Origin of the sequence: Pseudoalteromonas issachenkonii (assembly GCF_002310795.1) — a bacterium.
Lineage (GTDB): Bacteria > Pseudomonadota > Gammaproteobacteria > Enterobacterales > Alteromonadaceae > Pseudoalteromonas > Pseudoalteromonas tetraodonis.
Map to the genome: position 1 here is coordinate 230,687 of NZ_CP011030.1, position 57,671 is coordinate 288,357.

44 protein-coding genes and 1 tRNA gene (2 of these 45 running past the window's edge) are annotated in these 57,671 nt (G+C 41.8%); 31 read left to right on the forward strand and 14 right to left on the reverse strand.

What is annotated here, in order from left to right; all coding sequences use genetic code 11:
- The 3 genes from PISS_RS01115 to PISS_RS01125 form a co-directional block, all read left to right on the forward strand.
- Positions 1 to 202, forward strand: the 3' end of a protein-coding gene (locus tag PISS_RS01115) for an alpha/beta fold hydrolase (protein ID WP_008468816.1). 596 nt of this gene lie to the left of the window's left edge; only the last 202 of its 798 coding nucleotides appear in the window; its start codon lies off the left edge, out of view; the stop codon is at positions 200 to 202.
- 291 nt (positions 203 to 493) lie between these two features.
- Positions 494 to 856 carry a hypothetical protein gene (locus PISS_RS01120; protein ID WP_033103601.1) on the forward strand — a complete coding sequence of 121 codons (363 nt, stop codon included), beginning with the start codon at positions 494 to 496 and terminating at the stop codon, positions 854 to 856.
- Between the two features lie 118 nt (positions 857 to 974).
- The gene (locus PISS_RS01125; RefSeq protein ID WP_033103600.1) at positions 975 to 1,256 is read left to right on the forward strand and encodes a hypothetical protein; all 282 of its coding nucleotides are present in this window, start codon (positions 975 to 977) and stop codon (positions 1,254 to 1,256) included.
- Between the two features lie 271 nt (positions 1,257 to 1,527).
- Here PISS_RS01125 and cysQ read toward each other — a convergent pair whose 3' ends face one another.
- The 6 genes from cysQ to cysG are packed head-to-tail and all read right to left on the reverse strand — an operon-like array spanning position 1,528 to position 8,482.
- A complete protein-coding gene (gene cysQ / locus PISS_RS01130; RefSeq protein WP_058154037.1) occupies positions 1,528 to 2,298 on the reverse strand; it encodes a 3'(2'),5'-bisphosphate nucleotidase CysQ in 771 nt (256 codons plus the stop codon).
- Positions 2,299 to 2,307: 9 nt separating this feature from the next.
- Positions 2,308 to 2,901: an adenylyl-sulfate kinase gene (gene cysC / locus PISS_RS01135; protein ID WP_013463834.1), complete on the reverse strand. Its 594-nt coding sequence runs from the start codon at positions 2,899 to 2,901 to the stop codon at positions 2,308 to 2,310.
- 33 nt (positions 2,902 to 2,934) lie between these two features.
- Positions 2,935 to 4,659, reverse strand: coding sequence for an SLC13 family permease (locus tag PISS_RS01140; protein ID WP_058154038.1), 1,725 nt, complete (start codon positions 4,657 to 4,659; stop codon positions 2,935 to 2,937).
- Positions 4,660 to 4,693: 34 nt separating this feature from the next.
- Positions 4,694 to 6,118 carry a sulfate adenylyltransferase subunit CysN gene (gene cysN / locus PISS_RS01145; RefSeq protein WP_013463836.1) on the reverse strand — a complete coding sequence of 475 codons (1,425 nt, stop codon included), beginning with the start codon at positions 6,116 to 6,118 and terminating at the stop codon, positions 4,694 to 4,696.
- A complete protein-coding gene (gene cysD, locus PISS_RS01150; protein WP_013463837.1) occupies positions 6,118 to 7,017 on the reverse strand; it encodes a sulfate adenylyltransferase subunit CysD in 900 nt (299 codons plus the stop codon). Before cysD ends, cysN begins: the two co-directional genes overlap by 1 nt.
- Before the next feature lie 43 nt (positions 7,018 to 7,060).
- On the reverse strand, positions 7,061 to 8,482 hold the full coding sequence (cysG, locus tag PISS_RS01155) for a siroheme synthase CysG (protein ID WP_058154040.1): 1,422 nt from the start codon (positions 8,480 to 8,482) through the stop codon (positions 7,061 to 7,063).
- 264 nt (positions 8,483 to 8,746) lie between these two features.
- On the opposite strand from cysG, the gene deoC reads away from it, so the two are divergent.
- Both deoC and PISS_RS01165 read left to right on the forward strand, forming a co-directional pair.
- Positions 8,747 to 9,499, forward strand: coding sequence for a deoxyribose-phosphate aldolase (gene deoC, locus PISS_RS01160; protein WP_058154042.1), 753 nt, complete (start codon positions 8,747 to 8,749; stop codon positions 9,497 to 9,499).
- Positions 9,483 to 9,983, forward strand: coding sequence for a hypothetical protein (locus PISS_RS01165; RefSeq protein ID WP_013463840.1), 501 nt, complete (start codon positions 9,483 to 9,485; stop codon positions 9,981 to 9,983). Before deoC ends, PISS_RS01165 begins: the two co-directional genes overlap by 17 nt.
- 56 nt (positions 9,984 to 10,039) lie before the next feature.
- Here PISS_RS01165 and PISS_RS01170 read toward each other — a convergent pair whose 3' ends face one another.
- Positions 10,040 to 11,170: a CsgG/HfaB family protein gene (locus PISS_RS01170; protein WP_013463841.1), complete on the reverse strand. Its 1,131-nt coding sequence runs from the start codon at positions 11,168 to 11,170 to the stop codon at positions 10,040 to 10,042.
- A 133-nt stretch (positions 11,171 to 11,303) separates the two neighbouring features.
- Positions 11,304 to 15,293, reverse strand: a complete 3,990-nt coding sequence (locus tag PISS_RS01175) for a hybrid sensor histidine kinase/response regulator transcription factor (RefSeq protein ID WP_058154043.1) — start codon at positions 15,291 to 15,293, stop codon at positions 11,304 to 11,306.
- Between the two features lie 165 nt (positions 15,294 to 15,458).
- Here PISS_RS01175 and PISS_RS01180 point away from each other — a divergent pair.
- From PISS_RS01180 to modF, 17 genes are all read left to right on the forward strand, one after another.
- Positions 15,459 to 15,535 (forward strand) — tRNA-Trp (locus PISS_RS01180).
- 130 nt (positions 15,536 to 15,665) lie between these two features.
- The gene (gene secE / locus PISS_RS01185) at positions 15,666 to 16,043 is read left to right on the forward strand and encodes a preprotein translocase subunit SecE (protein ID WP_013463843.1); all 378 of its coding nucleotides are present in this window, start codon (positions 15,666 to 15,668) and stop codon (positions 16,041 to 16,043) included.
- Positions 16,044 to 16,047: 4 nt separating this feature from the next.
- Entirely contained in the window at positions 16,048 to 16,605 is a 558-nt protein-coding gene (gene nusG, locus PISS_RS01190; protein ID WP_013463844.1) for a transcription termination/antitermination protein NusG, read from the forward strand.
- A 217-nt stretch (positions 16,606 to 16,822) separates the two neighbouring features.
- Positions 16,823 to 17,251, forward strand: coding sequence for a 50S ribosomal protein L11 (gene rplK, locus PISS_RS01195; RefSeq protein WP_008108462.1), 429 nt, complete (start codon positions 16,823 to 16,825; stop codon positions 17,249 to 17,251).
- Positions 17,252 to 17,255: 4 nt separating this feature from the next.
- Positions 17,256 to 17,960 carry a 50S ribosomal protein L1 gene (rplA, locus tag PISS_RS01200; protein WP_013463845.1) on the forward strand — a complete coding sequence of 235 codons (705 nt, stop codon included), beginning with the start codon at positions 17,256 to 17,258 and terminating at the stop codon, positions 17,958 to 17,960.
- 320 nt (positions 17,961 to 18,280) lie between these two features.
- Positions 18,281 to 18,775 carry a 50S ribosomal protein L10 gene (gene rplJ / locus PISS_RS01205; RefSeq protein WP_013463846.1) on the forward strand — a complete coding sequence of 165 codons (495 nt, stop codon included), beginning with the start codon at positions 18,281 to 18,283 and terminating at the stop codon, positions 18,773 to 18,775.
- Between the two features lie 74 nt (positions 18,776 to 18,849).
- Positions 18,850 to 19,212 (forward strand): 50S ribosomal protein L7/L12, encoded by a 363-nt coding sequence (gene rplL / locus PISS_RS01210; protein WP_013463847.1) that lies wholly within the window; start codon positions 18,850 to 18,852, stop codon positions 19,210 to 19,212.
- 269 nt (positions 19,213 to 19,481) lie between these two features.
- Positions 19,482 to 23,507 carry a DNA-directed RNA polymerase subunit beta gene (rpoB, locus tag PISS_RS01215; protein WP_024602214.1) on the forward strand — a complete coding sequence of 1,342 codons (4,026 nt, stop codon included), beginning with the start codon at positions 19,482 to 19,484 and terminating at the stop codon, positions 23,505 to 23,507.
- A gap of 104 nt (positions 23,508 to 23,611) precedes the next feature.
- Entirely contained in the window at positions 23,612 to 27,784 is a 4,173-nt protein-coding gene (rpoC, locus tag PISS_RS01220) for a DNA-directed RNA polymerase subunit beta' (RefSeq protein ID WP_013463849.1), read from the forward strand.
- Positions 27,785 to 27,978: 194 nt separating this feature from the next.
- Positions 27,979 to 28,353: a 30S ribosomal protein S12 gene (gene rpsL / locus PISS_RS01225; protein WP_002958885.1), complete on the forward strand. Its 375-nt coding sequence runs from the start codon at positions 27,979 to 27,981 to the stop codon at positions 28,351 to 28,353.
- 97 nt (positions 28,354 to 28,450) lie between these two features.
- On the forward strand, positions 28,451 to 28,921 hold the full coding sequence (rpsG, locus tag PISS_RS01230; RefSeq protein WP_010392135.1) for a 30S ribosomal protein S7: 471 nt from the start codon (positions 28,451 to 28,453) through the stop codon (positions 28,919 to 28,921).
- Positions 28,922 to 28,948: 27 nt separating this feature from the next.
- Positions 28,949 to 31,063 carry an elongation factor G gene (gene fusA, locus PISS_RS01235; protein WP_013463850.1) on the forward strand — a complete coding sequence of 705 codons (2,115 nt, stop codon included), beginning with the start codon at positions 28,949 to 28,951 and terminating at the stop codon, positions 31,061 to 31,063.
- A 62-nt stretch (positions 31,064 to 31,125) separates the two neighbouring features.
- Complete coding sequence (gene tuf / locus PISS_RS01240; protein ID WP_013463851.1) at positions 31,126 to 32,310, forward strand: elongation factor Tu; 1,185 nt, start codon at positions 31,126 to 31,128, stop codon at positions 32,308 to 32,310.
- Between the two features lie 722 nt (positions 32,311 to 33,032).
- The gene (locus PISS_RS01245) at positions 33,033 to 33,395 is read left to right on the forward strand and encodes a hypothetical protein (RefSeq protein ID WP_013463853.1); all 363 of its coding nucleotides are present in this window, start codon (positions 33,033 to 33,035) and stop codon (positions 33,393 to 33,395) included.
- Positions 33,395 to 35,725 carry a fatty acid cis/trans isomerase gene (locus PISS_RS01250; protein ID WP_058154044.1) on the forward strand — a complete coding sequence of 777 codons (2,331 nt, stop codon included), beginning with the start codon at positions 33,395 to 33,397 and terminating at the stop codon, positions 35,723 to 35,725. Before PISS_RS01245 ends, PISS_RS01250 begins: the two co-directional genes overlap by 1 nt.
- A 119-nt stretch (positions 35,726 to 35,844) precedes the next feature.
- A complete protein-coding gene (locus PISS_RS01255) occupies positions 35,845 to 37,569 on the forward strand; it encodes a response regulator (RefSeq protein WP_096040822.1) in 1,725 nt (574 codons plus the stop codon).
- Between the two features lie 66 nt (positions 37,570 to 37,635).
- The gene (modF, locus tag PISS_RS01260) at positions 37,636 to 39,087 is read left to right on the forward strand and encodes a molybdate ABC transporter ATP-binding protein ModF (protein WP_058155439.1); all 1,452 of its coding nucleotides are present in this window, start codon (positions 37,636 to 37,638) and stop codon (positions 39,085 to 39,087) included.
- A 6-nt stretch (positions 39,088 to 39,093) separates the two neighbouring features.
- Here the strand turns inward: modF and PISS_RS01265 are convergent, their stop codons facing one another.
- The 4 genes from PISS_RS01265 to PISS_RS01280 all read right to left on the reverse strand — a co-directional run bounded on the left by PISS_RS01265 (position 39,094) and on the right by PISS_RS01280 (position 44,039).
- A complete protein-coding gene (locus PISS_RS01265; protein ID WP_024602117.1) occupies positions 39,094 to 39,972 on the reverse strand; it encodes a TraB/GumN family protein in 879 nt (292 codons plus the stop codon).
- A gap of 100 nt (positions 39,973 to 40,072) precedes the next feature.
- The gene (locus tag PISS_RS01270) at positions 40,073 to 42,007 is read right to left on the reverse strand and encodes an LTA synthase family protein (protein WP_058154045.1); all 1,935 of its coding nucleotides are present in this window, start codon (positions 42,005 to 42,007) and stop codon (positions 40,073 to 40,075) included.
- Entirely contained in the window at positions 41,998 to 42,369 is a 372-nt protein-coding gene (locus PISS_RS01275; RefSeq protein ID WP_008112748.1) for a diacylglycerol kinase, read from the reverse strand. The genes PISS_RS01270 and PISS_RS01275 overlap by 10 nt, the downstream gene beginning before the upstream one ends.
- On the reverse strand, positions 42,366 to 44,039 hold the full coding sequence (locus PISS_RS01280; protein WP_058154046.1) for a phosphoethanolamine transferase: 1,674 nt from the start codon (positions 44,037 to 44,039) through the stop codon (positions 42,366 to 42,368). The genes PISS_RS01275 and PISS_RS01280 overlap by 4 nt, the downstream gene beginning before the upstream one ends.
- A gap of 529 nt (positions 44,040 to 44,568) precedes the next feature.
- Here PISS_RS01280 and ilvG point away from each other — a divergent pair.
- The 8 genes from ilvG to PISS_RS01320 all read left to right on the forward strand — a co-directional run bounded on the left by ilvG (position 44,569) and on the right by PISS_RS01320 (position 53,715).
- On the forward strand, positions 44,569 to 46,218 hold the full coding sequence (gene ilvG / locus PISS_RS01285; RefSeq protein WP_033104316.1) for an acetolactate synthase 2 catalytic subunit: 1,650 nt from the start codon (positions 44,569 to 44,571) through the stop codon (positions 46,216 to 46,218).
- Positions 46,215 to 46,457 carry an acetolactate synthase 2 small subunit gene (gene ilvM, locus PISS_RS01290; protein ID WP_028834467.1) on the forward strand — a complete coding sequence of 81 codons (243 nt, stop codon included), beginning with the start codon at positions 46,215 to 46,217 and terminating at the stop codon, positions 46,455 to 46,457. The genes ilvG and ilvM overlap by 4 nt, the downstream gene beginning before the upstream one ends.
- Before the next feature lie 102 nt (positions 46,458 to 46,559).
- Complete coding sequence (gene ilvD / locus PISS_RS01295; protein WP_058155441.1) at positions 46,560 to 48,416, forward strand: dihydroxy-acid dehydratase; 1,857 nt, start codon at positions 46,560 to 46,562, stop codon at positions 48,414 to 48,416.
- 2 nt (positions 48,417 to 48,418) lie between these two features.
- Positions 48,419 to 49,972, forward strand: coding sequence for a threonine ammonia-lyase, biosynthetic (ilvA, locus tag PISS_RS01300; RefSeq protein ID WP_058154047.1), 1,554 nt, complete (start codon positions 48,419 to 48,421; stop codon positions 49,970 to 49,972).
- A 144-nt stretch (positions 49,973 to 50,116) separates the two neighbouring features.
- A complete protein-coding gene (locus PISS_RS01305; protein WP_058154048.1) occupies positions 50,117 to 51,100 on the forward strand; it encodes an ABC transporter substrate-binding protein in 984 nt (327 codons plus the stop codon).
- A 108-nt stretch (positions 51,101 to 51,208) separates the two neighbouring features.
- The gene (locus PISS_RS01310; RefSeq protein ID WP_058154049.1) at positions 51,209 to 52,393 is read left to right on the forward strand and encodes a methyltransferase; all 1,185 of its coding nucleotides are present in this window, start codon (positions 51,209 to 51,211) and stop codon (positions 52,391 to 52,393) included.
- A 10-nt stretch (positions 52,394 to 52,403) separates the two neighbouring features.
- Positions 52,404 to 53,069, forward strand: a complete 666-nt coding sequence (gene can / locus PISS_RS01315; protein WP_024602124.1) for a carbonate dehydratase — start codon at positions 52,404 to 52,406, stop codon at positions 53,067 to 53,069.
- A gap of 1 nt (position 53,070) precedes the next feature.
- The gene (locus tag PISS_RS01320; RefSeq protein ID WP_024602125.1) at positions 53,071 to 53,715 is read left to right on the forward strand and encodes an NAD(P)H-binding protein; all 645 of its coding nucleotides are present in this window, start codon (positions 53,071 to 53,073) and stop codon (positions 53,713 to 53,715) included.
- A 48-nt stretch (positions 53,716 to 53,763) separates the two neighbouring features.
- On the opposite strand, the gene ubiK is transcribed toward PISS_RS01320, so the two are convergent.
- Positions 53,764 to 54,027, reverse strand: coding sequence for a ubiquinone biosynthesis accessory factor UbiK (gene ubiK, locus PISS_RS01325; protein WP_008112735.1), 264 nt, complete (start codon positions 54,025 to 54,027; stop codon positions 53,764 to 53,766).
- Between the two features lie 113 nt (positions 54,028 to 54,140).
- On the opposite strand from ubiK, the gene rep reads away from it, so the two are divergent.
- A complete protein-coding gene (rep, locus tag PISS_RS01330; RefSeq protein ID WP_016899315.1) occupies positions 54,141 to 56,159 on the forward strand; it encodes a DNA helicase Rep in 2,019 nt (672 codons plus the stop codon).
- Between the two features lie 13 nt (positions 56,160 to 56,172).
- On the opposite strand, the gene PISS_RS01335 is transcribed toward rep, so the two are convergent.
- Positions 56,173 to 57,671: the 3' portion of a bifunctional diguanylate cyclase/phosphodiesterase gene (locus PISS_RS01335; RefSeq protein ID WP_013463870.1), read on the reverse strand. Its footprint extends 1,066 nt past the window's final position; 1,499 of the gene's 2,565 nt are visible here — the last part of the coding sequence; its start codon lies off the right edge, out of view; the stop codon is at positions 56,173 to 56,175.

Sequence of the window (57,671 nt, forward strand, 5' to 3'; positions counted from 1 at the left end):
AGAAAAAGACATTGATATACCCATTCTTTACATTATGGGTAAAGAAGATCATATGTTCCTTGGCCCGGTTAAAGAAATGGTTAAGCGCCATAAAAATAGCGTATTGCAAACCATTCACCATTGCGGCCATGTTTGTAACGTAGAACGCCCTGACTTATTTAATCAACACTCGCTTGCTTTTATAGCCCAACAAAATCGATAAAGGTTGTCGCTTTTAAATAGCGTTTAATCAATGGCAAGTCTTAAAAACGTATAATAGCCATCACTTGTTGATTGGAAACGGTCATTCTTTTGCCTTTATCCTTAAGCTAAAAACACTGTATTGCTTCATGCCACACTCTTTTACACATAGTAAAATACCTCGATTAATATAATTTTATAATTGGCAATCACTTACACAGTTTGTTACTAATAGATGTTTACAAAATAAGAACGCGCTCATGTGAACTATAAGGGTGTAATTTGAGCAAGTTACTAGAATGCGGGGAAGTGTGTGAGAACATTCTTAGTTTTAATATCATTACTTCTTAGTGGGTGCTCTCCAATTTGGGAGGAGCAACCTTATAAAGTGTATTACATTGACGGTACCAAAAGGTTAGGTTTCAGCCTTGGTCAGGGCGCATATATTGGGCGACTCGATGAACCAATAAATATTAAATCTAACGAACAATATACTTCGGCTTATGCTTGTCCGCATAAAACTTGTGCTTTTTACTATATTGATAAAGCCAAAGATAACAAGTTTGCTGAACACAACGAGTTTGTTTATGGACCATACACTAAAGCTCAATTTGCAGCGATAACTAAAAAATTAGGGTTACCGACTATAAATTCCATCGCTAACAACGCAATTTAATAAAGGTTAAAAACTTTATTTATATTTTCACTGGCTACAACACGTCCAAATATGTTAACTAAAACGCTAATTAAGGTTTATAAATAAAGAACTTAAAGAAAAAATAAAGGCAGTCAGTATGGATAAAAAGAAAGCCATTGTTATATTATTCGGCATAGTATGGTTTATGTTAGGAGCTACTTTTTTCATAGGTTTTGAGTCAGTAGAAAAGTTGTTGTTTTGCGTGTTTGTATTTTTCTTTTGTTATAGATATATCTATGCATTTATATTAAAAAGAAGTATTTATGCACCATATACCGGTGAGGAAATTTCTCCTACTGAAGGTAATTTAATAAAGCGGCTCTTTATGCTGATTATAGGTATCGGTGCGTGTACCTATTTTACTTTCTTTATCTCTTAAAAAGCATACTTGACCAAAAGCCTGAACAAACCCTAATAGAAAAGGTTATATTATCACTTGGTATGTTCATAACTTTGCTGTGTTTTAGTGCACTTTATCATTCGTGGACAAGTTCTTGTTTAGTGCGAAATAGCGAGGATGGTTAACGGGTACTTGTTGGGTTTCGTTCCACTCAACCCAACCTACGGTGTTTAAATTGCCATAGAGCTGCTCGCGACTCTAAGCCCGTAGCCCGCAGCCCGCAGCTCGTAGGTATATATTGAAACAGTTCTTATTCTTCGAGTGCTGATACCACAAAAAATGGATTCAAATACTCATCTTTGGTGTTGTACAAAAGCGGGCTGCCATCAAGTTGAGTGACTTTAGCGCCGGCTATTTCAGCGATGGCGTGGCCTGCTCCGGTATCCCATTCACAAGTTGGGCCTAAGCGCGGGTATATGTCGGCGCTGCCTTCGGCGACTAAACACAGCTTCAGTGAGCTGCCTTTTGACACCATTTCAACCTCATCAAAGCGTTGTACAAATTCAGCTAAATCAGGGGAAGGGTGCGAGCGGCTACCTACAACACGAATAAGGCCTTTGTTAGGCTTGGTGGTCACTTTAAGCTCGATGCGCTCATCGCCTTTATCTTTAAAAGCACCAATGGCTTCGGCGGCTAAATAAGATACACCCAGTGCAGGGGCATCAACCACGGCTAAAACCGGTTTGCCATTTTCGATTAGAGCAATATTAACGGTAAACTCGCCGTTCTTTTTTATAAATTCTTTGGTGCCATCGATTGGGTCAACCAGCCAGTAGCTTTTCCATGTTTGGCGTACATCCCAACCAATATCGGCACTTTCTTCACTAAGCACAGGAATATCGGAGGTGAGCTCTTTTAGTCCTGCACTAATGATTTTATGAGCTGCTAAGTCGGCGTCGGTTACAGGGCTTTCATCGGCTTTGTACTCAACGTTAAAGTCTTTATTGTAAATACCCATAATCGCGCTTCCCGCTTTGCGGGCGAGAATAAGGGTTTCTTCTAGCAGTTCAGTCTGGTTCATTACATGGGCCTATAGTATATGCTGATGTTTTAGATACGTTATCAGCTGAGCTACCGATTGGTCTAGGGTGTTTTTACTGGTATCTAAAATTATTTCAGGATTAACCGGCGGCTGGTAAGTTGAATCAATCCCAGTAAAGTGTTTAATTTCACCGGCGCGCGCCTTTTTATATAAGCCTTTTGGATCGCGGCTTTCGCACACCTCAAGAGGGGTGTCGATAAAAACTTCGATAAATTCACCCTCATCTACTAATTCACGAACCATGTCGCGCTCGGCTTTAAAAGGAGATATAAACGCAGTAAGGACTAACAAACCAGCGTCAACCATTAGCTTGGCGGTTTCGCCTACGCGGCGGATATTTTCAACGCGATCGGCATCGCTAAAGCCTAAATCTTTACATAAACCATGGCGTACATTGTCGCCATCAAGTAGGTACGTGTGCGCGCCTTGCTGATTGAGTGCCGCTTCTAAAGCATTCGCAACGGTGCTTTTACCTGAGCCAGAAAAACCAGTAAACCATATAATAGCGCTCTTATGCTTTTTTTGTTCGCTGCGCTGTACTTTAGTGGTAGCGTAATTATGCCAAACAATATTGTTATCCATTTGCTGTGTCTCTTTATGCTATAAGCGCGGGCATTAAAACGGAAATACCAGCGGGATCAAAGTTAGTACGGTAATTGAATAAATAATAGAAAGTGGTAACCCCATCATTACATAGTCTTTTAGTCGGTAGTTACCCGCGCTATAAACCATTAAGTTAGTTTGATAACCAAAAGGTGAAATAAAGCTGGCTGAGGCGCCAAATGCAACCGCCATAATAAACGGCAAAGGTTCTACGTTAAAGCCAATAGCCAATGAGTAGGCAACCGGAAACGACAGTGCCGCTGCGGCGTTATTAGTGATCAATTCGGTAAATAACACCGTCATTAAAAATATAGCGATAAACGCGCCATAAGGGCCAAAGTCGCCTAGCACTACAAACATGGCGTCTGATATTTGCCCAGCAAGGCCGGTGCCTATCATCAGCTTAGCTAAACCTATGGCACTGCCTACTACGGCAAGTAACTCAATAGGAAAGCGGCGTTTTATTTCGCTTAGCTTAATCGTGCTACACAACATCAGCCCAATAAGTAACACTAATAAGCCTTTAACCAGCGGTACTGCACCTAAAATACTTAACCCCAGCACACCTGCAAAACTTAACAATACAATGTTTGATTGTTTTGCACCGAGGTGGGTTTGTAAATCAAGCCCTGAAATATACACAAATTCGCGCTTTAAGTTAGTTAAGTCATAAAAGCTTTTACCAGGGGCGAGGATTAATGAATCACCCGCTTGTAAGCGCACTTGCCCAAGCCCGCCTTGTAAGCGGTCATGTCCACGGCGAATAGCAATAACGGCCGCATGAAATTGCTCTCTAAAGCGGGCTTCTTTTACCGTTTTGCCAATTAATTTAGACGACTGACTAACGACAACTTCAACGAGGTGTTCTATGTCTTTTTCGTGTTTGTCGTGCACCACTTTTAAGCCGTCAAAGCGAGTGAGCAAAGGTACCGACTTTATATCGCCTACAAACAGCAGTATGTCGTCTTGTTGAATAATATGTTGGGGGGTCACGGCGCAAATGCGATTGCCATCGCGAATAATTTCAGCCAAAAACAAGTCTTTTAAATCGCGTAAACCGTTTTCTTCTACGGTGCGGTTTATTAGTTTAGAGCCGGTTTGTACTTTCCCTTCTAAATAAAAAGGCACCACTTCTTGGCTATTTTTACCGTTGTCGGGCAGGCATTTTAGCATAACTAAAATAGTGATTAAGCCCACACTGAGTGCGCCTAAACCCACTAAGGTAAAATCAAAAAAGCCTAATGGCGCCATCCCCGCATCTACTGCAAAGCCATTTACGATTAAGTTAGTAGAGGTACCGATGAGTGTAATAGTGCCGCCTAAAATTGCGGTGTACGACAAGGGTAGCAACAGCTTTGAAGGGGAGTGGTTTGGGTTATCTTTTATGGCGGTAATTAAGGAGGCAACCACCGCGGTATTGTTAGTAAAGGAAGACAAAAACGCTGTAGAAAGCCCAAGCTTGGTCACTGATTTAACTAAACTGCCACTGGATAACGATTTAGCTAAGCGTTGAATAAGCGTGGTTTTTTCTATCGCTATCGACACTAAAATTAATAACACTAAGGTAATTAATGATGGGTTAGTATAATTAACCAGCATGTTTTCTAAGTCAATGAGCCCAGTTAGGTAGCTGGTGCCTATGGCACTGACAAATAACCACGCAGGGTTAATACGGGTGCCAAATAGGCACCCGACTAAAAGCAACATAATGCCTGTTAAAATGAGCTGTTCTACCATGCTTTAAATATTCCTAACAGGCGGTTATTAAACGTTATAGCTTTGAAATATCAAGCGCTTGCCAATGTGGAAAGTGCTTGCGTACGAGGGCATTAAACTCAACTTCAAAGTCGCTAAATTTACCCGCATTTTCTTCACGTTGTAGTACCTGTTCTATCATTCCTGCTGCAACCGTTAAGTTTGATAAACGGTCAATAAGAATAAACGAACCTGTTTCATGATTGTGATGGTACTGATCCGCTAAAATAGTCTCGGTGAGCTCGAGTGTCACAATCGCAATTTCGTTTAATTGTAATGAATCTGCGCTGCCATGCTCTAGGGTGTTTACATCAATAGTGTGGTCTATTTTTGTGACCATGGCCGAGGTGTTTTTGCTGCCTAGTTTTAGGTTATAGCTTTTACCTAGTACTAATGGCGATTCGTGCATCCACACAATTTTAGCCTGTAATTGGTTGGTTACTTGAGCTTGCGAATTCGCAGGCACAATAACGTCCCCTCGGCTAATATCTATTTCAGTATTAAGAGTAACCGTGATTGCTTGGCCTGCTTCGGCGGTGTCGAGGTTGCCATCAAAAGTCACAATCTCTTTAATGTTAGATGTTTTACCTGAAGGCAGTACTTTTATCTCATCGCCAACGCGTAATTTACCTGAGGTCAGCGTGCCTTGAAAACCACGGAAGTTTAAATTAGGGCGAACCACATACTGCACCGGAAGGCGCGCTTCAAAACCAGTGTCGATTTCAGCTGCCGGAGAGTCTTCTAACAGCTCAAGCAATGGTTTGTCGGTGTAATAAGGAGTGTGTGCAGAGCGAGTTACTACATTATCGCCTTTAAGCGCCGACATAGGCACAAACTTAATGTTTGATACGTTAAGTTGCTCGGCAAATTTTAAATAATCGGCTTTAATTTTTTCATAAACGGTTTCGTCAAAATCAACAATATCCATTTTGTTAACCGCAACCACAAACTGTTTAATGCCTAATGAGTCACAAATAAAGCTATGGCGCTTAGTTTGTACCTGCACACCATAACGTGCATCCACTAAAATAATGGCAACATCACTGGTTGATGCACCCGTTACCATGTTACGGGTGTACTGCTCATGCCCAGGGGTGTCGGCAATAATAAACTTACGCTTAGCGGTTGAGAAATAACGGTACGCTACGTCAATTGTTATGCCTTGCTCACGCTCAGCTTGTAGGCCATCAACTAACAATGCTAAATCAAGTTCTTCACCGGCATTACCTACTTTTTCGTTATCTTTATGAAGTGCAGCTAGCTGATCTTCATAAATTTGGTGACTATCGTGCAGTAGGCGTCCAATTAGGGTTGATTTACCGTCATCCACACTGCCACACGTTAGCATACGTAATAAGCTTTTATCTTGTTGACGTGCTAGGTAAGCGTCTATACCAATTTCTTTTACTTCGTTAAATGTATCGTTATTTAGGTTAGACATTAGAAATACCCCTCACGTTTTTTCTTCTCCATAGAGCCTGCTGAATCATGATCAATCACCCGACCTTCACGTTCAGATGACGACGATAGCAACATTTCTTCAATAATTTCTGTTAGGCTGCTTGCCGTTGATTCAACCGCGCCAGTGAGTGGATAACAGCCTAAGGTTCTAAAGCGAACCGACTTCATTTGCGGTACTTCACCTTCATTAAGCGGCATGCGATCGTCATCTACCATGATTAAGGTACCGTCGCGTTCTACTACAGGGCGCTCTTTAGCAAGGTACAGTGGCACCATTTCGATATTTTCTTGATAAATGTATTGCCAAATATCTAGTTCAGTCCAGTTAGATAGTGGGAATACTCGAATACTCTCACCTGGATTCACTTGGCTGTTATAGGTATTCCAAAGCTCAGGACGTTGGTTTTTAGGATCCCAGCGATGGTGTTTATCACGAAATGAATACACGCGCTCTTTAGCCCGTGATTTTTCTTCATCACGGCGTGCGCCACCAAATGCTGCATCAAAACCGTACTTATTCAGCGCTTGCTTTAAGCCTTGAGTTTTCATGATATCGGTATGTTTACCCGAACCATGGGTGAATGGGCCTACACCCATTTCGATGCCTTCAGGGTTTTTGTGTACAATTAAATCAAAGCCATACTCTTTGGCTAAACGGTCGCGAAACTCAATCATTTCACGAAACTTCCAGTTGGTGTCTACGTGTAATAACGGAAACGGAATTTTTGCAGGGTAAAATGCTTTACGAGCTAAGTGCAAAAGTACCGATGAGTCTTTACCGATTGAGTAAAGCATAACTGGGTTCTCAAACTCAGCGGCGACTTCGCGCATGATTTTGATACTTTCAGCTTCAAGTTGCTGAAGGTGAGTTAAAGCCATTGTTGGTCGTCCTACTAAAATGATTAAATTAAAATCTGTTAAACTACGCCACGTCTGTCAGCGGTTGAGCAAAGCTACTGATCTGTGCTTTTTCGCCAAACCAGTGTAATTCTTGATGCAGCGAAGCTACTTCACCAATAATCAGTAAAGCGGGTGAAATAATTTGATGCTGCTCAATGAGCTGTGCTAATTGGTCTAACTGTCCTGTGACAACACGTTGATTTTTGCGTGTGCCGTTTTCAATTATGGCCACTGGTGTTGTTGCTGCTCGCCCATGTTTTAATAGCTCGGCTTGAATATGCGGCGATTTAATTACCCCCATATAAATAGCCAGTGTTTGGTTTTTTTGTGCAAGCGACTGCCAATTAAGTTCTTGTCCTTCTTTTTTGCAGTGTCCGGTAACAAACTGAATAGCCTGAGCATGGTCGCGATGCGTTAAAGGAATACCTGCGTAGGCACTACATCCCGCGGCTGCCGTTATACCTGGCACTATTTGGTAATTTACGTTATTGGCTGCCAGTACTTGGACTTCTTCGCCACCACGGCCATAAATAAATGGGTCGCCCCCTTTAATTCGGCACACTTTTTTACCTTGTTGTGCTAAATCAACCAACATCTTATTTGTATCTTCTTGAGCTACGCTGTGATCGCCTAAGCGCTTACCCACACAGATTAAATCGGCATCGCGACGCACTAATTCCATGATCTCATCGGATACCAAGTAATCATATACCACCACATCGGCTTGTTGCATTAGTTGCAGCGCTTTTAGTGTGAGTAGCTCTGGATCGCCTGGGCCTGCACCGACTACGTATACTTCGCCTTCTGGTTCAACTTTGGCATCTAGCATTTGCTCTAGTTGTTGCTCAGCGCCATGGGTATCACCGGTTTGGACTTTGCTTACTACTGATGAATCAAACACGCCTTCCCAAAATTGGCGACGATCAGCAAAATGTTTAAAGCGTTGCTTTACTTTATGGCGAAAGCCACCGACCAAGTTAGCGAGTGGGCCGATATGCTGGGGAATAAGTGTTTCGAGCTTTTCACGTAAACGTCTTGCTAAAACCGGCGCGGTACCCGCACTTGAAATCGCAATGGTAATTGGGTTGCGATCAACAATAGAGGGGAAAATAAAGGTACATTTAGGTTGATCATCCACCACGTTCACAAACATATTACGCGCATTGGCGAGTTCAAATACGGTGTTGTTTACTTCATCGTTGTCGGTGGCGGCAATAATCAAAATTTTGCCATCAAGATGCGACTCTTCAAAATAGGCATCAATTAATGTTACTTCATTATTATGCGCATGTTCTTTTAATTCTTCGCAAAACCAAGGGGCAACTAGCGTTACATCGGCACGTGCTTTTAAAAACGCACGGCATTTTCGCAAGGCAACCTCTCCACCGCCAACAACCAATACGGGTTTGTTGTCGAGTTTGGTAAAGATAGGTAAATATTGCACTGAATAACGCCCCTAAAAAATAATAAAGTGTTTAACTGAGAAGCAGAATATAGTGGCTATTGATAAGTAAAAAATAATTAAATCTTAGTTGATATTCTTAAAAGTTATATGAATCATGTTTTTTAGGTCTAAATCGTATTTAGTAAGGGGTAGAGTGACATTTAGTATAGAAAACGCGCTTATAGTGTTTGGTTATGAGCTATAGCAAGTTTAAGCTATGATGCTCTTATATAGTTTAAGGTCACACAATTTCATAGGCATAAAATGACAAACAATACTCAAAACGCCACGCTAGCCGTTAGCTTAATGGACTTAACCAGTTTAAACACTGATGATAGTCAAGCCAGTATTAACGCATTAGTAAACAGTATAAACCCTAAGCTAGGCACGCCTGCTGCGCTTTGTGTGTTTAGTGAATTTGTTGATGACGCTAAAATAGCACTTGCTAATCGCTTATTGAGCCATGTAAAAGTGGCCACCGTAACTAACTTTCCCTCTGGTGATGCGCCACTCAATGAAGTACTCAATGAAACCCTGATAGCCATAGAGCGGGGGGCCGATGAAATTGACCTAGTTATTCCTTATAAAGCGCTTTTAAAAGGTGAAGCAGATACCGTGCTGGAATACGTGAGTGAGAGTAAAAAGGTATGTGGCAGCCGTGCTAAGCTCAAAGTGATCATTGAAACTGGCGAGCTAAAAACGGCAGCATTTATTACTCAAGCAACCGAACTTGCCATCCAAGGCGGAGCTGATTTTGTAAAAACCAGTACAGGAAAAGTAGCGGTGAATGCCACGCTTGAAGCGACTGAAATAATGCTTAAAGCCATCAAAAAGTCATCAAAGCGAGTTGGTTTTAAGGCGGCTGGTGGAGTCAAGACCGCAGTAGATGCAAATGCTTATTTGCAACTAGCAACCGAGATTATGGGGCATGATTATTTAGCACCAGATACATTTAGGTTTGGCGCTTCATCGCTGTTAAATGACGTTTATAAGGTGTTGAATGAAGCGCAGCAGTGATGCCGAAAAACAACAGTTAGAGCACGATGCGGCCAAGTTGTTTTTGCGATGTTATGAGCAGCAAACGGGAATTCATATGCGCCATATTTGGCACAATGAACCAAATAGACCCGATGTAAGCTGTTATCAAGAAAATCAGCAGCTCGATATAGAAGTGGCGCATTTATACGCCAGTGAAACGGAAGCCATGGCCGTGTTAGGCCGGCCACTGTCGATACAAATGCAGCGTGATTTAGCCGACATGGCGCAACAACCAAGCGAACACCGGTTGCAATCAGCGTTGGAGCGCTTATTAAAACAAAAAGCGACTAAGCGTTATTATTCAAAGCGTACGTGGTTGTTAATTCGTAACGCTAGTACTATTTGGCATAAGAGCGACTTTGAAGCGGCAGTCAAAAAAGTATGTTTTCCAAATACCCATCAATTTGAACAAATATGGTTACTGTGTGATTTTTATCGCGGTGAGTTATTACGAGTAGATTAAAAGCGGCTATAGAGTAGCCGCTTTTTTATTGCTTAATTAAAAATCAAAGGTGCTGATTAGTTAAACTTAAACATGTTGCCTAAGCTTTCTAGCCCTGACTGTTGAGTTTTTGCTAAACATTTTGAGTCATCTAAAGATTTCTTTGTTGTTTCATCGGCAAGGCCCGTTACTTTCAAGCTCTTCTCTTGTTGATACTCGCGCAGTGCTAATACAGTTTGACGGTCGTACTTAACGTCTTCAGTTTCAAACTCTTCATAATTAGGTTGGTTTTTTAAATACCCTAAGCAAACCAAGTTCATACGAGACATAGCCAAGTCCATTTTTTCGTAATGTGGCATTCTATGATTCGGCACATCGACAGCGACGGCAGCAGGTGCTGCTTTTTTACTAGTTACTTTTGGCGGCGGTGGCGCTGTATAGCCTGCTGCAAGCGTGTTGTTTTGGTTATAACGATAGTAGGTATCTGGAATTTTAGTTTCTAAAAATTCAACGGCTTTAATTATTACTTCTCGTAGTGCCTTTTCTTTTGGAGTGTCTGACCAACCACTAAGGCTTCCTCCAACGAGTGCGCCACCAAAATTAGTCGCTGCGCTGGTAAAATCAAAATCTTTGCTACCACCCTCAACGCTAGTAGCGGCCAGAATACGTGAAGTGCGCGTATCAATTAAGCGTAAATCAATAGCCATGTGCGATCCAGAAAAGCCAGCTGAAACAGAACTAAACACATCACCAATAAAGCCGCCTGAACCAACACTTGCCCCTGAACTGTCATCATCAAATTCAGTAACCGCTGCAACGACGACAATCTCAGCGCCTTCAATTTCGCCATACGCAGCACCCGATTGTGCACTCACTCTGCCTGATACAGCTAAATCTTGCTCTGAAAGTACAGCGTCTAGTGCTTGGCGCTCCAATACAATAAAGCGATTAGTGCCAACAAGTGCGGTGGTAAGTTGATCTGCCATACCTTCACCAATTTCTTTTCGCCACCATCTAGAGTTATTCGACTTATCAGTGAAACGCGCCACGGCGATACGTGCTTTAGGGCCATTGTATTGCTGTTTGCTTACTTCATTAATGTCAGGCGAGTTTTGATTTGAAGTAACGTTTGTTGAGGTGCTTTGGCATGCGCTTAAGCTGGTTATTAATGCTGTAGCTAGTAGCGTTTTTTGTATGGATGAGAGCATAGGATTTTCCTTAATTTATGTGCTTAATTACATTTGTAGTTATTTTTTTAGCAATGGCTAATTAAGGTTAATTTAAATAAATCAGTATCTTAAAAATAGTACTTAGGCGAAAGCTTTGAGTACACACGCGAAGCTAATTACTTTTACATGTTTGTGCTTCTCTGTATTGTTTTGGTGTAAGTGAATATTTGGCTTTGAAGCAACGGGCAAAGTAACTTTGAGAACTAAAGCCGGTGTTATCTGCAACTAAACCTATGGTTAAGTCGCTATCAGCTAATAATTTTGCTGCATATTCTAGACGGGTATTGCGAATGTAATCGCTGGGTGTAATGTCAAAAAGTGCTTTCATTTTTAATTGCAGTGCACGAGGGCTCAAACACATTGCACTGGCAAACTCTTCCACGCTAAACAGTTCATTTTGGTAATTTTCACGCAAGATTGTTTTTAAGCGTTCTGTAAACGTGTAATCTTTATTCTGCTCTATTTGTGCATCTAAGGTCACAGCATGTACTTGGGCTGATAACTGTTTTATTAGGTGCTTATTTAACGCATCACGAATGCCTAATAAGCCATGAACCCGACTTTTTAATAATGATGCTTCAAAGGGTTTACACAGGTAGTCATCGGCCAGTAAATCAAGCCCTTTTATACGGCTATTACTGTCTGCTTTGGCAGAGAGTAATAAAACAGGAATATGATTAATAGAGATATCTGAGCGAATGGCACTGAGAAGTTGATATCCATCCATCGTAGGCATCATTACGTCACTGAGCACTATATCGGGCATTTGAGTTTGGCACAGCACTAGCCCTTCTTCTCCATTATTAGCGGTGAGGCAGGTGTAGTTATCACTAAATAATGAAACCAGTAACTCACGCATTTCCTCGTTATCTTCAACAATGAGTAGTTTTTTGTTGTTTTCTACCAGCATAGTTTGAGAGGACGCTAGTTGTTTATCCGTTAATAAGTTATCTGATTCACACAATGGCAACGTGACTGTAAAACAACTTCCTTTGTTTATTTTACTGGCTAATGAAATTTGCCCGTCGTATTGCTCTACAAGCTGCTTAACCAGAGCGAGACCTATACCACTGCCTGTTTGGTTGTGTGTTGCAATACGAGTAAAGCGTTCAAAAATAAGCGCTTGCTGGTGCTCTTCAATACCAATACCAGTATCAGATACCGTTATAACAACATTATTGTTTGTGTTAGAAAGCGTTAGATTAACGGTTCCATCTGATGGGGTGTATTTAAGTGCATTGGTCAATAAATTATCAATAATAGATAAAGTATGTTTAGTTTCTAAATTTATGTAACTAGGCTGTTGCGTCGTGTCTTTAAAGGAAAAATTAATATTTTTTTGGGCAAACAAAATAGCAAAGTCGTCTACTATTTGCGCTACAAAAGGGCTTAAAGAATAAGCGGATACATACTCTGTAGCCGAACTTGGACGCTGACTTAACTGTAATAACTCATTGATTAAATTAAGAAGGCGGTGCCCGTTGCGCTTAATTATAGAAACTTGTTGTTGTGCTTGAGCACCAAGTTGTTGCTGTTGTAAGTTTTCTACTGGCGCTAAAATTAAGCTCAATGGCGTTTTAAGTTCATGACTAATGTTATCTAAAAATTGGGTCTTTAGTTGATTGAGCTTTCTTTCTTGTTGAATGAGTTGCTCTGCGGTTTTAGCTCGATAGCGTGACGCTAAAATTAACCATGTAATAATCGAAACTATTATAAAATAAGCCGCATAGGCTAATTGCGTTTGCCACCAAGGAGGCGTTACTGTCAGCTTTAGCATAGTGTGAACTTTGCTCCATTGCCCGTATTGATCTTTTACTTTTAATTGTAATTGATAGTTACCTGCACTTAGCTGTGAATAGTTAACTTGTCGTTGGCTTGCATCGGTATAGATAAATTGCTTATCTAAACCATTTAGCTTGTAAGCATACTGGTATTGATTAGCCGATGAAGCGTTATTAATGGCGGCATATTTAAAGCCAATGACCCCTTGGCTGGTTGGAAAAGAGAGTTTTTTAGTATGGTTTATTAGTTTTGCGGGCTGTTTTTTATCTGTTAGATAGTTTTTTGTTTTACTTGCTTGGTTGTAAATTAATAGCTCAGTTAATACTGGGGTTGGTGCTGAAGTACTCAGTTGCAGTTTACTAGGGTAAAACTGATTAAAGCCATTGATTCCGCCAAAAAATAGCTCGCCATCAGCTGCTTGAAAAGCGGCACCTAAAATAAACGAATTATGTTGCACGCCGTCACGAGGTAAAAAATGCTGCATAGCTTGATTCGTGGGATTATAGCGAGTTAGTCCTTGGTTACTGCTTAGCCATAAGTAGCCTTTTCTATCATCTTTAATGGCAAAAATATTATCGTTTAGTAATCCATCATGTTCGGTAATGTAAGAGATTTTTTGTGTTTTTTTATCAAGGCGGTTTAAACCACCAAAGGTACCCACCCATAGGGTATCGTTATTTTGCAAGTGCAAAGAGGTGACCATATTATGGCTTAAACCCGTTTGCGATACCTGATCCGAGGGGTAATGAGTAAATGATTCATCCGCCATACTTAGATAATCTAAACCTGCACGCGTCCCGACCCATAATCCGTTCGCATTTTGATCAAAAAGCAAAGTAAATACGGTATTGTTAGCAAGACTATTAGTCGAGTCGTCGTGCTTGTAATGTTTAACCTCTAAGGTGTCGGGATTAAAGCGTGCTAAACCTTGATTGCTACCTAGCCATAAATTTCCTTTAGGATCGCTCGTTATCGCATAAACACGATCGCTGCTAAGCTGATGGCTTTGCATTGTATAGGCAATAAAATTATCTTCAGTTGGATTGTATTGCAGTAATCCGCCGCCATAAGTGCCAATCCAAAGTCGCTGCTTGTTATCTTCATGCAGGCTAAAGACATTATTATTGGTTAGGCCGCTTTGTAATTTTGAGTTAACTTTATAGTGCTTAAAACCCGTGTCGGTTTGTTTGTTTAAACCGTCACGAGTACCAACCCATAATTGGCCTTGTGTATCTTTGAGTAGAGCGCGAACAAAATTATGACTAATGGTATTGTCATCATCGCTCAAGTGCTGTTGATGCGAAAATTGATTTTGCTTTTTATCATAACGTTGTAACCCATAGCCATCTGTACCAATCCAAATGATACCGAACCGATCTTGATAAAGTGACAATAGGTAATCATTAGCAAGCCCATTTAGTTGCTGCTTATTGTGCGGTATGTGCTGAAAATTATTTTTAGATGTACTTTGCTCTGTTTTGTAAAATAAACCTTTACCATAACTTGTTAGCCACAAGGTATCGGTGTCGTCAACTAAGATATCGGTGATCCATACACCTGCAAACTGAGCAAACTCTAGAAAAGCCTCTGTTTTAGGGTTAAATAGGCTAAGCCCTTGTTTGCTTGCTACTAATAGCTGCCCTTGTGCATTTAATTGCAGCCGCCATAAATTTTTATGACTTCCTGCAATGTGATTAAAGGTTTTATGCTTTGGGTTAAACTTAATTAATCCTTCGCTGGTTGCTAACCAGACATTTTGTTGTGTATCTATAACAATATCTTGTATGACTGTATTAGCTTGCTCGGGGCTATTATAGCTAAACGACTCTACTTCATTCTTGACTATATTTAGACGCGTTAACTTTCCATGCTCATGACCTAACCAAATATTATTTAGGCTATCTGAAGCCAATGACCAAATGCGGTTATCAGTAATAGCCAACTCAGTGTGCGTATTAAAAACCTTAAATTGGCCGGTTTGAGTATCAAGTAAATTTAAACCATTACTGGCGGTAGAAAACCAAATAGCATGTTGATCGGCAGCCAAACAATCGGTGACCCAGTTTCCTGAAATGCTAGCCTCACTAGGGTGAGACTTAAAGCGTTTAAACTCATAACCATCAAAGCGATTAAGACCGCCTTGTGTCGAAAACCAGTGAAACCCTTGCTTGTCAGTGATACTGCAAGTAATCGAATTTTGCGATAACCCCTGTTCACTAGAGTATGTATCTAAGTGAATAGCGCGCGCGACGAGTGCACTGTGAAATAAGCATAAAACGCTTAGAATCACGATTTTGTAAAGTGTATGAAGTAAATGCACCCGCTTCCTTGTGCTATTAATATTCCTAAAAGTGAAACAATCATAAACTGCTTTTTTATTAATGTTAAGTTTGATTTTGAGTGTGGCCAATGAGATTTTAAGTTATGGGTATCTTTTTACTCTTGTGTTAATGAATTGCGTAAGTATAATAGGCATCCACTTTGCAGGGGCGTAGTTCCAATTGGTAGAACAGCGGTCTCCAAAACCGACGGTTGGGAGTTCGAATCTCTCCGCCCCTGCCAATTTTTACAAAGTGAATAAAGTCTAGAACTAAAAATCGGTTTGAGTAAGCTTGTTTTTAAGTTTAGATTTTAATGGATTAACCCTGTCGACGTGCAGGGTTGTTGTGTCTGTAGTTAAGGTAATAATATTATGAGCACGAATATAGAAACACCATCAAGTGGGATGGAGTCAGTAAAGTGGTTAGTAGCAATTGCGCTACTTGCAGGCGCAGTCGTTGGTAATCATATGTTTGCAGATCAGTCTGTATTACTACGTGCTATTGGCGTTGTGGTTGCAATAGCGGCGGGTTTAGCTATTGCTTCGCAAACTTTTAAGGGACGTACCTTCCTTGCTTTTGCTAAAGAAGCGCGTATTGAAGTACGCAAAGTAATTTGGCCAACGCGTCAAGAAACAACGCACACGACATTAATCGTAATGGTTGCAACAGTGATTATGGCACTTATCCTTTGGGGATTAGATGGCATTTTATTCCGCGCTGTAGGCTTTTTAACTGGATTGGAGATCTGATCCCATGTCGGATGAGAATAACGAAAAGAAACTACGTTGGTACGTAGTACAAGCTTTCTCAGGTTATGAGAAGCGTGTTGCTCAAACATTATTAGAGCACATTAAAATCAAAGGCCTAGAAGATAGCTTTGGTGAAGTATTAGTTCCTACTGAAGAAGTAGTTGAGATGCGTGCTGGTCAAAAGCGTAAGTCTGAGCGTAAATTCTTCCCAGGTTACGTACTAGTACAAATGGATATGAACGATGCAAGCTGGCACTTAGTAAATAGCACTGAACGTGTTATGGGCTTTATTGGTGGCACATCAGACCGTCCTGCACCCATTAGTTCTAAAGAAGCTGATCGCATTCTTAATCGCCTACAAGAAAACGCTGAAGCGCCTAAACCAGCAACATTATTTGAACCAGGTGAAGTGGTTCGTGTTACTGATGGTCCATTTGCTGACTTTAGTGGTGTGGTTGAAGAAGTTGACTACGAAAAGAGCCGCGTAAAAGTATCGGTACTTATTTTTGGTCGTTCTACGCCAGTTGAACTTGAGTTTGGTCAAGTTGAACAAGATAAGTAATTGATTTAAAGCGTTGTGTTAAAAGTTTCTTAATTTTTGGCACGAAGCTTGAAAAAGGCCGCTGATTAACTTATAATCAGCGGCCTTTTTGTATTCAGGGAAAACGTTTGTTTAACTGTTTACTAAAAAGTGAGAAACCAATTTTTAAACTGGGAAGCCGCTAGAGTACGCGTCCTCGCGCGCACAAGGCTAAGACCCACCTAATGAGGTATTTATAATGGCTAAGAAAGTTGAAGCTCTAATCAAGCTACAAGTTGCTGCTGGTATGGCTAACCCTAGTCCTCCAGTAGGTCCAGCACTAGGTCAACACGGTGTAAACATCATGGAATTCTGTAAAGCGTTCAACGCACGTACAGAATCTATCGAAAAAGGCGCTCCAGTTCCTGTAGTGATCTCTGTTTACGGCGACCGTTCATTTACGTTCGACATGAAAACGCCACCGGCTGCTTACTTACTTAAGAAAGCTGCAGGTATCAAATCTGGTTCAGGCCGTCCTAACACTGAAAAAGTAGGCACAGTAACTCGTGCTCAACTTGAAGAAATCGTTGAGACAAAGAAACCAGACCTTACAGCTTCTGATTTAGAAGCTGCGGTTCGCACTATCGCAGGTTCTGCGCGTGCGATGGGCTTGAACGTAGAGGACTAAGATAATGGCTAAATTAACTAAACGTATGCGTACTATCCGCGAAAAAGTGGAAGTAACTAAAGATTACGAAATTAACGAAGCAGTTGCTCTTTTAAAAGAATTAGCGACAGCTAAATTCGTAGAAAGTGTTGACGTTGCTGTTAACCTTGGTATCGATGCTCGTAAATCTGATCAAAACGTTCGTGGTGCGACTGTATTACCTAACGGTACTGGTCGTGACGTTCGTGTTGCTGTATTCACTCAAGGCGCTAATGCAGAAGCTGCAAAAGAAGCCGGTGCTGAATTAGTAGGCATGGAAGATCTTGCTGAACTAGTTAAGAAAGGCGAGATGAATTTTGACGTTGTTGTTGCATCACCAGACGCTATGCGTGTTGTTGGTCAACTAGGTCAAATCTTAGGCCCACGTGGTCTAATGCCAAACCCTAAAACTGGTACTGTAACACCTAACGTTGCAGAAGCAGTTAAAAATGCGAAAGCAGGTCAAGTGCGTTACCGCAATGACAAAAATGGTATCATCCATACTACGATTGGTAAGGTTGATTTCACTGCTGAGCAGTTACAACAAAACCTTGAAGCTTTAATTGTTGCGCTTAAGAAGGCTAAACCTTCTCAAGCTAAAGGTGTTTACTTGAAGAAAGTAACTATCTCTACAACAATGGGCGCAGGTGTTTCTGTTGACCAAAGCACTTTAAGCACAGTTGTTGCTTAATTGAGTGTTTACATGGCGTGAAATTTGTACTATAATTTTGCGCCATTTTGTTGATTAATTTAGTTAATCGCAAAGTAAAGAATTCGGGTTGAAGTCCATAATTTCGAAGCGCCTTTGGGCAACGCGATAAATTGGGCTTCCGTCCAAGACCGTAGGCGGCTTCGGCCTTAATATTACCTACGTAGACGGTGTGAATCCCCAGATAGATTTTTCCTAATCTTCTGGCTCTCGCCGTAAAAAGCATCTCCATCTTTATTGATGGGGAAGAGTAAAACAGGGAAGCCGATAAACGGTAACCCATTAAACCAGGAGTAACACCCATGGCTTTAAATCTTCAAGGCAAAAAAGCAATTGTTGCTGAAGTCAACGAAGCAGCCAATGGTGCTCTTTCTGCAGTTGTTGCAGATTCTCGTGGTGTAACAGTTGGTGCAATCACTGCCCTTCGTAAAGAAGCTCGTGCAAATGGTGTTTGGATGAAAGTTGTCCGTAACACTTTAGCAAAACGTGCTTTTGAAGGTACAGAGTTTGAGTGCCTTTCTGACTCATTAGTTGGTCCAAGCTTAATCGCTTTCTCATCAGAGCACCCAGGTGCTGCTGCGCGTATCTTCTCAGATTTCGCGAAAAAGAATGAGCATTTCGAACTTAAGATGGCCGCTTTTGAAGGTAATGTAGTAGACGCAGCTATGCTTGCAACTCTACCTACATACGACGAAGCTGTTGCACGCTTAATGAGCGCTATGAAAGAAGCGTCTGCTGGCAAATTGTGTAAAACAATTGAAGCAGTACGTGTACAGAAAGAAGAGCAAGCTGCTTAATTTTAAGTTGTTTAATCCCTTTCGGTGTAAATTTATTTGGACCTTAGAGTCCGTTAATTATTAGGAAATTTGTAATGTCTGTAACTAAAGACCAAATCCTTGACGCAATTGCTGAAATGTCAGTAATGGACGTTGTTGCTCTAGTTGAAGCAATGGAAGAAAAATTCGGCGTAACTGCTGCAGCTGCTATGGTAGCAGGTCCTGCTGCTGAAGCTGCTGAAGAGAAAACAGAATTTGACGTAATCCTTACTGGCGCTGGCGCTAATAAAGTTGCGGCAATCAAAGCTGTTCGTGGCGCAACTGGTCTTGGCTTAAAAGAAGCTAAAGCACTTGTTGAAGCTGCTCCAACTCCAGTTAAAGAAGGTATTTCTAAGGAAGAAGCTGAAGCTCTTGCTAAAGAACTTACTGAAGCTGGTGCTGAAGTTGAGGTTAAGTAATCTAGCTTTTGCTAGGTTCGCTGCCTGAGAAATCAGGCAAGGGCTGGTGATTATTTAATCACCGGCCTTTTTGCGCTATAGAGCGACTATTCTTATAGCGCAAATAAAATCTGATTTATTCTTTAATTTCAACGCTTTATAGTTTGCTAGTGTTGAGGTGGGATTAAGTTGGAACAACAGTTAAATGTTGTACATCTTGGCATAGATGCCAGTTAAGTCTGTTCTTACTAGAACAGGTCGGGTCAAAGATCAGCAAGCTGAGGAACCCCATGGCTTACTCTTATTCTGAAAAGAAACGTATCCGTAAGGATTTTGGTAAACGTCCACAAGTTTTGGATATACCTTTCTTACTGTCGACGCAGTTAGAATCGTTTAAAAAATTCTTAGTCCCGGACGCTGATGGCGATCATGGTTTGGAAGCTGCCTTCCGTTCTGTGTTCCCAATTAAAAGCTACTCGGGAAATTCTGAGCTTCAATACGTAAGTTATCGTATTGGTGAGCCAGTATTCGATGTAAAAGAATGTCAAATTCGCGGTGTGACTTATTCTGCTCCACTTCGCGTGAAACTGCGTCTTGTAGTAATGGACAAAGAAGCTCCAGGCACAGTTAAAGACATTAAAGAGCAAGAAGTTTACATGGGCGAAATTCCGCTCATGACCGATACCGGTACTTTTGTAATCAATGGTACAGAGCGTGTTATCGTTTCTCAGCTACACCGTAGCCCTGGTGTATTCTTTGATAACGACCGCGGTAAAACTCACTCGTCAGGTAAAGTGCTTTATAACGCACGCGTAATTCCTTACCGTGGTTCATGGTTAGACTTCGAATTTGATGCAAAAGATAACTTATATGTACGTATTGACCGTCGTCGTAAATTACCGGCGTCTATCATCTTACGTGCACTTGAGTACACGAGTGAAGAAATCCTAGATATCTTCTTCGATACTACTGCGTTTGAAATTGCTGACGGTAAAGTTCTTATGGAACTTGTGCCTTCACGTTTACGTGGTGAAACTGCCGCTTTTGATATCAAGAGCGAAGACGGTGAAGTCCTTGTTGAAAGCGGTCGTCGTGTTACGGCTCGCCACATCAAGAGCATCGAGAAAAAAGGCATTAATCAATTAGAAGTACCACATGAGTACATCATTGGCCGTGTATTAGCGAAGAACTATGTTGATGAGTCAACAGGTGAAATCATCGCGACTGCAAATGACGAGCTAACGCTTGAAATGATGGCTGAATTGGTTAAAGCAGGTCACACTACTATTGATACATTATATATCAATGAAGTGGACAGCGGCGCTTACATGTCAAATACATTAAACATTGACTCGTCAAGCAACCGTTTAGAAGCACTAGTAGAAATTTATCGCATGATGCGCCCAGGCGAGCCACCGACGAAAGACGCGGCTGAAGCCTTATTTGAGAACTTATTTTTCTCAGAAGAACGCTATGACTTATCAACAGTAGGTCGTATGAAGTTCAATAGCCGTGTTGGTTACGATTCAGACACAGGCCCTGGCACATTAAGCAAAGAAGACATCGTAGCGGTTATGAAAGTATTGATTGCTATTCGTAACGGTGTTGGCGATGTTGATGATATAGACCACTTAGGCAACCGTCGTATACGTAGTGTTGGCGAAATGGCTGAGAACCAATTCCGTGTAGGTTTAGTACGTGTAGAACGTGCTGTACGTGAGCGTTTAAGCTTAGGTGACCTAGACGCAATCATGCCACAAGATCTTATTAATGCTAAGCCTATTTCGGCAGCAGTTAAAGAGTTCTTCGGCTCGTCTCAGTTATCACAGTTTATGGACCAAAATAACCCGCTATCAGAAGTAACGCACAAGCGTCGTATTTCTGCATTAGGTCCGGGCGGTCTAACTCGTGAGCGTGCTGGCTTTGAAGTACGTGACGTTCACGTAACTCACTACGGTCGTGTATGTCCAATCGAGACTCCTGAGGGTCCAAACATCGGTCTAATTAACTCATTGTCTACGTATGCACGTACCAATGACTACGGTTTCTTAGAAACACCTTACCGCAAAGTGGTAGACGGTGTAGTAACTGATGAAGTTGATTACCTATCAGCCATTGAAGAAGGTCAGTTTGTTATCGCACAGGCGAACTCAAACTTAACTGAAACCAATGAGTTTGTAGATGAACTTATTCCATGTCGTCACAAAGGTGAATCAACCTTTATGGGTCGCATGGACCAACAATATATGGATGTATCACCACAACAGGTGATCTCTGTAGCGGCCGCACTTATCCCGTTCCTAGAACACGATGATGCTAACCGTGCATTGATGGGTTCAAACATGCAACGTCAAGCAGTACCAACATTGAAAGCGGACAAACCGTTAGTAGGTACTGGTATTGAGTTAACACTAGCGAAAGACTCTGGTGTAACGATTGTTGCAAAACGTGGTGGTGAAGTAATGTATGCCGACGCAAGTCGCATCGTTGTTAATGTACATGAAGAAGAACGCATTCCTGGTGAAGCGGGCATCGACATCTACAACTTAACCAAGTACACACGTTCTAACCAAAATACATGTATTAACCAAAAACCAACATGCATGGTTGGTGAACCGGTTACTCGTGGCGATGTGTTAGCAGATGGTCCTTCGACTGACTTAGGTGACTTAGCCCTTGGTCAAAACCTTCGCGTGGCATTCATGCCATGGAACGGTTACAACTTCGAGGATTCAATCTTACTATCAGAGCGCGTAGTTGAAGAAGATCGTCTAACGACTATTCATATTCAAGAACTACAGTGTATTGCCCGTGATACTAAATTAGGCTCAGAAGAGATCACAGCAGATATCCCGAACGTGGGTGAATCTGCACTAGGCAAGCTTGATGAATCAGGTGTTGTATATATTGGTGCTGAAGTTAAAGGCGGCGATATCCTAGTAGGTAAAGTGACTCCGAAAGGCGAAACGCAATTAACACCAGAAGAAAAGCTACTACGTGCTATCTTCGGTGAAAAAGCGTCTGACGTTAAAGACAGCTCTTTACGTGTACCAAACTCTGTAACTGGTACTGTAATCGACGTACAAGTTTTCACCCGTGATGGTGTTGAAAAAGATAAACGTGCGTTAGAAGTTGAAGACATGCAGCTTCGCGAAGCGAAGAAAGACTTCAACGAAGAGTTCCGTATTCTAGAAGCCGGTGTTTTAGACCGTGCACGCAAGTTACTTGTGGCAGCTGGTTTCGATGAAGACAACTTAGCGTCACTGAATGCTGAAAAGTTACTAACTCAAAGCCTTGCTGAAGAAGACAAGCAAGCTGAACTTGAGCAACTAGCTGCACAGTACGATGAGCTTAAAGCTGAATACGATAAGAAGTTTGAAAACAAACGTCGTAAAATTACCCAAGGTGATGACTTAGCACCAGGCGTACTTAAGATTGTTAAAGTATACCTAGCTGTTAAACGTCGTATCCAACCGGGTGATAAAATGGCGGGTCGTCACGGTAACAAAGGTGTTATCTCGACTATCGTACCAGTAGAAGATATGCCATACGATGACAAAGGTCGTACGGTAGATATCGTACTAAATCCACTAGGTGTACCATCACGTATGAACATCGGTCAGATCCTTGAAACACATATGGGTCTAGCTGCACGTGGTATTGGTGAGCGCTTAGAAGAAATGATGAAAGAGCAACGCGAGCTTCATGAGCTACGCGAATTCATTAAACAAGCTTATGAGATCGGTGAGTCTCGTCAGGTTGTGGATATTGCTAGTTTCTCTGATGACGAAATTCGTCGTTTAGCTGAAAACTTGAAAGGTGGTTTACCGATTGCTACTCCTGCATTTGATGGCGCGAAAGAAAGCGAAATCAAAGACATGCTAGAGCTAGGCGGCTACCCTAGAAGTGGTCAGGTTACACTTTATGATGGCCGTACTGGCGATCAGTTTGAACGTCAAGTAACTGTAGGTTACATGTACATGCTTAAACTTAACCACTTGGTTGACGATAAGATGCACGCACGTTCTACTGGTTCTTACAGCCTTGTTACTCAGCAGCCGCTGGGTGGTAAAGCACAGTTCGGTGGCCAGCGTTTTGGTGAGATGGAAGTATGGGCACTTGAAGCTTACGGTGCTGCTTACACGCTACAAGAAATGCTAACAGTGAAATCGGATGACGTGAACGGTCGTACTAAGATGTATAAAAACATCGTTGATGGTAACCATAAAATGGAACCAGGTATGCCAGAATCGTTCAACGTATTGTTGAAAGAAATCCGCTCACTGGGTATCAACATCGAGTTGGAAGAAAATTAAGCCAATTAGATGCTGCAGTTAGCGCTGCAGCATCTGTTATGGCTGAATAGAATGTAGGGACGAGAACATCCGTCCTCAAGATTAACTCCGACAGGAGAGCTAAGGTGAAAGACTTACTTAAGTTTCTGAAGCAACAAAATAAGACCGAAGAATTCGATGCAATTCGCATTGGTCTTGCTTCACCAGACATGGTTCGTTCATGGTCATACGGTGAAGTAAAGAAACCTGAGACTATTAACTACCGTACTTTCAAGCCTGAGCGCGATGGCTTATTCTGTGCCCGTATTTTCGGCCCAGTGAAAGATTATGAGTGTTTATGTGGTAAATATAAACGCCTTAAACACCGTGGTGTGATCTGTGAAAAGTGTGGCGTTGAAGTAACACTCACTAAAGTGCGTCGTGACCGTATGGGTCATATAGAACTGGCAAGTCCAGTTGCGCATATATGGTTTTTAAAATCATTACCGTCACGTATCGGCTTAATGCTTGATATGACGCTTCGTGATATTGAACGTGTTCTTTACTTCGAATCATTCGTAGTAACTGAGCCTGGCATGACAACGCTTGAGCGTGGTCAGCTATTAGGTGAAGAAGAATACCTAGATGCACTTGAAGAGCACGGTGATGAATTTGAAGCGAAGATGGGTGCTGAAGCAGTATTAGACTTACTGCGTGAACTCGATCTTGCTCAATTAATTGCAGAAATGCGTGAAGAGTTACCTACAATTAACTCTGAAACTAAGCGTAAAAAGATCACTAAACGTCTTAAGTTAATGGAATCGTTCCACCAATCAGGTAATAACCCTGAGTGGATGATCATGACAGTACTTCCAGTATTGCCACCTGACTTACGTCCATTAGTACCACTAGACGGTGGTCGTTTTGCGACATCTGATCTAAATGACCTTTACCGTCGCGTTATTAACCGTAATAACCGTCTTAAGCGTCTACTAGATTTAGCTGCACCAGATATTATCGTACGCAACGAAAAACGTATGTTACAAGAAGCGGTCGATGCGCTACTTGATAACGGTCGTCGTGGTCGTGCTATTACAGGTTCTAACAAACGTCCTCTTAAATCGCTTGCTGATATGATCAAAGGTAAGCAAGGTCGTTTCCGTCAGAACTTACTTGGTAAGCGTGTAGATTACTCTGGCCGTTCTGTAATCACGGTTGGTCCTACACTTAAGCTTCATCAGTGTGGTCTTCCTAAGAAGATGGCATTAGAGCTTTTCAAACCATTCATCTATGGCAAATTAGAGCGTCGTGGCATGGCTACGACAATCAAAGCTGCTAAAAAGATGGTTGAGCGTGAAGTAGCGGAAGTATGGGATGTACTAGACGAAGTAATTCGTGAACATCCAGTATTACTTAACCGTGCACCAACACTTCACCGTTTGGGTATCCAAGCGTTTGAACCTGTGCTTATCGAAGGTAAAGCGATTCATTTGCACCCATTAGTATGTGCGGCGTACAACGCCGATTTCGATGGTGACCAAATGGCGGTACACGTACCGCTAACAATTGAAGCGCAACTTGAAGCTCGCGCGTTAATGATGTCTACAAACAACATCTTATCGCCTGCTAATGGTGAGCCAATCATCGTTCCTTCACAGGACGTTGTATTAGGTCTTTATTACATGACGCGTGATCGTATTAACGCGAAAGGCGAAGGCGCCGTATTTAAAGATCCTAAAGAAGCAGAAAAAGCATACCGTAGTGGTAATGCCGACCTTCACGCTATCGTGAAAGTACGTATTAGCCAATCAGTTAAAAACGAAGAAGGTGTTGTTGAAGACACTGTAACCGTAATTGATACTACTGTTGGTCGTGCGATTCTGTCTTTAATTTTACCAAAAGGCATGCCGTATGAGTCAATCAACCAAGCCCTAGGTAAAAAGCAGATTTCTGGCTTAATTAATGAGTGTTACCGTCGTCTTGGTCTAAAAGACACAGTTATGTTTGCTGACCAAATCATGTACACCGGTTTCCACTATGCAATGAAGTCTGGTGTTTCAATTGGTATCGATGACTTAGTTATCCCACCAGTTAAAGCAGCAATCATTGAATCAGCTGAAGCTGAAGTAACTGAAATCAACCAACAATTCCAATCAGGTCTTGTAACGGCTGGTGAAAAGTACAACAAAGTTATCGATATCTGGTCACGTGTAAATGAAAACTTATCACGTGAAATGATGGCCAACTTGTCAAAAGACACGGTTATCAATGCAAAAGGTGAAGAAGTAGAGCAACCGTCATTTAACTCAGTGTTTATGATGGCCGACTCAGGTGCTCGTGGTAGTGCCGCTCAGATCCGTCAGCTAGCAGGTATGCGTGGCCTAATGGCACGTCCAGATGGTTCAATCATTGAGACGCCAATCACGGCTAACTTCCGTGAAGGTCTAAACGTACTTCAGTACTTCATCTCAACGCACGGTGCGCGTAAAGGTCTTGCCGATACAGCACTGAAAACAGCGAACTCGGGTTACCTAACGCGTCGTCTAGTAGACGTTGCACAAGATTTGGTAATCAACGAAGACGATTGTGGCACAGAAGATGGCTTAACAATGAAACCGCTAATTGAAGGTGGTGACGTTGTAGAAGCACTTCGCGAACGTGTACTAGGTCGTGTTGTCGCTGAAGACGTTGTGATCCCAGGTACTAATACAGTACTTGTTGAACGTAACATCATGCTTGACGAAAAACTGTGTGACCTTTTAGAAGAGCACTCAGTTGATGAAGTTCGCGTACGTTCAGTTATCACTTGTGATAACGACTTTGGTGTATGTGCTAAGTGTTATGGTCGTGACCTTGCACGTGGTCATATCATCAACGCGGGTGAATCAGTAGGTGTTATCGCAGCTCAATCAATCGGTGAGCCGGGTACACAGCTTACGATGCGTACCTTCCACATCGGTGGTGCGGCATCAAGAGCGTCTGCTGAAAATAATGTACAAGTTAAAACAAACGGTACATTAAAACTTCACAACGCTAAATATGTATTAAATACAGACGGTAAGATTGTTATTACCTCTCGTTCTACCGAGATCACTATCATTGATAGCTATGGTCGTGAGAAAGAGCGTTATAAAGTACCTTACGGTGCGGTATTAACAGTGCAAGACAATGCAGAAGTTCAAGGTAACGACATCGTTGCTACTTGGGACCCGCATAGTCACCCAATCGTTCTTGAGCATAAATCAAAAGTATCGTTCAGCGATATCGATGATTCAAACACTGAAGCACAGACTGACGAACTAACGGGTTTAACTCGTGTAGTTGTTAAAGATCTTGCTAAAGCGAATGCGAAAGAGCCAAAGCTTATCATTGAAAGTGATGAGCGTGGCTTGCAAGAAACGCGTCTTCCTTCATTCACTACGATTGAAGTAACAGACGGCGCGACTGCAAACCCAGGTGACGTGTTAGCACGTATTCCGCAAGAAGGTTCGAAAACTCGTGATATCACGGGTGGTCTACCACGCGTAGCCGACTTATTTGAAGCACGTAAGCCGAAAGATCCAGCTATCTTAGCTGAAATCACCGGTACGATTAGCTTCGGTAAAGAGACTAAAGGTAAGAAACGTTTAGTTATTACACCAGCTGAAGGCGATCATTACGAAGAAATGATTCCTAAGTGGCGTCAACTTAACGTGTTTGAAGGTGAACAAGTGTCTAAAGGTGAAGTTATCGCCGATGGTCCAGAATCACCGCATGACATCTTACGCCTACGTGGTGTGACTCATGTTGCTAATTACATTGTTAACGAAGTGCAAGAGGTTTACCGTTTGCAGGGCGTTAAGATCAATGATAAGCACATTGAAACTATTATTCGTCAAATGCTACGTAAATGTATCATTCTAGACGGTGGTGATACTGAGTTCTTAGCCGGTGAGCAAATTGAAGTGGCACGCGTTAATATCGCAAACCGCGACCTTGAAGCTCAAGGTAAGATCCCAGCTAAGTTTGAAATCCAGTTAATGGGTATCACAAAAGCATCACTAGCGACAGAATCTTTCATCTCAGCAGCCTCGTTCCAGGAGACAACTCGTGTCCTAACAGAAGCCGCTGTAAATGGTAAGAGCGATGAACTACGCGGTCTGAAAGAAAACGTAATTGTGGGTCGATTGATCCCAGCCGGTACCGGTTTTGCGTATCATCAAGAGCGTATGGCTCGTCGTAAGCAAAAAGACGTTGTTGAAGAGCAAACGGTAAGTGCGGAAGAGGCAACTCAAGCACTCACTGATGCTTTAAACGCGGATTTATCTGGAAATCAATAAACCGAATCTAATCAATAGATTAGAGTTTCACAAGGCAGTTATCTACTGCCTTGTGAGCGGTTTAGGTTGACAGGTCAATCTTTGCTCATTAAAATTCCGCCACCCATTTACTTGCACGTTTAAAACATGCTGGTAAAACAAGGGCGGATTTTTTATTTTTTTCAGTAGTAATTTTAATTTCAGGAGCTATTTAAATGGCAACTATTAACCAGCTAGTGCGTAAGCCACGTCGTAGCAAGGTTACTAAAAGTAACTCAGCTGCGCTTAAAGCGTGTCCGCAAAAGCGTGGTGTATGTACTCGCGTATATACAACTACACCTAAGAAACCAAACTCGGCGTTACGTAAAGTAGCTCGTGTACGTTTAACTAACGGTTTCGAAGTAACTTCATACATCGGTGGTGAAGGTCATAACCTTCAAGAGCACAGTGTAATCCTAATCCGTGGTGGTCGTGTTAAAGATTTACCAGGTGTGCGTTTTCACACTGTACGTGGTGCACTTGACTGTGCAGGCGTTAGCGACCGTCGTCAAGCTCGTTCTAAATACGGTGCAAAACGCCCTAAAGGCTAATTGTTTTCCGTTAGTAAGGCCAAGCACTAAATATTATTAATTATTGTTTTGGGTGATTGACTCGAAAGAGCAAACCTGAATAAACCGGAGATACAAAATGCCTAGAAGACGCGTAATAGGTCAACGTAAAATTCTTCCAGATCCTAAGTTCGGATCGGAACTTCTTGCTAAGTTCGTTAACATCGTAATGTTAGACGGCAAGAAATCTACTGCTGAAAAAATCGTTTATGGTGCGCTAGACGTGGCTGCTGAGAAATCAGGCAAGTCGCACCTAGAAATCTTTGAAACTGCACTTGATAACATCCGTCCACAGGTAGAGGTTAAATCTCGCCGTGTTGGTGGTTCAACTTATCAAGTACCAGTTGAAGTACGTCCAGTACGTCGCAACGCATTAGGTATGCGTTGGTTAGTAGACGCTGCACGTAAGCGTGGCGAAAAATCTATGGGCTTACGTTTAGCTCAAGAAATCGTTGACGCTGCTGACAACAAAGGCACTGCGGTTAAGAAACGTGAAGACGTTCACCGTATGGCTGAAGCGAATAAAGCATTCGCTCATTACCGTTGGTAATCTGTCCTTAACCTTTAAGAGGATTTTATGGCACGTACAACTCCACTTGAGCGTTACCGCAATATCGGTATTTGTGCTCACGTAGATGCAGGCAAAACCACCACAACAGAACGTGTTCTGTTCTACACAGGTCTTTCTCATAAGATCGGTGAAGTACATGATGGCGCCGCAACTATGGATTGGATGGAGCAGGAACAAGAGCGTGGTATCACAATCACTTCTGCTGCAACAACGTGTTTCTGGAAAGGGATGGACGCGCAATTTGACGACCATCGCATCAATATCATTGATACCCCAGGACACGTAGATTTCACTATCGAAGTAGAGCGTTCTTTACGTGTACTAGATGGTGCGGTAGTTGTTCTTTGTGCTTCATCTGGTGTACAGCCGCAAACTGAGACAGTTTGGCGTCAAGCGAACAAATACGAAGTTCCGAGAATGATCTTCGTAAATAAAATGGATCGCACAGGCGCTGACTTCTTAACGGTTGTCGGCCAGGTGAAATCTCGTCTTGGAGCAACGCCTGTTCCAGTCCAGTTGCCAATTGGCGCTGAAGACGACTTTAAAGGTGTTATTGACCTTATTAAAATGAAAGCTATTAACTGGAATGATGAAGACCAGGGTATGACTTTCTCTTATGAGGCAATACCGGCAGAACTTCAGGATTTAGCTGAAGAATGGCGCTCTCATTTAGTTGAAAGCGCTGCTGAAGCCTCTGAAGAACTAATGGATAAATACTTAGAAGGTGAAGAGTTAAGCGAAGCAGAAATTAAAAATGCTTTGCGTCAACGCACATTAGCGAACGAAATTGTTCCCATGACCTGTGGTAGTGCATTTAAAAACAAAGGCGTTCAAGCTGTGCTTGATTGCGTTGTTGAATACATGCCATCACCCACACAAGTGAAACAAATCCAAGGTATCCTCGAAGATGGTACCGAGGAAGAGCGTCCTGCTGATGATAAAGCGCCGTTTGCTGCACTTGCTTTTAAGATTGCAACAGACCCGTTTGTTGGCACCTTGACCTTTTTCCGTGTTTACTCTGGTACTGTTAAACAGGGTGACGCGGTATATAACCCAGTAAAAAGTAAGCGTGAGCGTCTTGGTCGTATCGTTCAGATGCATTCAAACTCACGTGAAGAGATCAAAGAAGTCTACGCAGGCGACATCGCGGCGGCTATTGGTCTCAAAGACGTAACAACAGGCGAGACACTGTGTGATCCGAATTCTATTATTACGCTAGAGCGTATGGAATTCCCAGAACCAGTTATCTCTGTTGCGGTTGAGCCTCGCACAATCGCTGACCAGGATAAAATGGGTATCGCGCTAGGTAAACTAGCGGCAGAAGATCCATCTTTCCGCGTACAAACTGACGAAGAATCAGGCCAGACGATTATCTCTGGCATGGGTGAACTTCACCTTGATATCATTGTCGACCGTATGAAACGTGAATTCAGTGTTGAATGTAACGTTGGTAAGCCGCAGGTTGCATACCGAGAAGCTATTCGTTCAACTGTTGAAGTTGAAGGGAAGTTCATACGTCAATCAGGTGGTCGTGGTCAATATGGTCACGTCTGGCTTAAACTTGAACCGATGGATATTTCGGATGATGAAGCCCCAATTTACGAGTTCGTTAACGAAACCGTAGGTGGGTCAGTTCCGAAAGAATACATCCCTGCGGTAGACAAAGGTATCCAAGAGCAAATGGCTCAAGGTGTACTGGCAGGCTACCCATTACTTGGCGTGAAAGCGACTTTATATGATGGTTCATTCCATGATGTAGATTCGAATGAAATGGCATTTAAAATAGCAGGTTCACTCGCTATGAAGCAAGGTGCGCTAGATGCAAACCCTGCTTTATTAGAGCCAGTAATGAAGGTTGAAGTACTCACTCCTGAAGCAAACATGGGTGATGTAGTTGGCGACCTAAACCGTCGTCGCGGCATGATCGAAGGCATGGAAGATGCACTTGGTGGACTTAAGCAAATTAATGCTCAGGTTCCGTTATCTGAAATGTTTGGTTATGCAACTGCTTTACGATCTGCAACACAGGGCCGTGCCTCATACTCTATGGAGTTTTTGAAGTACGCTGAAGCCTCTAAACAGGTTGCAGATACAATAATTTCAGCTCGCGCTGTTATATGATTTTAGCTTGTCTGGCTCAATACTGAGTCAGGCTTTAATTTCTTTATTAGGAATTTTTTAAGATGGCAAAAGAAAAGTTTGAACGCGTAAAACCGCACGTAAACGTTGGTACAATCGGCCACGTTGACCACGGTAAAACTACACTAACTGCAGCAATCACTAACGTACTTGCAAAAGTATACGGCGGTGTTGCTAAAGATTTCGCATCAATCGATAACGCTCCAGAAGAGCGCGAGCGTGGTATCACAATCTCAACTTCACACGTTGAGTACGATACTCCTACTCGTCACTACGCACACGTAGATTGTCCTGGTCACGCCGATTATGTTAAAAACATGATCACTGGTGCTGCTCAAATGGATGGCGCTATCTTAGTAGTAGCTGCGACTGATGGCCCTATGCCACAAACTCGTGAGCACATCCTACTTTCTCGCCAAGTTGGTGTTCCTTACATCGTTGTGTTCATGAACAAATGTGACATGGTTGATGATGAAGAGCTACTTGAGCTAGTAGAAATGGAAGTTCGTGAACTTCTTTCTGAATACGACTTCCCAGGTGATGACTTACCACTAATTCAAGGTTCTGCACTTAAAGCACTTGAAGGCGAAGAGCAATGGGAAGCTAAAATCGTAGAGCTTGCAGAAGCACTAGATACTTACATTCCAGAGCCAGAGCGTGACATCGATAAGCCATTCATCATGCCTATCGAAGACGTTTTCTCAATCCAAGGTCGTGGTACTGTTGTAACTGGCCGTGTTGAAGCTGGTATCATCAACGTGAACGACGAAGTTGAAATCGTTGGTATCAAAGAGACGACTAAGTCTACTTGTACTGGTGTTGAGATGTTCCGTAAGCTTCTTGACGAAGGTCGTGCTGGTGAGAACATTGGTGCACTTTTACGTGGTACTAAGCGTGAAGACGTTGAACGTGGTCAAGTACTAGCTAAGCCTGGTTCAATCAAGCCACACACTACATTCACTTCAGAAGTATACGTACTTTCGAAAGATGAAGGTGGTCGTCATACTCCATTCTTCAAAGGTTACCGTCCACAGTTCTACTTCCGTACAACTGACGTAACAGGTGACGTACAGTTACCAGAAGGCGTAGAAATGGTAATGCCTGGTGATAACGTTAAGATGACTGTAACGCTAATCGCGCCAATCGCGATGGACGAAGGTCTTCGTTTCGCTATCCGTGAAGGTGGCCGTACTGTAGGTGCTGGTGTTGTAGCAACTATCGTAGAGTAATAATTAACGTTTAAGTTAATTGTTAGAAAAAGGTCACTTAGGTGGCCTTTTTTAATGGCTGCGATTTACATCATGTGAAGGTGGCGCAGTTACCTTAGGCGTAGGTGCTTTGTAGCAACTATCGTAGAGTAATAATTAGCCTAGCTAATTAATACGAAAAACCCGAGCTTAGCCTCGGGTTTTTTAATGCCTGCAATAAAATAAAGGTTTCAGGTGCAAGGTTTAAGGTTTTAGGTAATACCAATTCGCTTAATTAAGCGGTCTATTTTGAGGCAGGAAAAACGGGGTGATAGCTAGGCAAAAAATTCGCTATTTAGTTGTTCTAAATGAGAATTTTTTAACACAGGTAGCGGCACGTTTAGCCCCGCAAAATGATTGAGTATTATTGCGGATTGGTATAAAGCAGCTCGGTGTAAATTTAACACTGTCACTTGGGTTGAGTTTTATCGCACTTAGAGGGTAAAGCATGAAGGTTCTACACTTACCTTATGCATTGGTGCTTAGTAGCAACGATCGTTGAGTTCTCAATTACTGTAATGCTGCAGGTTTCAGGTTTTAATTAGTGAAGTTAGGCGTTCCTGTTGTCGTAACGAAGTTTAAAGCAGCATTGATACCGCTGCTTAAAAATTAACGAGGCTATTTTATGGCTTGTTTATCGTTATTTAAGTTGGAACGTTGTTATAATAGGTAATAATTAAATAGTCAGTAGCGCAGAGAGTCCAATGGAACTTGAACAAGATAGCAATTTAACACTTCCTTTATTTATTCTAGATGAAACACTAAGTACCCGTGACTTAGCGCAGCCTGACTTGGAAATTTCAGTTATCTTAAGTGATGAGCTGCTTACTCAACTATGCCAGAACCCCAGTGCTGACAGTAGTATAGGCATTAGCATTGCAGACTATGAGTTGAATATCATCAATTCAAGCTTTGCTACCATAGCGCATAGCGAGCATGACGCTCAATTAACCATAACACAGGGCCCTTTATTAAGCGCTGTGGTGACTACTGTTGAAAACCTAACATTCGTATCACCACAAATCGATATGATGCCTACGTTCGATTTAGGTGATGAGACTGAATAATGAAAAAAAATATTATAGGTACTTTTGTACTGATTATCTTAAGTGGTTGTGCTTACTTAGGTAATGCACATTACAATGAATTATTCGGTCCTGAGCAAACACAAGATCGTATGGTTGCTCATAATAGCGGTGCTGGGGCTGAGTTTTTACAGCAAGTAAAGCCTGTACTCGATAACCGCTGCGTGGTTTGTCATGGCTGTTATGATGCGCCTTGCCAATTAAAACTCTCTTCTCCTGAAGGTATCGACAGAGGCCTCAGTAAAGAGTTGGTTTACGATGGTACTCGGTTGTTAGCCTCAACGCCGAGCCGATTATTATTTGATGCAACCACGACTGAGCAATGGCGTGATAAAGAATTTAGCCCGGTATTAAACGAGCGAGCACAAACTGAAGAAGCCAATTTAGCGGGTAGTGTGTTATTTAATACGCTGGTATTAAAGCAAAGTTCACCCTTGCCAGAAGATGAAGTATTAGATGAACGTTTTGATTTTTCACTTAGCCGCAACCAAAGTTGTGCGACGATGGGTGAGTTTGACCAATTAGCGGATGAGCAACCGCATGCGGGTATGCCTTATGGCTTGCCTGGAGTGACTGCTGCTGAATTTCAGCACTTACAAAACTGGATTAAAAAAGGCGGGAAAATGGCGCACATCAAGCCGCCATCAGCTGCTGAGCTTGCGCAAGTAAAAAACTGGGAAGCATTTTTAAATCAAGATGGTTTGAAGTACCAATTATCAGCGCGCTATATTTATGAGCATTGGTTTTTAGCACACATCTACTTTAGTGATGCACAATCACCTAACTTTTTTAAGTTGGTACGCTCAAGTACTCCCCCTGGTGAAGACATTAAATTAATAAGTTCTCGTCGCCCTTACGATAGTCCAAACGTTGAGCGTGTTTATTATCGACTGCTTCACGACCGTTCTACTATTTTATCAAAAACGCATTTACCGCTTAAACTTAATGATGAAAAGTTGGCACGTATTTACCAGCAATTTATTGCGCCAAATTACACTGTATCTAGTTTACCAAGCTATGAGCCTACCCTTGCATCAAACCCGTTTAAAACGTTTGAAGCACTGCCTATAGATGCAAAATATCAATTTATGCTCGATGAAGCTGAGCTAATTATTATGGGCTTTATTAAAGGCCCTGTTTGTCGTGGTCAAATAGCACTCAATGTGATTAATGATCATTTTTGGGTGGCGTTTGCTGATCCTAAAAAGGTAGCGACTCCGGCGGTAGGTAAAATGCTGGTGCAACATGAGGATGCATTAGAGTTGCCCGCAGCAGAGGAAAGTAATGCGTTACCGATTTCTAATTGGGTCAAATACTCGGTTCGCGAAAAACGTTACTTAAAAGCCAAGGTAGAGCTTGCTAATAATCTGTTCAAAAACGGCGAGCATTTAACCACCGACTTATTGTGGAAAGGGGATGGGCACAATCAAAATGCGGCACTGACTATTTTTCGACACTTTGATAGTGCAACTGTAGTTAAAGGCTTTATTGGCCAACAACCTAAAACTATGTGGGTGCTTGATTACGCGCTGTTTGAGCGTATTCATTACTTGTTAGTTGCGGGCTTTGATGTGTATGGCAATATTGGCCATCAATTAATAACGCGCTTATACATGGACTTTTTACGTTTAGAGGGTGAGCACAACTTTTTAGCTTTGTTACCTGAAACTCAGCGAGAGACAATTAAACAGAGTTGGTATCGAAAATCACCACCTAGTTTGTCGACCTTTTTTGAAAACAATCGTGAGTTTAGTCAACCCAGCGGTATTAACTATCAAACAGATGAACCGCAATCAGAGCTATATGGCTTAATTAAAGAGGCATTAGAGCCCGTTTTAAGTCCTCGTTATGACTATAAAAAAGTACCCGCACCATTAAGTGCGATTAATACCATGCCTGCTAAAGCAGTTAACTTACTGCCACAGCTATCGTATGTGCTAGTGAAAGAGCAGGATGGACACACAGGCTATACAATTATTCACCATAACGCGCACTATAATATTTCGAGTCTACTAAACGAAGATGGACAGCGCGCCTATGAAGAAGATACGGTGACAATTGTTCCGGGCTTTATTGGTGATTACCCTTCTGCAATTTGGTATTTAAATAACGCCCAACAGGTTTCGGCCTTTGCCGAACAGTTACCGCTAATGCAAGTGGAAGCTGATTATCGCGCTTTAAAGTCTAAGTTTGCGATTCGTCGAACTCACCCGCAATTTTGGCAATACAGCGATATTTTACATCAGGTTGCCCGCCAGTACCGAGGTGTTGAATTTGGCATGTTTGATTATAATCGACTAGAAAATCGTTAGGTACACGCTAAACGGTTACAAGAGCCCAGCTTAACTAGCTGGGTTTTTTATATTTAATAATTTAGTAATTAGTTTGCTAAGCTTAGGCTACAGTTAAAACAAAAAAAGTAACCTAGTGTATGTTCAACATTGTTAAGAGTATTCGCAAACGTTACCGTTGGGCTTTAGTTGCTATTGCCTTGTTGGTCAGCGTATCTGCATTACTGATGCAATACTTCTTTTCAGTGCAAAAATACGATGCAAAAATTATCAATATAGCTGGCAAGCAACGTATGCTTTCGCAAAAAATAGCTTGGCATAGCAATGCATTAATTAATCAAACGGATAATCACGCACAACATCTTCAATCGTTAAAACACTCCCTTGAGTTATTTGAACAAGCCCATGAATATTTACTCACTAAAGATGAGCAAGGTGACGCAGTTTATCTAAATACATCTTTATTTGATTTATATTATGCCCCCCCAAGCAACTTAAATGCAGAGGTGTTGGCCTTTATAACGCAAGCTAAAAATTTGGTCTTTCGAAAGGAGGTTATTAATTTGGCTTCGTTTTCTGTGAGCGAAGTTGAAGCATTACTAAAAAAGTTAGACACTGCGGTGAGCTTATTTGAGCAACAAGCGGTAAAAAAGGTTGATTGGATCTCTAGTATTGAACTGCTTTGTTGGTTTTTTACTCTGGCATTATTGTTTTTAGAACTTAGATTTGTGTTTATGCCAATGGAGAAACGAGTTCTGCAGACCTTACAAAAGTATCAACAACAAAAAGAATTTGCAGAGCAGGTAAGTAACAACAAAGAGCACTTTATTGCACGAGCCAGTCATGAATTTAGAACCCCATTACAGGGGTTAATTACCTCGATCGATGAGCTAAAAATTCCCACTTCACAGCAGGATATACAACGCCAAGCTCGGTATTGCTCGGCGAGGTTGTTGGCGATGTTAGATGAATTACAAGATTTACAAGCGCTGAGTTTAAATCGTTGGTCGTTAAACCCGACCTCTGACAACTTACTAACCACCATAAATAAAGTGTTAGTTGTGTATGAATATGGTTGTACTGAAAAAGGGTTAAAGTTAATCAGAGAGTTAGCAGCGAGCTTAGACTGCGCGGTGATTGTAGATCATGCACGCTTACAACAAATAGTTAATGAGCTACTTAGTAATGCATTAAAGTTTACAGAGCAAGGAGAGGTGAAAGTCATCGCTACGCTCAACAATAACCAACTATCGCTGAGCGTCGAGGACACCGGCTGTGGCTTTGATCACCTTATCGAGCAATTAGAATTAGACAGCACTGAGCAAAGTAACCATTTTCAAGGACTCAGAACAGGCCTTGCCCGTGTACAATATATTGTTGATGCCTTAAAGGGTGAAATTCGTTTTGAAAATAATCGTCAGCAAGGGGCCTCTGTATTTTTAACATTACCATTAGAGATGGATACTACTTTAAGCAAGTCATCGTCAATGCCTGATAACTTACATTGTTTAGTCGTTGAAGATAACCCACTTAATATGCTGGTACTCACTAAGCTATTAACTGCATTGAACATACACGCTGAATGCGCTGAGAATGGCAAAATAGCGTGTGAAATGGTCGCCAAAAAATCTTATGACGTCATCTTTATGGATTTAAATATGCCGGTTATGGATGGGTTTGAAGCCACTAAAATCTTGCATGATAACGATAAAACACTGCCGATTATTGTGGTTACCGCAAACACCTCTGATAGTGATCTTGCTCGCGCTAAAGCTTGTGGAGCAATAGGTCATATTCATAAACCCATAGATCAGCAAAGCATAATCGCGGCGCTAAACGATGCTTTTCTACCTGAGGTTGATTAAATCTCACTTGCTTAATTATTCCTTATTACGTTAGTTTGAGTTTTTAGCTCTGTTATGGGATCTAACGTGCGCTCAATTTTACTACAGCAATTTAGTGGTTATTTATCTACCGATGACAGTGTTCGGTATTATATCGACGATTTAACTTGGCAAGTAAAGCAGGGTGAACATTGGGTCTTACTCGGGGGGAATGGTGCTGGAAAATCAGCACTCGCAGCAGCGTTAATTGGTGAAGCAAAACAACAAAGCGGGCAACGTCATAGTACCTTTAACAAGCTACAATTAGTGTCAAGTGATCTACAAAAGCAGTTACTTAACACGCATCGTAAAAGTGAAAAGCCACAAAAAGTAACAGACATGCTCTTTGCTGAGCCTCAAATAAATAGCGATTTATGCCAACAGTTAATCACCGCTTTTAATTTTGATGCCTTACTTAATCGTGATTTTACTGATTTATCTACTGGCGAAACGCGTAAATTATTATTAATTAAAGCGCTATCTGCTAACAGTGATTTAGTTGTGCTTGATGAACCATTTGATGGCTTAGACTCTGAATCGGTTGGGCAGCTAAACCGCCTATTACAGCAGTTGAGCGCACAAACCTGCTTTGTGTTTGTGCTAAACCGTGTTGACGAAATTCCAGCGTTTGTTGATCACTTTGCTTATGTGGATAATGGTCGTTTACAACATAGCTTGGCAAAACCGTGTGCAGCAAAACAAGCGGATTTATTCAAATTACTTCATTTAGAGCATACATCATTAAGTATTCCCGATGCGCCTGAGCGCTGTTTTAAATCAGCGACAAACATGCCACTCGTTAAGCTCACTAATGCTCATGTGCGTTACAGCGAACAAACAATTTTTGAAAATTTAAACTGGACGATTAACCAATATCAGCACTGGCAACTCACCGGGAAAAATGGCTCAGGTAAAACCTGTTTATTAAATTTAATTACAGGTGATAACCCTCAGTGCTATAACAATGAGATTGAAGTGTTTGGTTTTAAGCGTGGCACAGGGGAGAGTATTTGGGATATAAAACAGCACATTGGTTATATTTCAAATACGCTACATTTGCAGTATCGAGTGAGTATTTCGGCGCTTAATACTATTATTTCAGGGTTTTTCGATAGTATAGGTTTATATCAACAAGCCAGTGAGTTACAAACGCGTTTAGCTAAAGAGTGGTTGGCACTAATTGGTTTAAGTGACAAAACAAATAGCGCTTTTACCCAGCTATCGTATGGCGATCAGCGACTATTACTGATTGTGCGCGCAATGGTTAAACATCCTGCTTTGCTTATTTTAGATGAGCCATGCTTAGGGCTTGATGAGGCAAATCGTCAACGCGTTTTACTGCTGATTGAAAAGGTGTGTGCTGCAAAAACGAGTACCGTTATTTATGTAAACCATCATGCAGCAGATACCATTAAAGGGATTGAACACACCTTAAAAATGGAAGATTTTAAACCGGCTCACTATGGGCAACAAGCTGCTCATAGTGAGACGCTTATATAAGCTTGTTTATAACTGAGTAACCTTAAACCCTTGGTCGCGAAGTTGTTTAATTAAACCATGCTGCTCAACTAAGTGCAGAGCACCTACCGCAATAAACACCTTGCCTTGTTCAAGTTTAGGCGTGAGTTGAGTGACCCAATTATTATTGCGCTCAATCAGCATCACTTGCTCGCTTTGTTGACCGTATTGGCTGTCATCAAAACTGGTGTGGTAATAGCCGGTTAGGGTTTGCATATCGCCCTTTTTCCATGCATCCACTAGGGTGATAAAGTAGGTATTAATATCGCTTAGTTGCTCAAAAGTTTCTGCCATCATGGCATTGCTTAATGACTCTAAGCCATTAAACATCTGTAGTTGTTGCTCTATGGTTTCAAGCTCCGCAATGTTAATACTGTGCTTTTGCGCGTACTCGAGTATTTGCTTATCGATGCCGTTTTTATCTGAATAGCCCGCGTTTTGAAACTCAATTTGCATCATGGTCAACATAACAGCCCAAGGTTTGAAACTGTTGAACATGGCAATATCAATCGATTTTTTAGCAAAGTAGTCTTTGAGGAGTTGATAATTTTTTTCTGAAAGCTCGCTCTGTAGCGTACGCCCGTTAGTAAGCAGCATAAACGGCATAGAACGTTGTTGCATTTGTAATGGTGATAGTTTACTTATATCCACTTCAACAACAACTTGATTACTGTTATCCAGTGCGTGAGTCACTTTTTGTGGTAGCCCTTTCATGCTGGCATCACCCACATGCACGGTGCCAAATAAATACGAGCTAGCGCCTTGTTTTTCTATTTTGAATAGAGCCGGTGCTGCATAGCCATTGACGCTAAAGGCTAAAAGTAATAACACCATAAATAAATGACTAATACGTAATGACACGTTCATAAAATCCTATCCAAGTTTAAGTCGTTTTATAAATACTAACTTAGTTTACTTTATAGGTAACGTAAAAATGCCTGATTAATCAATCAGGCATTTTTCGGTGTTATTGATACCAATTATTGCTGTAGGCCATGTTGCCATAATTAGCCAGCGCACGAGCTTGCTTGATGAGTGCGCTATCGTTATGTTTGGGGTGTAATTGCTTATTTTTATAAATATAGGTGGTTGCCGGTTTATCTGGCTGCAAAATAACAACGTTATCATTTTGCATGTAAGCAAAGTTTTTATCGTACTGCATCATTGCACGCTGCTTATTTTTGGCCACAGGGCGAGTGAGATCGTGACCAATCATTGGGTGTTCACCGCTGGCGCCAATAAGCGACAGTAAGGTGGTAGGAATATCCAGCTGACTGGCTAATTGATGATCGCGTTTGGGCTTAATACCGTTTCCAAAAATAACCGCAGGAATTCTAAAGTGATCAATAGGTACAAGGCTGGAACCAGACACGCGTGAGTCGTGATCAGCAATCACTATAAACACAGTATCGTCCCAGTAAGATGACTTTTTCGCCTTTTCAATGAATGTGCCTAGGGCATAATCTGCATATTTAGCTGCGTTATTACGGCTTTGCTTTGGTTGCTCAAACAGGGCTATTTTACCGTCCGGAAATTCATAAGGGCTATGATTAGAACTACTAAAAATCAGACTAAAAAATGGCTTTTGCTGTTGTTGTAATTTATTCAGCTCTTTATCTGCTTGAGTAAATAAATCTTCGTCAGATGCGCCCCATGAACCATTAAAGTTAATGTTATCGAAGCGTTCACTATCAACAATATCACTAAAGCCGTTACCCAAAAAGAAGCTACGCATGTTGTCAAAGTGACTTTCTCCACCATAAATAAACTGAGTATGGTAGTCCTGCTTTGCTAAAAAACTAGCCAAGGTAAAAAAGTCACGTTGTGATTTATCGAGTTTTACAACCGCGCGTGAGGGAGTCGGTGTAAAACCGGTTATAACTGCTTCAATACCGCGTACAGAGCGAGTGCCGGTAGCGTATAAGTTATCAAATCCCCAGCCCTGTTGATAAAGTGCATCTATATTAGGCGTTAAGGGTAAGCCACCTAAGGTACCTACATAACGAGCGCCCAAGCTTTCTTGCAGAATAATAACCAGGTTTTTCTTTTTACCTTGGTAGCTTGCCTGATGAAAAGTGCGGGTAGGGGCATTTGGATTATTAAATATTGCTTGAGGATTTTGCATGGTACTGCGTACTGTGGCGAGTAACTCCTCTTGAGGGACCTTGCCATAATATGCCTGACTTGATTGCTCATTGGAGAGCTGTTTTAACGCAAATGCTACGCTATATGATGAATTAAGCGTGAGGTCATTCAGCAAGTGGTCGGTCGAAAATGCCACCATAGCGGGGTTCAATGGACGATGGCCTAATGAATTTCGAGCGCCTAACAGTGTTAGGCTACATATAATAACAGCTAATAGTGATAGTTTTATTGCCCCTAGGGACGAGCGGTTTTGCCATTGCTGAGTAAGAATTTTGTTAGCAAATTTAATGGTGAAAACGAGCGCTAAAACAGCGAAGAGGACTTCGAGTTTGTAACCTGAAAAAATCATTTTAGAGACTTCTTTAGGATAAATAAGGTATTCAATAAATAGGCGATTAGGGCGTAAGTCGTATTCGTTAATAAACGTGGGTGTAATAACCTCAAAAAACACTAACATTGCAGCCATTATTACTAAATACCACTTTACGACTCCTCGAATATAAGCAGTTAATTTGAGAGCATGTGCTGCAAGTGTTAGTAACAAAGCGGGGGTTATGATGTAGCATAATGTTGCTATATCAACACGTAAACCGCCTACAAAAACAAAGTGCCAGGCGCCTTCGGTAAATACACGGCCACTTTGCCACAAACTTAAACCTAATCGCGCAAAAGTTAGCAAGCATAGGAGTGCGAAAAAAAATACCGCTAAAACCCACAATGGCCCCAGTACTTTTTTAGTGCTACTGATTAAGTCCATAGCACAGACCACCAAACTAAAATAGCAATAAGCATGGCGATAAAGACACTGGCGGATGCAATATCTTTAGCTAGGCCTGATAGTTCATGATATTCGCTACCGATGCGATCAACCACCACTTCGACTGCGGTATTGACCAACTCAGCAAATAACACAAACAATAAGCTGGCAATCAAGATTAATTTGCTACTTAAAGTAATTTCTTGCAAGCAGGCAAATACGCCTAGCAAACTAAATAAAACCAACTCTTGCTGAAAAGCAGCCTCAAATCGGCTCATCCATTTTAGGCCGTTAAATGTATGGCTTAAGGTAAAAATTAGGCGCATTAGGCCTTGGCGTTTTATAACGGTTTTATTATTCATATTTTAGTTTCGCTATGGTTAATCGTTTGACATGACGCGAGTAAATCTTCAGAGGTTTGGTAGGTTTTACTCGCAACACCGGTTAAGCTTAAAAGGGTATGAAAAATAGCATCGTGTGATTGCGCTAAAGTGCTATTTAAGTTGTTTAGACACTTGGCTGTAATGCGCTGATTATGCTCATCAGTCCAGATGTAAAGAGGCACATGGGTTTGAGCTGTTGGTGCAAATGCATAGGGAAAGCCATGTAAGTATGCGCCATTTTCACCGAGCGACTCGCCATGGTCTGACACATACAGTAATTGCTTATCAATATTAGCTGGCAGTGCCTTTAACTGTTCAATAACTTGAGCGTTGATAAAATCACTATAAGCAATTGTATTATCGTAGGTGTTAACCAGTTCTTCAGCGCTACAGTTTTGAATATCGCTGCGGTCGCAGGTTGGACTAAACTGTTTAAATTTTTCAGGGTAGCGCTTAAAGTAAGTAGGGCCATGTGAACCCATCATATGCAGCACTATAACCGTATTAGCCTGACTCAAATTGGCAAGCTTGTGCTTTAAAGGGGCTAGTAACGCTTCATCAAAACAGTATTTACCATCACATAGTTCAGATGCTTTGGTATCAATATTAATGGTAGGTACGCGCGTGCAGACGTTTTTACAGCCACTGTTATTATCAACCCACAAGACATCTGCGCCTGCTTGTTGTATCAAATCAATTACGTTTTGCTGGTTATCACTGTCTAAACGAGAAAAATTGGCATGAGTTTGCAGTGAAAACATACATGGTACTGACACTGCTGTGGCCGTGCCACACGACGATACGTTATCGAAATAAGTGACATTATGTTTTTGCGTGTATTGGTTGGTATTACGCTCATAGCCTTGGTAGGAAAAATTTTCAGCTCGAGCGGTTTCACCTACCACGATGACAGTAACTCGTGTTGTGCTTGGCGATGCTAAAGTTGGCGTGGTATCAATATTTTTAAATTCAATATCGCTATAAAGTAACTGGTCACGGGCGTATTTGTAGCCACTAGAGAGATATTGAAATGGAATAATTTCTTTTTTAAGAATACGGTTATTACGACCCGTTGCCGCGTAATCGGCGTAAAAGTTAACGACCACTAATGCAATCAGTGCAAAGCTTGCTAAAAGCAGTTTAAGACGGCTAATAACTTCTTTGTATGGACGAGCGCAGTTTATTTTTATTCTACTCAAAATAAAGACAGGTAATGCGGCAAAAAGCAGTAAAAAGCCAACAAGTTGCAGGTTTAAATAGCTTAACGCTTCACTAGAGTCAGTTTCGACGGTGTTTTGTATCATGGAATAATCAAACACCACACCATAGTTCAATGAGCCATATAACGCCGCACTCGAGAGCACTAGCAGCAAGTAGTTAATGGGTTTTAGTATTCCCCGAATAGAAACCACTGAAAAGAATATGATTAGCAAACAAATCAGTAGTAACGGCACAGAAAACAAAAATAGCCATGAAAATGTGTGCAACGAGGTAATAGCGCTAAACGCACCATGCATAAATGGAATATTAATAACTAAGCCGTAATAACAAGCCATAAAAATAATGAATGCATTAGCACTGCAATTAAAATAAAAGCGTTTTTTAGTATTTTCTTGCGGTTGCTTACTGAGTTTGAAAGTTGGGTTCATAACACGCCTCTTTTTCGTGAACGTTGTTATGCTAGGCTGCCAGACTTAAGAAACTCTTAAGAAATCGATTTATTTTAATTTTGTTAGATAAAAATGAGGTGGCTTACTAAAAATTAATCAAACCAGAATTCAGTGTTATAAGAATAGTGAATTTCCTGAGTTGAAATGAAGGGATAAAAAATCTATTTAACCTGTTTTAATTGAATTTTAAAACCTGAGTAAGCGTATTTTTATAATTATTTTGAATTGAATTTGGTGTTGACTTACCGCCCTGAGCGCGGTACTAATATAAAAAGACAGCGAAACAAGATGTTCGCAATGACTAAATCTTAAATGGTACTGAATTTTATGCTTAAAAATGCACTTAACCTAGTCCTGATTATTATCGTGGTGATTATTCCCGCGAGGGCTTCGTAGTGCTTTAAAAAACTAAGCATTGAAAAGCCCTCCGCACTTAACCGTCCGGGGGGCTTTTTAGTTTTAGAGTTAAATTTTTAATGGGTTGTCACACAGGAATGAGGATTTACTAATGACAGGCGCAGAACTAACAATAGATTTACTCGCCAAACACGGCGTAGATGAAGTATTTGGCTACCCAGGTGGTGCTATTATGCCCATTTACGATGCCTTGTATGGTGCGCCTGTAAAACATTATCTTACTCGTCATGAGCAAGGTGCAGGGTTTGCCGCCGTGGGCTATGCACGCAGTACTGGACGTTTAGGTGTGTGCTTGGCAACATCAGGCCCTGGAGCTACTAATTTAATTACCGCATTGGCAGATGCCATGATGGACTCAGTGCCTTTACTTGCTATTACAGGGCAAGTACCAACCGCCGCTATTGGCTCTGATGCTTTTCAGGAAATTGACGTGCTTGGCATGTCGCTTTCGTGTACTAAACACAGTTACATGGTTGAGCGAGCAGAAGATTTAGCCGAAATATTACAAGAAGCGATGCATTTAGCACAAAGCGGCCGTCCAGGCCCCGTTTTAGTTGATATCCCCAAAGACATTCAAATGGCGCAGGTGCCTTTTAAACCTTGGTTAGCGGCAGATGAATACTTACCTCAACTTGATTTAAACCAAGTTGCTATCGCCAATCAATTACTTAGTGAAGCCAAACGGCCTGTTGCCTATGTTGGTGGGGGCGTTCATGCCGCTGATGCGCAAAATGAATTAATGCAATTTTTAAATAAAACGCAAATGCCTGCGGTTTCAACCCTTAAAGCATTGGGCAGTGTATTACCTGATTACGAATATGATTTAGGCATGCTAGGTATGCATGGCGGTCAAGCGGCTAATTTAGCCGTGCAAGAATGTGATGTATTAGTGTGTATTGGCGCTCGCTTTGATGATCGTGTAACAGGCAACTTAGCTAAGTTTGCTGCAAAAGCAAACGTGATTCATTTAGACATAGATGCAGCCGAGGTCGGTAAACGTAAACCCGCAAAGGCTTCTTTAATTGCTGATTTAAAAACCTCACTTCCCGCCCTTGAGTGCGTCGTTACGCCAAAAGCGTGGTGCGATCATAATAAACAAATGATGGTTAAGCATGCATGGCGCTACGACTATCCTGGTGAAAAAGTATTTGCCCCTTATTTACTTAATCAACTAAGCCAGCGTATGCCAAGCACCAGTGTTGTTTGCTGCGATGTGGGTCAGCACCAAATGTGGGTTGCGCAGCATATGAAATTTAACCATCCATGCAACCACTTAAGCAGTGGCGGTGCAGGCACCATGGGATTTGGTTTACCTGCGGCAATCGGCGCACAAATAGCGAGAAAAGATGACTTTGTGATCACCGTATCAGGTGATGGCTCAATCATGATGAATATCCAAGAGCTTGCCACTATTCGTCGTAATAATTTACCAGTAAAAATACTGATACTTGATAACCAGCGTTTAGGCATGGTACGCCAATGGCAGGAGTTATTTTTTGAAGGGCGCTATAGCGAAACTAACTTGTCAGATAACCCTGACTTTGTGCAGCTAGCGGCTGTTTTTGGTATTGCGGGGCAAACGATTACCCATGCCAACCAAGTGGATGATGCAATTACAGCCTTATTAAATAGCGATGGGCCTTACATTGTTCATGCTTGTATTGATGATAAAGAAAACGTATGGCCACTTGTTCCACCTGGGGCTGCTAACGATGAAATGATGACGGAGAAAGCACAATGAAACACAGTTTAACTATTGCCTTAAAAAGCCAAAGTGTCGCAATCGAGCGCTTTTTACGTGTCGTGCGTCATCGTGGTTTTGATTTAACTCACTTGCAGCTAAATATGGACGATGGCCAATATAATATGGCCATGACGGTTGATAGCGATAAACCAATTTATTTGCTTACCAGTCAACTAAATAAATTGGTTGATGTGAAACATGTCACGCTGCAAAGCTTACAGCAACAAGCTGTATAACAAAAAATTTAACAGATTTTACGAGTAACTGTTCACGTGGTTACTCATCAATTTTAAGAATGAGGAATGCCCGCATTTATTGCGGCAAATACTGAGGTAACTATGGCTAAATTAAGAAGTGCAACGACTACTGAAGGACGTAAACGCGCAGGCGCAAGAGCATTATGGCGTGCAACAGGCATGACCGACACCGACTTTGGTAAACCAATTATTGCTGTGGTTAACTCATTTACACAATTTGTGCCGGGGCATGTGCATCTTAATCAGCTCAGTGAACTAATGGCTGAAACCATCACCCAAGCGGGCGGTGTTCCAAAAGAATTTAATACCATCGCCATAGATGACGGTATTGCCATGGGGCACGGCGGTATGCTTTATTCACTGCCATCGCGCGATTTAATAGCCGACTCAGTAGAGTATATGGTGAACGGCCATTGTGCCGATGCGATGATTTGTATTTCTAACTGCGACAAAATCACCCCTGGGATGATGTTAGCGGCGCTGCGTTTAAATATACCGGTTATTTTTGTATCGGGTGGCCCTATGGAAGCGGGTAAAACTAAATTAGCCAATATCGATATTAAACTCGATTTAGTAGATGCCATGGTTAAAGGTGCCGATGAATCGGTAAGTGATGCCGACTCAGAGCAAGTTGAACGCTCTGCATGCCCTACCTGTGGGTCGTGTTCAGGGATGTTTACCGCCAACTCTATGAACTGTTTATTAGAAGCAATTGGCCTTGCGCTGCCTGGTAATGGGACCACGCTTGCGACCCATAAAGACCGCAAACAACTTTATGTTGAAGCGGGGGCACGTATCGTTGATTTATGCCGTGAGTACTACCAAAAAGATAACCAAGACGTACTGCCTCGTGCCATCGCTAATAAAACCGCATTTATGAACTCTATGGTGGTTGATATTGCCATGGGCGGCTCATCAAATACGGTATTGCATTTACTCGCAGCGGCACAAGAAGCTGGCGTTGATTTTGATATGTCACACATTGATGAACTTTCACGTAAAACCCCGTTTTTATGTAAAGTTGCCCCAGCTACCGCGCAATACCATATTGAAGACGTACACCGCGCTGGTGGCATGATGGCCATAGTACGCGAGCTTGGTAAAGCCGGCTTGGTTGATTTATCGGTTAATCATGTTGCCGGCATGACCATGGGTGAGCTGGTAAAAAAATGGGATGCAACGGATCCTAATAACGAAGTGGCGCGAAAGTTTTACCGCGCGGGTCCCGCTGGTATTCGTACTACTAAAGCCATGAGCCAAGATTGCCGTTGGGACGAAGGGGATAATGACCGTGAACATGGTTGTATTCGCAGTGTTGAACATGCATTTCGTCAAGATGGCGGTCTTGCCGTACTTTCAGGTAATTTAGCAATAGATGGCTGTATCGTTAAAAGTGCGGGTGTTGTTGATGAAATGCTGCACTTTGAAGGTACTGCTGTGGTATACGAATCACAAGATGACTCTGTAGAAGGGATTTTAAATGGCGAAGTAAAAGCCGGTGACGTGGTGGTTATTCGCTATGAAGGGCCTAAAGGCGGTCCTGGTATGCAAGAAATGCTATACCCAACTAGCTATTTAAAATCAAAAGGTTTGGCAGAGCAATGTGCATTAATTACTGATGGTCGCTTCTCGGGTGGTACGTCGGGTCTATCGATTGGCCACGTATCGCCGGAAGCTGCCAGCGGTGGCGCAATTGCTTATGTTGAAAACGGCGATAAGATTATCATCGATATTGCCACTCGAGAAATAACGCTGGCGTTAAGCGGTGAAGAGCTTGAAGCTCGCAAGCAAAAACAACTGGCTCGTGGTAAACAAGCGTATAAACCGCTTAATCGTGATCGTTATGTATCATCTGCGCTTAAAGCGTATGCGCTACTTGCAACTAGTGCCGATAAAGGCGCAGTTCGCGATTTAGCCAAACTGGAGGAGCTTAGCTAGGTATGGTTTCTCAAGAACTCGATTATTTTCGCGCGATTATCCAAGCCAATATGGAGCCTTTAGCCAAGGTGACTGAGGTAAGTGAAATGGCCGAATTGAGTGCACGATTAGGTAATCATGTTTGGTTAAAACGTGAAGACCAGCAACCCGTGTACTCGTTTAAATTACGCGGTGCTTTTAATAAATTAAATAAGCTGCCTAAAGGCTCGGTTGTGATCACCGCATCCGCAGGTAACCATGCCCAGGGTGTGGCACTAAGTGCCTCACACTTAGGGCACAAAGCCACCATTGTGATGCCCGTGACCACACCTGAAATAAAGGTTAATGCGGTAAGGGCATTGGGTGGGGAAGTCGTGTTGCATGGCCATCAGTTTGATGCCGCAAAAGCGTATGCGCTGGAATTAACTGAGCAGCGAAACGGCGTATTTGTACCGCCATTTGATGACCCTGATGTGATTGTTGGTCAAGGTACGGTTGCCCGTGAATTAATGCAACAGCTTAACGATTTAGATGTGGTATTTATTCCTGTTGGCGGCGGCGGCTTGCTGGCAGGTATGGCGGTATACATTAAGTCGCTGCGCCCCGATATCAAAGTGATAGGGGTTGAGGCGAATGAAAGCGCCTGCTTAAAAGCTGCTTTAGCAGCAGGCGAGCCGGTAGAGCTAGATCGCGTTGGCAGTTTTGCCGATGGTGTTGCCGTTAAAATAATTGGTAGCGAAACATTCAGACTGGCACAAAAGTTTTGTGATGAAGTAGTTACCGTATCAGACGATGAAATATGTGCAGCCATGCAAGATATTTTTGTATCAACCCGTGCTATTGCTGAGCCTTCAGGAGCGCTTGCAACTGCAGGGCTTAAAAAGTGGTCTCAGCAGTCGGGTTTAAAGGGGTTAAATTTAGCCGCTATTTTGTCTGGTGCTAATTTAAACTTTGATCGCTTACGTTATGTGGCTGAGCGCACTGCGCTGGGTGAGAAAAATGAAGCTTTATTAGCCGTGACCATTGATGAAAAGCGCGGTAGTTTTAAGCAGTTTTGTGCATCTTTAGGTGGGCGTGCCATTACTGAGTTTAACTATCGTTATGCAGGGCCTGGCGAGGCGCAAATTTTTGTTGGTATTGCGCTACGTCAAGGGTTAGCAGAACTTGAAGAGCTTAAACAAAGTCTAACCGATAATGGCTATTCGTTTTGCGATTTGTCAGATAACGAATTAGCAAAGCTGCATGTACGCTATATGGTTGGCGGTAAAGCGCCAGAGCAGTTACATGAACGCTTACTAAGGTTTGAGTTTCCAGAGTACCCAGGCGCATTGGCGCGCTTTTTAGATACGCTGGGTAGTAACTGGAATATCACTTTATTTCACTACCGCAATCATGGCGGGTCAATGGGGAATGTATTAGCAGGCTTTGCTATTGAACCAAGCCAATATGAGATGTTTAATGAGCACTTAAATCGGCTAGGTTACAGTGTCCAAGACGAAACCGATAACCCCTGTTTTACTCAGTTTTTAACTACCCAACCTCAAGCAGAAAAGCTTGAAAAAATCGCTCTAGCCTAACTCTACCCTAAGCAAGCATCTTATCCCGATGCTTGCTTTATTAGCTGTTTTACATATAGTTATAATTAATTATCATGTTTATGGAAGCCTGCTTTGCTACTTAAAGGAATAATAATTAGCACCTGCTTTTTTTGTAGCCAGTTAATGGCGCAGGAATCAGTCACGTTACAATTAAAGTGGACGCACCAATTTCAATTCGCTGGCTATTATATGGCCAAACAAAAAGGCTTTTATAATGAGGCCGGTTTAGACGTCAATATAGTTCCTGCCGATCCAAAACGGCCAAATAGTTTTGGTGCGGTAGAGCGAGGAGAGGCGCAATTTGGTGTAGCACATTCAGGTATATTAGAACGCCGTATTGCCGGTGAACCCTTTGTAGCCATGGCTGCCATATTACAGTTTTCTCCTTACTGTTGGATGGTAAAAGAAACTTCAGATATTTTTCATGCTCGTGATTTTATTAACAAGCGTGTAAGTGAAGTCAGCAAAGAGAGTAATTCTGAGTTACTAACTATGCTTAAGCGCAGTGGTATTGATACCGAAAAACTGGCTGTTTACAAAGGCGATGAATTACAACAAGCATGGATGGAAAATAAATTAGATGCGATAGAAGTGTATGTTACCGACCTACCTTATCATATGGATCAGCAAGGTATTGCTCATCGACTTATATGTCCACAACGTTATGGGATGGATGTATACGCGGATATTTTATTTACCAGCGATAGTATGGTTAAGTATCACCCCGATACGGTAGAAAAGTTTTATCAAGCAAGTTTAAAAGGGTGGCGCTACGCGGTAATGAATATGGATGAAGCCATTGCCATAACCCAACAGTTTTATGCGCCTGAACGCAGTTTTCATCAACTGGCATATGAGGCTGAGGTACTTAAAGACTATATTGCTCCACCGAGTACTACTGTGGGTAATATGTCGATGGCTAAATGGCGTTTAATTGCTGACTTATATGAGATTGATCAAACAAAGTTTGATGAAGTAAAAGCTGATTTTATTTATAAATATAAAAAGCAAGAAACACTGCAGCTTTCTTGGATGCTGATTGCGGCTATTATAATAAGCCTTATTTCTATCCCCCTCTATTTACGTTTAATGTTTAAATCGCGCTAGTGGATTACTTACTCCATTCCCTTGCTCTGCGAGGTTAAAAAAATAACTGCTTAATCAGGTGCTATTGTGCTGGTATAATTAAGCGTCTTTTTTATATCCTAAGCTGTTATGACCTTAACTGAGCAATTTTCTGCCCTCGACTCTTTGCTAATGAATACTCGCTTGTATTGGCAGTGTACTGCATTTGATTTTGACGCTTTACCTTGGCCTGAATTACATGCTCCTTTGAGCGCTTTATCCGATCAGGCGGTTGCTGAATTAGACTCTGATCAAGAACAGCTCTATCAGTTTTTTTCATCCTATATTCCCGCTGTTGAGCAACTTAGCCGATTAGTTCCATTACCTGCCATTACCAACACTCGGAAGGAGTACCCATTTTGGATCAGTAATGGTATTAAAGGTCGAAAGTTTACTCAGCTACAAGATTTTGTTGGCGCATTGCCCACTAGTAATCAGCCTGTATTAGAGTGGTGTGCAGGTAAAGGCCATTTAGGGCGAATGTTAGCTTTTAATGGTGCGCAGAGTGTACACAGCGTTGAGCTACAATCTCATTTGTGTGAACAAGGGAAAAAAAGTGCACAGCAGCAGGGACTTGCAATACAATTTAGCCAAGCTGATGTACTCACAGATAACACTCAGGATTTTTTTAACCCACAAACCCATGCCGTTGCTTTACATGCCTGCGGTGCGTTACATCAAACTTTTATGCATCAAGCCAGTGCGGCCAAAGTAACACAAATTAGTTTTTCACCTTGTTGCTATCACTTGTTTACCGAGAATAATTATCAAGCAATGAGCGAACAGGCGAAGCGAAGTGCGCTTAATTTAACTCATCGAGATTTAAAACTCGCCTTGCAAGAAACCGTCACGGCTCCATCGCGAGTGGGCAAAGTACGAAAAACAGAAGTTGAGTGGCGACTCGGGTTTGATGCTTTAAGAAAATCACTCACCGGTGAGTCGGCGTATGTTAGTGTGCCCTCAGTGAATAAAGCAATATTTTCAGATTCGTTTGAATCATTTTGTAAGTGGGCGGCAGATAAAAAAGCCTTCAAACTGCCAAAAGATATTGATTACAATAAATTTTTATTGATTGGGCAGGCGCGAAAAAAGATAACCGAGCGAGTTGAACTGGTTCGACATGTGTTTAGAAGAGCAATAGAAGTTTGGCTTGTGCTCGATCGTGCTTTATATTTGCAACAGCAAGGCTATAACGTCAGTGTTAGTACATTTTGTGAGAAGCAATTAACACCCCGTAATATTTTAATTTTAGCCAGTTTAACGCCCTCGACCTAAAAGAGATGTAATGAGAAATTTAAATAACCTACTAGAAAATAATAAACGCTGGGCATCTAGAACGAGCGAAGCTAATCCCGAATTTTTTAAAATTTTATCGATGCAACAAAATCCAGAATATTTATGGATTGGTTGCTCTGACTCACGAGTTCCTGCTAATCAAATTGTTGATTTATTACCAGGTGAATTGTTTGTGCATCGTAATGTTGCCAACGTGGTAGTGCACACAGATCATAATTGCTTATCGGTTATGCAGTATGCGGTTGAAGTATTAAAAGTTAAACATATTATGGTTGTTGGCCACTACGGTTGTGGTGGTGTACAAGCGGTATTAAACGAAGATCGCTTTGGCTTTATTGATAACTGGCTACGCCACGTTGGTGATGTAAAAGAAAAGCATTTAGAGCAACTTAATGCTCTACCAGAAAAACAGCGTCTTGATCGTTTAATTGAGCTTAATGTGATTGAGCAAGTGCGTAACGTATCGCGCACTAGCATTGTTCAAGATGCTTGGTTACGAGGTCAAGAGCTCACAGTGCATGGCTGGGTATATGGATTAGAAAACGGTCACCTGCATGATTTAGAGTCGGTAGTTAGCTGCGCTGAAGAAGAATGCACTAGCTATAAAAAGGCAGTACACCATGTACTGAACAAGTCAGCGGGTAGTCACGCTTAATATGGCTAAAACGGCGTTAATAATCGGCAGTACCGGCTTAGTGGGCAGCCAGTTATTACAACAGCTGTTAGCATCTCCTTGCTATACGAAAGTAGTGAGCTTATCGCGCCGCCAATTAGACTTTTCTCATCCTAAATTAACTAGCCATGTTATTGATTTTGAGAACCTGACACATTACGTTGAGTTATTCAAAGGTGACGTGTTTTTTTCCTGCTTAGGCACCACGTTAAAGCAAGCTGGAAGCGAAGCAGGACAGCGTAAAGTTGATTTTGAATACCAATTTATTTGTGCGCAAATGGCGGCTAATAACGGTGTTCCTCATTATTGTTTGTTGTCATCAAGTGGCGCAAATGCGCATAGCATGAGCCGTTACCTAAAAATCAAAGGGGAACTTGAGCAGCAGGTAAAGCAGCTTGGTTTTTCGCGCTTGAGTATATTGCAACCGTCTTTGTTAGTCGGCGAGCGATCAGAGCTTAGAATTGCAGAAAAGTTAGGTGAGGTAGTACTGCCACTGTTAACGCGTTTTGGCATCTTCAAACGGTATAGACCAATAACCGGTGAGCAAGTAGCTAATAAATTGCTAAGGGTGAGCATAGAGCAGCAACAAGCAACGGGTTACTATGTGCTCGACGAGCTATTTGAATAACTGAGTGATTAGCGCCATAAAGCAGGTTCGTCTATGGCGTTATATTTATTATTCTGCGTCTGTTTTTGCCGATAATTGCTGTTCAAGTATCGCTACTTTTGCTTCTAATTCAGTTAGCTTTTCACGGGTGCGGATCAGCACTTGGCTTTGAATATCAAACTCTTCACGGCTTACAAAGTCCATTTCGGCAAGCTTATTTTGTAACACTTGCTTGGTTTTACCTTCAAGTGTATCAGCCAGGTTTTTTACACCTTGTGGCATGTTATTAGTGATCTGTTTCGCAATTTCTTCAAGTTTTGCTGGGTTAATCATAGTCGTCCCTTGCCTGTTGCCTAAAATGATAATAACTAATATTACCTTATTGGCTAGGCGTATTGTAGTGATTACGTTAAAATTGCCCGTCTTTTTGCAATCAGCTGGTCGTTATGAAACTCAATCCTAAACAAGATGAAGCGGTAAAGTACATCAGTGGTCCTTGCTTAGTATTAGCTGGCGCAGGCTCGGGTAAAACACGAGTTATCACCAACAAAATTGCTTACTTAGTACAGAAGTGTGAGTATCAAGCGCGTAATATTGCGGCGGTTACCTTTACCAATAAAGCGGCTAAAGAAATGCGCGAGCGGGTTTTGCAAACCTTAGGAAAGCAAGAGTCTAAAGGTTTATGGGTCTCTACATTTCATACACTCGGGCTTGAAATCATCAAAAAAGAGTTAAAAACACTGGGTTTTAAGCCTGGTTTTTCGCTGTTTGACGACCAAGATACGAATCAACTACTCGGTGATTTAACCGAAGATGAGCTTAAAAAAGACAAAGACTTACTTAATCTACTTAAAATGCAAATTGGTAGCTGGAAGAATGAACTCATTTTACCAGAGCAAGCTATTCGCGAAGCCAGAGAGCCACAAAAAGCCTTGTTCGCTCAATTGTACGCACGCTATCAAAACCAACTTCGCGCTTATAATGCACTCGACTTTGATGATTTAATTATGATCCCCACGCTGCTTTTAAGCAGTAACGCCACTTCACGTGAACGTTGGCAGCAGCGTTTTCGGTATTTACTGGTGGATGAATACCAAGATACTAATACCAGCCAATACCAATTAGTAAAATTGCTGGTTGGTGAACGTGCACGCTTTACTGTGGTAGGAGATGACGATCAGTCAATTTACTCTTGGCGTGGTGCTCGCCCACAAAACTTGGTGCTATTAAGTAAAGACTATCCAGGATTAAGATTAATAAAACTAGAGCAAAATTACCGTAGTGCAGGGCGCATTCTTAAAGCGGCTAATATATTAATTGCAAATAACCCCCATGAGTTTGAAAAAAAGCTCTTTAGTGAACTTGGCTATGGTGAGCAAATTAAAGTCATTGGTTGTCGCGATGAAGAGCATGAGTCTGAGCGTGTGGTTGCAGAGATTATTTCTCATAAGTTTATGAAGCGCACCAGCTATAAAGATTACGCGATTTTGTACCGGGGTAATCACCAAGCGCGTGGTTTTGAAAAGTCGTTAATGAGTAACCGTATACCTTATAAAATTAGCGGCGGGATGTCGTTTTTTTCACGTTCTGAAATTAAAGATATCATGGCTTACTTACGTCTTTTAGTGAACCAAGATGATGACAATGCCTTTTTAAGAATCGTGAATACGCCACGGCGTGAAATAGGCACGGTGACGCTTGAAAAACTAGGCACCTTAGCCAATGAAAAACATCAAAGCTTGTTTGCCACCTGTTTTGATAACGACTTAGGATACAGACTAAAAGGACGTGGTTTTAATGCGTTAGCTGGGTTTGCCCGTTGGGTGGTTGAGCTGTCGGATAACGCAGTACGCAGCGATACCTTAGAAGCGGTCAAAGATTTAGTGCGAAATATTAATTATGAAGCCTATTTATATGAATCATCACCGAGTGCCAAAGCCGCCGAAATGCGGATGAAAAATGTCTCGGAGCTGTACCGTTGGATCACCGATATGCTGACTGGCGATGCCGATAATCCGCCAATGACGTTAGCTGAAGTGGTTAGTAAATTGACCCTGCGCGATATGCTAGAGCGTAACGAGGAAGAAGATGAAGCAGATGCAGTACAATTACTTACGCTGCATGCTTCAAAGGGACTCGAGTACCCTTATGTATTTATGGTAGGCATGGAAGAGGGGCTATTACCACACCAAGTAAGCATTGATGAGGATAATGTAGATGAAGAGCGCCGCCTTGCCTATGTAGGTATTACCCGCGCGCAGCAAGAGCTAACCTTAACGTATGCTAAAATTCGTCGTCAATTTGGTGAAACATCGCAAACGGAGCTCAGCCGGTTTGTGCAAGAGCTACCACAAGATGACTTAGCCTTTGAAAACAAAAAAGCGCCTAATACTCAAGCTGAACGCATGGAAAAAGGCCAAGCTCGGGTTGCAAATTTAAGGGCAATGCTAAAAAAACCACAATAGCATGTGTTTAGCGTTATTTTGATTCTGAGCTTATAAGTGTTGAACGTATCGCGCTTTTAAGTGGGTGCTGTTTGGCAACAAACAAGTTCAAGCCATGCTTATCTAAAAGGGCTCTGAAGTTTAATATTGACGGGCCTTTAGCAATCACTTTAATGTGTTTAAGTTTAGTGATAGCCAGCAAACCTTGTAGCTGCAAGTCATAGCATTCCTGCTGCAATATTCGTTTACTGAAAGTGGAGCTTAATAGTAAGTAATCAAATTCTATCTCGGTCACTAAATTAAGCTCGCATTTATCCTTTGCGAAATTATTTAGACCAATAGAGTAGCCCAGCGCTTTAAGCTGTTTTAAGTTTTCTAGTTGCAGCGCACTGGCGTAACGTAATTCTTGATCATCAAACAACAAACAAAGTGGATCAATGTTTAATGGCTGCTTTAGTGCAGCAGTTAATAAAGAGAACTCATGCTTTTCTAAAAGCAGACTTGAGCAAGGCAGAAGAGCAACGCTTATTTCAGAGTCTTTCGCTTGTTGATACGCTTGTAAAATCAGTTGGAGTTCTACTTTTATATGCTGTTCTTTATCACTTGCAAATTTCTTTAAAATATCAAAACTAGTAAAGCCAAGTACAGGGTGTTCACCAAACGCTTCAAATAATGAGGCATATTGATAATGCTCATCCATAGAAATAATATCTGAGCTACGAAACGTCATAGGTAATACATCAAGATGGTGCAATGTTTGTGACTCATGTTGCAGCATTGGCTCTGTGAGTAACGGGTGAAATAATTCGAAGCGATTTTTACCAGAGTTTTTAGCGTAATACATTGCGGCATCAGCATCTCTAATAATTTCATCTGTATGTTTATAGCTTTGTTTTGAATAAGTGATACCAATACTCGCGCCGCTTTGCACACAAATACCTTTTGTACAAAAAGGTTTTCGCATGATGTTGATGATTCGATTTGCAACATCTTCAGCTTGGTTTGGCTCGGTTAAATGAGTGAGTAAAATTACAAATTCATCTCCCCCTAAGCGTGCTAATAAATCATGCTCACGGATACATTGAGAGAACAACTGACCCACGCTAATTAAAAATTCGTCTCCGGCATGGTGCCCAAGCTGGTCGTTTATATCTTTAAATTTATCAAGGTCAATAAACAGTACCGCAAAGTGCTCATCAGGGTGACGTTGGTAAAACTGTAGCGTTTTTTCTAGCTGCGTTAAAAATAAATTACGATTAGGCAAGCTTGTTAATGAGTCATGGTGCGCATCGTGATACAGCTGCTGCTCTATTTTTTTACGCTCATCAATTTGCATCTGTAAATGCAAATTTGCTTGGCTTAGCTCTTTGGTTTTTTCGTTTACTCGAGAAGCGAGCTCTTGGTGGCTCTTTTTCAGCGCCTGTGAGGCTAATTTTGTTTGTAATACCGTGGCAATTTGATGCGATACAAAGGTTATGAGTTCTGCATCATCTTGTGTGAAAAGGTGTTCATTATTATAAGCTTGGCAAACAA

Bases quoted from the DNA above. Each gene is read 5' to 3' on its own strand.
- PISS_RS01125 (WP_033103600.1), top strand. From the start codon at position 975: ATGGATAAAAAGAAAGCCATTGTTATATTATTCGGCATAGTATGGTTT.
- cysQ (WP_058154037.1), bottom strand. From the start codon at position 2,298: ATGAACCAGACTGAACTGCTAGAAGAAACCCTTATTCTCGCCCGCAAA.
- cysC (WP_013463834.1), bottom strand. From the start codon at position 2,901: ATGGATAACAATATTGTTTGGCATAATTACGCTACCACTAAAGTACAG.
- PISS_RS01140 (WP_058154038.1), bottom strand. From the start codon at position 4,659: ATGGTAGAACAGCTCATTTTAACAGGCATTATGTTGCTTTTAGTCGGG.
- cysN (WP_013463836.1), bottom strand. From the start codon at position 6,118: ATGTCTAACCTAAATAACGATACATTTAACGAAGTAAAAGAAATTGGT.
- cysD (WP_013463837.1), bottom strand. From the start codon at position 7,017: ATGGCTTTAACTCACCTTCAGCAACTTGAAGCTGAAAGTATCAAAATC.
- deoC (WP_058154042.1), top strand. From the start codon at position 8,747: ATGACAAACAATACTCAAAACGCCACGCTAGCCGTTAGCTTAATGGAC.
- PISS_RS01165 (WP_013463840.1), top strand. From the start codon at position 9,483: ATGAAGCGCAGCAGTGATGCCGAAAAACAACAGTTAGAGCACGATGCG.
- PISS_RS01170 (WP_013463841.1), bottom strand. From the start codon at position 11,170: ATGCTCTCATCCATACAAAAAACGCTACTAGCTACAGCATTAATAACC.
- secE (WP_013463843.1), top strand. From the start codon at position 15,666: ATGAGCACGAATATAGAAACACCATCAAGTGGGATGGAGTCAGTAAAG.
- nusG (WP_013463844.1), top strand. From the start codon at position 16,048: ATGTCGGATGAGAATAACGAAAAGAAACTACGTTGGTACGTAGTACAA.
- rplK (WP_008108462.1), top strand. From the start codon at position 16,823: ATGGCTAAGAAAGTTGAAGCTCTAATCAAGCTACAAGTTGCTGCTGGT.
- rplA (WP_013463845.1), top strand. From the start codon at position 17,256: ATGGCTAAATTAACTAAACGTATGCGTACTATCCGCGAAAAAGTGGAA.
- rplJ (WP_013463846.1), top strand. From the start codon at position 18,281: ATGGCTTTAAATCTTCAAGGCAAAAAAGCAATTGTTGCTGAAGTCAAC.
- rplL (WP_013463847.1), top strand. From the start codon at position 18,850: ATGTCTGTAACTAAAGACCAAATCCTTGACGCAATTGCTGAAATGTCA.
- rpoB (WP_024602214.1), top strand. From the start codon at position 19,482: ATGGCTTACTCTTATTCTGAAAAGAAACGTATCCGTAAGGATTTTGGT.
- rpsL (WP_002958885.1), top strand. From the start codon at position 27,979: ATGGCAACTATTAACCAGCTAGTGCGTAAGCCACGTCGTAGCAAGGTT.
- rpsG (WP_010392135.1), top strand. From the start codon at position 28,451: ATGCCTAGAAGACGCGTAATAGGTCAACGTAAAATTCTTCCAGATCCT.
- fusA (WP_013463850.1), top strand. From the start codon at position 28,949: ATGGCACGTACAACTCCACTTGAGCGTTACCGCAATATCGGTATTTGT.
- tuf (WP_013463851.1), top strand. From the start codon at position 31,126: ATGGCAAAAGAAAAGTTTGAACGCGTAAAACCGCACGTAAACGTTGGT.
- PISS_RS01245 (WP_013463853.1), top strand. From the start codon at position 33,033: ATGGAACTTGAACAAGATAGCAATTTAACACTTCCTTTATTTATTCTA.
- PISS_RS01250 (WP_058154044.1), top strand. From the start codon at position 33,395: ATGAAAAAAAATATTATAGGTACTTTTGTACTGATTATCTTAAGTGGT.
- PISS_RS01255 (WP_096040822.1), top strand. From the start codon at position 35,845: ATGTTCAACATTGTTAAGAGTATTCGCAAACGTTACCGTTGGGCTTTA.
- PISS_RS01265 (WP_024602117.1), bottom strand. From the start codon at position 39,972: ATGAACGTGTCATTACGTATTAGTCATTTATTTATGGTGTTATTACTT.
- PISS_RS01270 (WP_058154045.1), bottom strand. From the start codon at position 42,007: ATGGACTTAATCAGTAGCACTAAAAAAGTACTGGGGCCATTGTGGGTT.
- PISS_RS01275 (WP_008112748.1), bottom strand. From the start codon at position 42,369: ATGAATAATAAAACCGTTATAAAACGCCAAGGCCTAATGCGCCTAATT.
- PISS_RS01280 (WP_058154046.1), bottom strand. From the start codon at position 44,039: ATGAACCCAACTTTCAAACTCAGTAAGCAACCGCAAGAAAATACTAAA.
- ilvG (WP_033104316.1), top strand. From the start codon at position 44,569: ATGACAGGCGCAGAACTAACAATAGATTTACTCGCCAAACACGGCGTA.
- ilvM (WP_028834467.1), top strand. From the start codon at position 46,215: ATGAAACACAGTTTAACTATTGCCTTAAAAAGCCAAAGTGTCGCAATC.
- ilvD (WP_058155441.1), top strand. From the start codon at position 46,560: ATGGCTAAATTAAGAAGTGCAACGACTACTGAAGGACGTAAACGCGCA.
- ilvA (WP_058154047.1), top strand. From the start codon at position 48,419: ATGGTTTCTCAAGAACTCGATTATTTTCGCGCGATTATCCAAGCCAAT.
- PISS_RS01305 (WP_058154048.1), top strand. From the start codon at position 50,117: ATGGCGCAGGAATCAGTCACGTTACAATTAAAGTGGACGCACCAATTT.
- PISS_RS01310 (WP_058154049.1), top strand. From the start codon at position 51,209: ATGACCTTAACTGAGCAATTTTCTGCCCTCGACTCTTTGCTAATGAAT.
- can (WP_024602124.1), top strand. From the start codon at position 52,404: ATGAGAAATTTAAATAACCTACTAGAAAATAATAAACGCTGGGCATCT.
- PISS_RS01320 (WP_024602125.1), top strand. From the start codon at position 53,071: ATGGCTAAAACGGCGTTAATAATCGGCAGTACCGGCTTAGTGGGCAGC.
- ubiK (WP_008112735.1), bottom strand. From the start codon at position 54,027: ATGATTAACCCAGCAAAACTTGAAGAAATTGCGAAACAGATCACTAAT.
- rep (WP_016899315.1), top strand. From the start codon at position 54,141: ATGAAACTCAATCCTAAACAAGATGAAGCGGTAAAGTACATCAGTGGT.